The 57,671-nt window shown below is 53.5% G+C and carries 49 protein-coding genes, 1 tRNA gene and 2 pseudogenes (2 of these 52 cut by a window edge); 22 read left to right on the forward strand and 30 right to left on the reverse strand.

The window, feature by feature from the left end:
* The 3 genes from Pla22_RS24315 to cysK all read left to right on the forward strand — a co-directional run.
* Nucleotides 1-831: the final stretch of a 2-oxoacid:acceptor oxidoreductase subunit alpha gene (locus Pla22_RS24315; RefSeq protein ID WP_146517499.1), read on the forward strand. It extends 1,059 nt beyond the left edge of the window; only the last 831 of its 1,890 coding nucleotides appear in the window; its start codon lies beyond the left edge, outside the window; the stop codon is at nucleotides 829-831.
* A gap of 123 nt (nucleotides 832-954) precedes the next feature.
* A complete protein-coding gene (locus Pla22_RS24320) occupies nucleotides 955-1,962 on the forward strand; it encodes a 2-oxoacid:ferredoxin oxidoreductase subunit beta (protein ID WP_146517500.1) in 1,008 nt (335 codons plus the stop codon).
* A gap of 211 nt (nucleotides 1,963-2,173) precedes the next feature.
* Nucleotides 2,174-3,115 (forward strand): cysteine synthase A, encoded by a 942-nt coding sequence (gene cysK, locus Pla22_RS24325; protein WP_146517501.1) that lies wholly within the window; start codon nucleotides 2,174-2,176, stop codon nucleotides 3,113-3,115.
* Between the two features lie 116 nt (nucleotides 3,116-3,231).
* On the opposite strand, the gene Pla22_RS24330 is transcribed toward cysK, so the two are convergent.
* A complete protein-coding gene (locus tag Pla22_RS24330; protein ID WP_146517502.1) occupies nucleotides 3,232-4,602 on the reverse strand; it encodes a tetratricopeptide repeat protein in 1,371 nt (456 codons plus the stop codon).
* A 157-nt stretch (nucleotides 4,603-4,759) separates the two neighbouring features.
* Here Pla22_RS24330 and Pla22_RS24335 point away from each other — a divergent pair.
* The 4 genes from Pla22_RS24335 (at nucleotide 4,760) to Pla22_RS24350 (ending at nucleotide 7,594) form a co-directional block, all read left to right on the forward strand.
* Nucleotides 4,760-4,832: transfer RNA gene (locus Pla22_RS24335), tRNA-Gly, on the forward strand.
* A 46-nt stretch (nucleotides 4,833-4,878) separates the two neighbouring features.
* The gene (locus Pla22_RS24340; protein WP_146517503.1) at nucleotides 4,879-5,919 is read left to right on the forward strand and encodes a ketoacyl-ACP synthase III; all 1,041 of its coding nucleotides are present in this window, start codon (nucleotides 4,879-4,881) and stop codon (nucleotides 5,917-5,919) included.
* Nucleotides 5,920-6,041: 122 nt separating this feature from the next.
* Entirely contained in the window at nucleotides 6,042-6,710 is a 669-nt protein-coding gene (locus Pla22_RS24345) for a YqgE/AlgH family protein (protein WP_146517504.1), read from the forward strand.
* Between the two features lie 110 nt (nucleotides 6,711-6,820).
* Complete coding sequence (locus tag Pla22_RS24350) at nucleotides 6,821-7,594, forward strand: metallophosphoesterase family protein (protein WP_146517505.1); 774 nt, start codon at nucleotides 6,821-6,823, stop codon at nucleotides 7,592-7,594.
* Nucleotides 7,595-7,600: 6 nt separating this feature from the next.
* On the opposite strand, the gene Pla22_RS24355 is transcribed toward Pla22_RS24350, so the two are convergent.
* The gene (locus Pla22_RS24355) at nucleotides 7,601-8,683 is read right to left on the reverse strand and encodes a redoxin domain-containing protein (RefSeq protein ID WP_146517506.1); all 1,083 of its coding nucleotides are present in this window, start codon (nucleotides 8,681-8,683) and stop codon (nucleotides 7,601-7,603) included.
* Between the two features lie 251 nt (nucleotides 8,684-8,934).
* Here Pla22_RS24355 and Pla22_RS25810 point away from each other — a divergent pair, with 251 nt between their 5' ends.
* Together Pla22_RS25810 and Pla22_RS26030 are read left to right on the forward strand one after the other, a co-directional pair.
* Complete coding sequence (locus tag Pla22_RS25810; protein ID WP_242632313.1) at nucleotides 8,935-9,654, forward strand: Dabb family protein; 720 nt, start codon at nucleotides 8,935-8,937, stop codon at nucleotides 9,652-9,654.
* 33 nt (nucleotides 9,655-9,687) lie between these two features.
* Nucleotides 9,688-9,894, forward strand: a pseudogene (locus Pla22_RS26030) (hypothetical protein); the annotation flags it as partial.
* 234 nt (nucleotides 9,895-10,128) lie between these two features.
* Here Pla22_RS26030 and Pla22_RS26035 read toward each other — a convergent pair.
* Together Pla22_RS26035 and Pla22_RS24370 are read right to left on the reverse strand one after the other, a co-directional pair.
* Nucleotides 10,129-10,344, reverse strand: a pseudogene (locus Pla22_RS26035) (glycine zipper 2TM domain-containing protein); the annotation flags it as partial.
* A gap of 42 nt (nucleotides 10,345-10,386) precedes the next feature.
* Nucleotides 10,387-10,656 carry a hypothetical protein gene (locus Pla22_RS24370; RefSeq protein WP_146517508.1) on the reverse strand — a complete coding sequence of 90 codons (270 nt, stop codon included), beginning with the start codon at nucleotides 10,654-10,656 and terminating at the stop codon, nucleotides 10,387-10,389.
* 230 nt (nucleotides 10,657-10,886) lie between these two features.
* On the opposite strand from Pla22_RS24370, the gene Pla22_RS24375 reads away from it, so the two are divergent.
* Complete coding sequence (locus tag Pla22_RS24375; protein WP_146517509.1) at nucleotides 10,887-11,819, forward strand: sugar phosphate isomerase family; 933 nt, start codon at nucleotides 10,887-10,889, stop codon at nucleotides 11,817-11,819.
* Between the two features lie 44 nt (nucleotides 11,820-11,863).
* Here Pla22_RS24375 and Pla22_RS24380 read toward each other — a convergent pair whose 3' ends face one another.
* The 5 genes from Pla22_RS24380 to Pla22_RS24400 form a co-directional block, all read right to left on the reverse strand.
* Nucleotides 11,864-13,498 (reverse strand): FAD-dependent oxidoreductase, encoded by a 1,635-nt coding sequence (locus tag Pla22_RS24380; protein WP_146517510.1) that lies wholly within the window; start codon nucleotides 13,496-13,498, stop codon nucleotides 11,864-11,866.
* A 65-nt stretch (nucleotides 13,499-13,563) separates the two neighbouring features.
* The gene (locus tag Pla22_RS24385; protein ID WP_146517511.1) at nucleotides 13,564-14,124 is read right to left on the reverse strand and encodes a rhodanese-like domain-containing protein; all 561 of its coding nucleotides are present in this window, start codon (nucleotides 14,122-14,124) and stop codon (nucleotides 13,564-13,566) included.
* A 78-nt stretch (nucleotides 14,125-14,202) separates the two neighbouring features.
* Nucleotides 14,203-14,547 (reverse strand): ArsR/SmtB family transcription factor, encoded by a 345-nt coding sequence (locus Pla22_RS24390; protein ID WP_146517512.1) that lies wholly within the window; start codon nucleotides 14,545-14,547, stop codon nucleotides 14,203-14,205.
* Between the two features lie 90 nt (nucleotides 14,548-14,637).
* A complete protein-coding gene (locus Pla22_RS24395; RefSeq protein WP_146517513.1) occupies nucleotides 14,638-15,186 on the reverse strand; it encodes a cysteine hydrolase family protein in 549 nt (182 codons plus the stop codon).
* Between the two features lie 112 nt (nucleotides 15,187-15,298).
* Entirely contained in the window at nucleotides 15,299-16,192 is an 894-nt protein-coding gene (locus tag Pla22_RS24400; protein WP_146517514.1) for a phosphatidylserine decarboxylase, read from the reverse strand.
* A 510-nt stretch (nucleotides 16,193-16,702) separates the two neighbouring features.
* Between Pla22_RS24400 and Pla22_RS24405 the strand changes: the two genes are divergently transcribed.
* Nucleotides 16,703-17,992 (forward strand): MFS transporter, encoded by a 1,290-nt coding sequence (locus Pla22_RS24405; RefSeq protein WP_146517515.1) that lies wholly within the window; start codon nucleotides 16,703-16,705, stop codon nucleotides 17,990-17,992.
* 21 nt (nucleotides 17,993-18,013) lie between these two features.
* Here Pla22_RS24405 and Pla22_RS24410 read toward each other — a convergent pair whose 3' ends face one another.
* From Pla22_RS24410 to Pla22_RS24420, 3 genes are read right to left on the reverse strand one after another with little or no spacing between them, the layout of a single operon-like run.
* The gene (locus Pla22_RS24410) at nucleotides 18,014-18,418 is read right to left on the reverse strand and encodes a DUF2721 domain-containing protein (protein WP_146517516.1); all 405 of its coding nucleotides are present in this window, start codon (nucleotides 18,416-18,418) and stop codon (nucleotides 18,014-18,016) included.
* 36 nt (nucleotides 18,419-18,454) lie between these two features.
* On the reverse strand, nucleotides 18,455-19,054 hold the full coding sequence (locus Pla22_RS24415) for a hypothetical protein (protein WP_146517517.1): 600 nt from the start codon (nucleotides 19,052-19,054) through the stop codon (nucleotides 18,455-18,457).
* A gap of 34 nt (nucleotides 19,055-19,088) precedes the next feature.
* Nucleotides 19,089-20,072 (reverse strand): GDSL-type esterase/lipase family protein, encoded by a 984-nt coding sequence (locus Pla22_RS24420; protein ID WP_146517518.1) that lies wholly within the window; start codon nucleotides 20,070-20,072, stop codon nucleotides 19,089-19,091.
* A gap of 293 nt (nucleotides 20,073-20,365) precedes the next feature.
* Between Pla22_RS24420 and Pla22_RS24425 the strand changes: the two genes are divergently transcribed.
* The 4 genes from Pla22_RS24425 to Pla22_RS24440 all read left to right on the forward strand — a co-directional run bounded on the left by Pla22_RS24425 (nucleotide 20,366) and on the right by Pla22_RS24440 (nucleotide 25,114).
* Nucleotides 20,366-20,995, forward strand: a complete 630-nt coding sequence (locus Pla22_RS24425) for a hypothetical protein (protein ID WP_242632314.1) — start codon at nucleotides 20,366-20,368, stop codon at nucleotides 20,993-20,995.
* A gap of 77 nt (nucleotides 20,996-21,072) precedes the next feature.
* Nucleotides 21,073-22,170, forward strand: coding sequence for an AAA family ATPase (locus Pla22_RS24430; RefSeq protein WP_146517520.1), 1,098 nt, complete (start codon nucleotides 21,073-21,075; stop codon nucleotides 22,168-22,170).
* The gene (locus Pla22_RS24435) at nucleotides 22,151-23,584 is read left to right on the forward strand and encodes a DUF2201 family putative metallopeptidase (RefSeq protein ID WP_146517521.1); all 1,434 of its coding nucleotides are present in this window, start codon (nucleotides 22,151-22,153) and stop codon (nucleotides 23,582-23,584) included. Before Pla22_RS24430 ends, Pla22_RS24435 begins: the two co-directional genes overlap by 20 nt.
* A 48-nt stretch (nucleotides 23,585-23,632) precedes the next feature.
* Nucleotides 23,633-25,114 carry an SDR family oxidoreductase gene (locus Pla22_RS24440; protein WP_146517522.1) on the forward strand — a complete coding sequence of 494 codons (1,482 nt, stop codon included), beginning with the start codon at nucleotides 23,633-23,635 and terminating at the stop codon, nucleotides 25,112-25,114.
* A gap of 85 nt (nucleotides 25,115-25,199) precedes the next feature.
* On the opposite strand, the gene Pla22_RS24445 is transcribed toward Pla22_RS24440, so the two are convergent.
* A complete protein-coding gene (locus tag Pla22_RS24445; RefSeq protein ID WP_146517523.1) occupies nucleotides 25,200-25,952 on the reverse strand; it encodes an N-formylglutamate amidohydrolase in 753 nt (250 codons plus the stop codon).
* Nucleotides 25,953-26,064: 112 nt separating this feature from the next.
* Nucleotides 26,065-28,020 (reverse strand): serine/threonine protein kinase, encoded by a 1,956-nt coding sequence (locus Pla22_RS24450; RefSeq protein WP_146517524.1) that lies wholly within the window; start codon nucleotides 28,018-28,020, stop codon nucleotides 26,065-26,067.
* Between the two features lie 239 nt (nucleotides 28,021-28,259).
* Between Pla22_RS24450 and lnt the strand changes: the two genes are divergently transcribed.
* On the forward strand, nucleotides 28,260-29,984 hold the full coding sequence (gene lnt, locus Pla22_RS24455) for an apolipoprotein N-acyltransferase (RefSeq protein ID WP_146517525.1): 1,725 nt from the start codon (nucleotides 28,260-28,262) through the stop codon (nucleotides 29,982-29,984).
* Nucleotides 29,985-29,996: 12 nt separating this feature from the next.
* Here the strand turns inward: lnt and Pla22_RS24460 are convergent, their stop codons facing one another.
* The 5 genes from Pla22_RS24460 to Pla22_RS24480 all read right to left on the reverse strand — a co-directional run bounded on the left by Pla22_RS24460 (nucleotide 29,997) and on the right by Pla22_RS24480 (nucleotide 38,708).
* Nucleotides 29,997-31,928 carry a prenyltransferase/squalene oxidase repeat-containing protein gene (locus tag Pla22_RS24460; protein ID WP_242632316.1) on the reverse strand — a complete coding sequence of 644 codons (1,932 nt, stop codon included), beginning with the start codon at nucleotides 31,926-31,928 and terminating at the stop codon, nucleotides 29,997-29,999.
* A 212-nt stretch (nucleotides 31,929-32,140) separates the two neighbouring features.
* Nucleotides 32,141-34,909 carry a protein-disulfide reductase DsbD family protein gene (locus tag Pla22_RS24465; RefSeq protein ID WP_146517526.1) on the reverse strand — a complete coding sequence of 923 codons (2,769 nt, stop codon included), beginning with the start codon at nucleotides 34,907-34,909 and terminating at the stop codon, nucleotides 32,141-32,143.
* Between the two features lie 335 nt (nucleotides 34,910-35,244).
* Entirely contained in the window at nucleotides 35,245-36,447 is a 1,203-nt protein-coding gene (locus Pla22_RS24470; protein WP_146517527.1) for a phosphotransferase, read from the reverse strand.
* Nucleotides 36,448-36,466: 19 nt separating this feature from the next.
* On the reverse strand, nucleotides 36,467-37,621 hold the full coding sequence (gene mqnE / locus Pla22_RS24475) for an aminofutalosine synthase MqnE (protein WP_146517528.1): 1,155 nt from the start codon (nucleotides 37,619-37,621) through the stop codon (nucleotides 36,467-36,469).
* Between the two features lie 124 nt (nucleotides 37,622-37,745).
* Nucleotides 37,746-38,708 (reverse strand): 4-hydroxybenzoate octaprenyltransferase, encoded by a 963-nt coding sequence (locus tag Pla22_RS24480; RefSeq protein ID WP_146517600.1) that lies wholly within the window; start codon nucleotides 38,706-38,708, stop codon nucleotides 37,746-37,748.
* 316 nt (nucleotides 38,709-39,024) lie between these two features.
* Here Pla22_RS24480 and Pla22_RS24485 point away from each other — a divergent pair, with 316 nt between their 5' ends.
* Entirely contained in the window at nucleotides 39,025-39,879 is an 855-nt protein-coding gene (locus Pla22_RS24485) for a sugar phosphate isomerase/epimerase family protein (protein ID WP_146517529.1), read from the forward strand.
* Between the two features lie 129 nt (nucleotides 39,880-40,008).
* Here the strand turns inward: Pla22_RS24485 and Pla22_RS24490 are convergent, their stop codons facing one another.
* From Pla22_RS24490 to Pla22_RS24540, 11 genes are all read right to left on the reverse strand, one after another.
* Nucleotides 40,009-41,940, reverse strand: a complete 1,932-nt coding sequence (locus tag Pla22_RS24490; protein ID WP_146517530.1) for a sulfatase family protein — start codon at nucleotides 41,938-41,940, stop codon at nucleotides 40,009-40,011.
* A gap of 150 nt (nucleotides 41,941-42,090) precedes the next feature.
* Nucleotides 42,091-43,872, reverse strand: a complete 1,782-nt coding sequence (locus Pla22_RS24495) for a Na(+)/H(+) antiporter subunit D (RefSeq protein ID WP_146517531.1) — start codon at nucleotides 43,870-43,872, stop codon at nucleotides 42,091-42,093.
* On the reverse strand, nucleotides 43,862-44,173 hold the full coding sequence (locus Pla22_RS24500) for a hypothetical protein (protein WP_146517532.1): 312 nt from the start codon (nucleotides 44,171-44,173) through the stop codon (nucleotides 43,862-43,864). The genes Pla22_RS24495 and Pla22_RS24500 overlap by 11 nt, the downstream gene beginning before the upstream one ends.
* A gap of 28 nt (nucleotides 44,174-44,201) precedes the next feature.
* On the reverse strand, nucleotides 44,202-45,761 hold the full coding sequence (locus tag Pla22_RS24505) for a proton-conducting transporter transmembrane domain-containing protein (protein WP_146517533.1): 1,560 nt from the start codon (nucleotides 45,759-45,761) through the stop codon (nucleotides 44,202-44,204).
* Nucleotides 45,758-47,239 (reverse strand): monovalent cation/H+ antiporter subunit D family protein, encoded by a 1,482-nt coding sequence (locus Pla22_RS24510; protein ID WP_146517534.1) that lies wholly within the window; start codon nucleotides 47,237-47,239, stop codon nucleotides 45,758-45,760. The genes Pla22_RS24505 and Pla22_RS24510 overlap by 4 nt, the downstream gene beginning before the upstream one ends.
* Nucleotides 47,236-47,808 (reverse strand): sodium:proton antiporter, encoded by a 573-nt coding sequence (locus tag Pla22_RS24515; RefSeq protein WP_146517535.1) that lies wholly within the window; start codon nucleotides 47,806-47,808, stop codon nucleotides 47,236-47,238. The genes Pla22_RS24510 and Pla22_RS24515 overlap by 4 nt, the downstream gene beginning before the upstream one ends.
* Nucleotides 47,805-48,242: a Na(+)/H(+) antiporter subunit B gene (locus Pla22_RS24520; protein ID WP_146517536.1), complete on the reverse strand. Its 438-nt coding sequence runs from the start codon at nucleotides 48,240-48,242 to the stop codon at nucleotides 47,805-47,807. The genes Pla22_RS24515 and Pla22_RS24520 overlap by 4 nt, the downstream gene beginning before the upstream one ends.
* Entirely contained in the window at nucleotides 48,239-48,814 is a 576-nt protein-coding gene (locus tag Pla22_RS24525) for a DUF4040 domain-containing protein (RefSeq protein WP_242632317.1), read from the reverse strand. The genes Pla22_RS24520 and Pla22_RS24525 overlap by 4 nt, the downstream gene beginning before the upstream one ends.
* Nucleotides 48,811-49,176: a monovalent cation/H(+) antiporter subunit G gene (mnhG, locus tag Pla22_RS24530; RefSeq protein ID WP_242632318.1), complete on the reverse strand. Its 366-nt coding sequence runs from the start codon at nucleotides 49,174-49,176 to the stop codon at nucleotides 48,811-48,813. The genes Pla22_RS24525 and mnhG overlap by 4 nt, the downstream gene beginning before the upstream one ends.
* A complete protein-coding gene (locus Pla22_RS24535; protein ID WP_242632319.1) occupies nucleotides 49,173-49,502 on the reverse strand; it encodes a monovalent cation/H+ antiporter complex subunit F in 330 nt (109 codons plus the stop codon). Before Pla22_RS24535 ends, mnhG begins: the two co-directional genes overlap by 4 nt.
* Nucleotides 49,499-49,990, reverse strand: coding sequence for a Na+/H+ antiporter subunit E (locus tag Pla22_RS24540; RefSeq protein ID WP_146517538.1), 492 nt, complete (start codon nucleotides 49,988-49,990; stop codon nucleotides 49,499-49,501). Before Pla22_RS24540 ends, Pla22_RS24535 begins: the two co-directional genes overlap by 4 nt.
* Before the next feature lie 394 nt (nucleotides 49,991-50,384).
* On the opposite strand from Pla22_RS24540, the gene Pla22_RS24545 reads away from it, so the two are divergent.
* The 5 genes from Pla22_RS24545 to Pla22_RS24565 all read left to right on the forward strand — a co-directional run.
* Nucleotides 50,385-52,340, forward strand: a complete 1,956-nt coding sequence (locus Pla22_RS24545) for a flagellin N-terminal helical domain-containing protein (protein ID WP_146517539.1) — start codon at nucleotides 50,385-50,387, stop codon at nucleotides 52,338-52,340.
* An 80-nt stretch (nucleotides 52,341-52,420) separates the two neighbouring features.
* The gene (gene fliW, locus Pla22_RS24550) at nucleotides 52,421-52,864 is read left to right on the forward strand and encodes a flagellar assembly protein FliW (RefSeq protein ID WP_146517540.1); all 444 of its coding nucleotides are present in this window, start codon (nucleotides 52,421-52,423) and stop codon (nucleotides 52,862-52,864) included.
* 426 nt (nucleotides 52,865-53,290) lie between these two features.
* Entirely contained in the window at nucleotides 53,291-54,568 is a 1,278-nt protein-coding gene (locus Pla22_RS24555; protein WP_146517541.1) for a c-type cytochrome, read from the forward strand.
* Nucleotides 54,565-56,955, forward strand: coding sequence for a PVC-type heme-binding CxxCH protein (locus Pla22_RS24560; protein WP_146517542.1), 2,391 nt, complete (start codon nucleotides 54,565-54,567; stop codon nucleotides 56,953-56,955). Before Pla22_RS24555 ends, Pla22_RS24560 begins: the two co-directional genes overlap by 4 nt.
* 162 nt (nucleotides 56,956-57,117) lie before the next feature.
* Nucleotides 57,118-57,671: the beginning of a DUF4832 domain-containing protein gene (locus Pla22_RS24565; RefSeq protein WP_165440819.1), read on the forward strand. Its footprint extends 826 nt past the window's final position; the window shows 554 of its 1,380 coding nt (coding positions 1-554); the start codon lies at nucleotides 57,118-57,120; the stop codon falls past the right edge of the window.

Here is a 57,671-nt window from a genome sequence, read left to right on the forward strand (position 1 = left end):
GGGTTGCCCACCAAGACTGAGCAAAGCGACCTCCTGCAGGCGATGTACGGCCGCAACGGCGAAGCGCCACTGCCGATCCTTGCACCACGATCCCCTGGTGATTGCTTCGCCATTGCGGTGGAAGCTTGGCGGTTGGCGGTGGAGTGCATGTTGCCCGTCATCATTCTTTCCGACGGCTACATCGCCAATGGTAGCGAGCCTTGGAAGATCCCGACGATGGACGAGCTACCCGAGATCAAGATCAAGCATCCCGAAGGCACGCAGGGTGACGAACCGTTCATGCCATACGCACGCGATGAAAACTTGGCTCGTCCATGGGCAATCCCTGGAACGCCTGGCTTAATGCATCGCGTCGGCGGTTTGGAAAAGGAAGATGTCACCGGCAACGTCAGCTATGACCCGGCGAACCACCAACACATGACCGACACTCGCGCAGCCAAGGTTGCGAAGATTGCCGAGCGAGTTCCCGAACAAGATATCTTTGGTGAACCCGAGGGCGATGTTCTTGTCGTTTCATGGGGCGGCACCTACGGTTCGTGTCACACCGCGGTGGCCAACCTGCGAGCCGATGGCAACAAGGTTAGCCATATTCACTTGCGTTACCTCAATCCCATGCCATCGAACATCGGCACTTTGCTTAAGTCGTTCAAGAAGGTGGTGGTCCCTGAATTGAACAAGGGGCAACTTCGCATGCTGCTTCGCAGTGAGTATCTGGTCGATTGCATTGGCATCAACAAAGTGCAAGGCAAACCGTTCTCGGTGACTGAACTTGTCGAACAGATTGGCGAGCAATTGCCGGCGTCCAACAACGTTCGCAACAAAGCCGGCTAAGAAGATTAGCTGCGGTGAAAATCGCAGCGATGGTTACTCTTTCGCCTTTTGGCTATTGGGCTGGTATCCACCTGCCTCTATTGAATCCTTCCGAAAACCTGCAATTTAGATACCTATATTCTCATGTCGCTTCCTGTACTCAAAGCTGCCGACTTCGCTTCCGACCAAGATGTTCGATGGTGCCCTGGATGTGGAGACTACTCCATCTTGGCTCAGATGAAGAAGGTCTTGCCGGAACTCGGCGTGCCTCGCGAAAAGATCGTGTTCGTTAGCGGCATCGGTTGCAGCAGCCGCTTTCCGTACTACATGAACACGTATGGAATGCATAGCATCCATGGACGTGCCCCCGGGTTTGCCACGGGCCTGAAATCCACACGTCCCGATTTGATGGTTTGGGTCATTACCGGTGACGGAGACGCGTTGTCGATCGGTGGCAACCACTTCATCCATGTGCTGCGACGAAACCTGGACGTTAACATCGTCCTGTTCAATAACCGCATCTATGGCTTGACCAAAGGTCAGTACAGCCCCACCAGCACCGAAGGGCAGATCACCAAGAGCACGCCCATGGGTTCGATCGACCACCCGCTAAGCCCGTTGTCAGTAGCCCTTGCTGCCGAAGCAACGTTCGTTGCACGAAGCGTTGATGCCCACGTCAAGCACCTCGGCGAAATGCTCACTCGTGCTGCTGCTCACAAGGGAACGTCGTTGCTTGAGGTCTACCAAAACTGCAACGTGTTCAACGATGGCGCGATGGCCTACGCGCAAGAAAAGAAACAACGTGACGACAACGTGATCGAACTCGAACACGGCAAGCCGCTTGTCTTCGCCAAAGGCACCAAGGGCGTTCGCTTGGTTGGCAGTGGCCTCGAAGTTGTCAACACAGCCGACGTTGCCGTTGATGATTTGTTGATTCACGATGAAAAGGCTCACAACCCGTCCATCCAGATGATGCTTGCTCGAATGTCATACCCCGAGATGCCCGAGCCGATCGGCGTGCTTCGATGCGTCGAAGGCGTCCCGACGTACGACGATCAAATCAACGCTCAGGTTGACCTCGCGAGAGAAAAGCGTGGCGAAGGCGATCTTGATAAACTATTTACCTCGGGTGACACCTGGGTCGTCAGCTAATGGGTCGTCAGCTAATGGGTCGTCAGCTAAAGGGTCGCTAGATAAGACACTCATTGCGAAGACTACCAAACGCAGATTGAAATGGTGAACCTGCGATAGCGACTCAAGGCAAACCAAATGCGGCAACTCAAACGCGGCAACTCAACACCTGCGTCTGATGCACGATCAATAACACCGAACTTCACGATTCACATCTTCAAAGGAATTGACCATGCCACGTGGAAAGTTTTACAGCGACGCAACGAAGGCCATCGGCGATACCCCGATGATCCAAATTAATCGTTTGGTGCCATCGGGCGGCGCGACTGTGTTCGCGAAGTGCGAGTTCTTTCAGCCACTCAACAGCGTGAAAGATCGTATCGGTGTGGCCATGATCGAAGCGGGCGAACGCGACGGCAAGATCACCAAAGGCACCCACATCGTTGAACCTACCAGCGGCAATACTGGAATTGCGCTCGCATTTGTTTGCGCAGCGAAGGGTTACAAGCTCACCCTGACGATGCCCGAATCCATGTCGGTTGAACGCCGAGCACTGCTACGTGCGATGGGTGCCGAACTTGTGCTCACGCCCGCAGGCGAAGGCATGAAGGGAGCCATCAATACAGCCGCTGAAATCGTTGCGAAGGATTCCAGTGCCTTCATGCCGCAGCAGTTTGAAAACCCAGCCAACCCTGCGATCCACGAATCAACCACCGGTCCTGAAATTTGGGCCGACAGCGGCAATGACATCGACGCGATCGTTGCCGGCGTAGGAACCGGCGGAACGATCACGGGTGTTTCGCGGTTCCTGAAGTCCAAGAACCCAAACTTCAAAGCCTTTGCTGTTGAACCCAAACATTCACCTGTGATCAGCGGCGGAGACCCAGGCAAGCACCGCATTCAAGGCATTGGAGCTGGGTTCATCCCCAAGAACCTTGACACTTCGATCATCGACGACGTCGTACAAGTCGACGACGAGGACGCGTTTGAATGGGGTCGACGATTGGCCAAGGAAGAAGGAATTGTTGGCGGCATTAGCAGCGGTGCAAACATGTGGGCAGCCGCCCAAGTTGCTGCTCGGCCCGACATGAAGGGTAAACGGATCGTCACGATCATGTGCAGCCTAGGCGAGCGTTATCTGAGCACGCCGTTGTTCGGCGACCTAGGTCTCTAGGCCGCTTTCGAACCAATGATTATCCGATGGCCGGGCGAGCGGAAATCCGCTGCGTTTGGCCGATGAGCCTCGCTCGAGAAGCGTGAAGCACGCGCGAAAGCAACCTGCCCGGCCGGTTATCGTTTCATCAACTCGCCAATCAGCGTGTCCGTATCAGGGTCTATTTCTAAACCGAGCAACTTGTTCTTCAAGCCGTTTCGTACCGCGTCAGCCTTAGCGTATTCCTGCTGGTCGTCATAAAGGGAAGCGAGTGTTTCAAGAAGCGGTTCATAGTTCGCCATCACCGTTCGCGCCGCTTCCAATTCCGTTATCGCTTCTTCTACGCGACCGAGCTTGGCCAGCACTTGCCCCCGAGTTTCGCGATACATCAAATTCTGCGGTGCTAGTTCAATCAGACGGTCGGCATGGGCGAGCGCTCGCTCAAGCTCCGGAGGCTCAGCATTCGCTAGGTAAGAAGCCAGATTGTTTAGAATTTCTGGTCGCTCGAGTTCAACTTCGTTTTCGAGTACGTCTTCGAGAAGCTCGATGGCGTCACCGACCTTTCCTTGTGAATGCATGTGAGCCGCTCGAATTAGCTCAACGGTGCCACCGGACGAATGAGTGATGATCGCATCTTTTACCCACCGCTTCAACTCGCTAGCCTGTACCCAGTCGCCAAGACTCAGTTCGTAAACGTTACTCCAGATCAGTAGCGAACCAGGCTCTTGATCAAACATCGTTCGTAACGAAGTGGCAACCCGCGGGTCCTCTGGATTGACACGATGCCAATGGCGAATTTGAGCGAGCTTGATGTTCGTTCTTGTCGTGGAAATTGTAGGACCGCCCTCCAATTCCAGTGCATCCAGCGCCGCCAACGCTTCATCGTAACGTTCCAGCAGGGTATAGGCCTGGGCTAGCCCGATGGTCGCTGATTCGTTCGATTTCGAATCACTGAGTTGTTGCCGGTAATGCTGCACGGCCTGATTGCCGACCTCCACGGCCTCATCGGATTGACCGTCTAGCAACAGCGTTCGCGCGAACGTCAGTAGCAAGCCCGGCTGGTCGTGAACCGCAGGTCGTAGTCGCTCGATCGCCGCTGCCAAATCCTTGCGTGCCAGGTGCATCAGCCCTAGAACAGCTTGAGCGGACTCATCACCGGCATCGGCGACGATCGTCAGGTTCTCAATTAAGATTCGTTGCTGCTGGACCGTTCCCGATTGGTAGCCCTCGTCCAACATCCGATCGACAAGATAGCGCTGCGCAGGCAAGTACGGAGGCCGACCCATCGCTAGACGTCGGATGGACGCCAAGGAGTTTTGAACATCTCTTTCTGGCGTTGAGTCATTTTCAATCAGAGCGAGTGCTGACTCAAACAACTTTTCTCGACGATCAACCTGTGGTTCAACCACGTCGGCCGTGGTGGAAACGTCGTCAGTGACACGTTCACCACAGCCAGTCGCGAGAACAAGCAATAGTGGAAAAAGAACAATCCTGGCGTGAAATTTCATCCCGTCATTCTACAAGGCCAGTCGTTGGTGATTCTGGTGTTTTGGCACCAGAAAATTTCTTGGCGAGCAATCGAGATAAAATCCGTTGCGCAGAGGCCAAAGAGGTCTTGTCGTCGACAGCTTCGGTTCTATAATCTGCGACTTACCTGACCAATCAGCGGCTGTAGCTCAGTTGGTAGAGCATCACGTTGCCAACGTGATTGTCGTCGGTTCGAATCCGATCAGCCGCTCTTTCTAGTCTTTTGGCCACCACGGCACCTTTGCTCTGGATCCCTCGTGCCTGAACCCGTCGTGCCCGAACTCGTGGCGCCAACCAACCGCCGCGGAAAGCACGCCAATCTTGGCCCTATCGCCGTTCACCTTCCCGAACGGATCGAGTCCAACGACGAATTGCAAAAGCAGTTCCCTCGTTGGGATCTGAGTCTGATCGAAGAGAAGACCGGAATTTCTCAACGTCACATTGCTAAGCCAGACGAGACGGCAAGTGACTTGGCCGTGAAGGCGGCTGAAAAGTTGTTCGCCGAATCAGACATCGATCGCGACAGCATCGACTTCTTGCTGTTGTGCACGCAAACACCTGATTACCCACTGCCGACAACAAGCTGCCTGATTCAAGATCGGTTGGGACTTTCCACTCGATGCGGTGCTTTGGATTTCAATCTGGGTTGCAGCGGTTTTGTTTACGGACTTGCTGTGGCCGATGGCTTAATCCAAAGCGGGGTGGCGAAGAACGTGCTGTTGCTCACGGCGGAAACGTACAGCAAGTACATTGACGATGACGATCGCAGCTTACGAACCATCTTTGGCGACGGGGCGGCCGCGACACTCATAACGGCCGGTGACGAACCAACTTTGTGGGGCTTCCAATTTGGCAGCGATGGCAGCGGCGGCGACATGCTTGTCGTCGGCGATGGAGGAGCCAGACCGGCGACCGACGCAATCCAACCTCGCCATCGAAAGCGATGGAAGAGCCGTTTGTACATGGATGGCCCCAGCTTGATCAACTTCACCGTGGAAGCAATTCCTCGCCTGGTCGACGAAATTCTGGAAACCAATGGACTAACCGACGCCGAGATCGACAAGTATCTGATGCACCAGGCCACCTGGAAAATGCTGGATCAGCTTCGAACGCGGATGGGCGTGGCAGAAGACCGGCTGCCAATTGACATGGCCGATATCGGCAATACCGTCTCTTGCACGCTGCCAATCTTGATCCAAAGATTGCGAAGTCGCGGCGAATTGGCGGACGGAACGACGCAAATGCTGGTGGGATTTGGCGTTGGGTTGTCTTGGGCGGGATGCCTCTGGAAGGTTTGACGCAATGGGGCGGCTAGGCCTCGATCAAATTTTTAGTAGCGTCACAAGGCTCTCAATCACCTATACTCAAGGAATCGTGATTGAACTTCCGTCCCCCCTCTTTTTGTCGGAGCCACCTAGCCATGAACAATAATCTCACCGGTCGATTGCTCATCGCTTCTCCACATCTGAGTGACGGAAATTTTTTACGTAGCGTAATTTTTATGATCCGGCACGACGTCGAAGGCGCCTTCGGGTTGACCATCAACCGTCCAACCTCGCGTCGCTTCCGAGACCTAGTCGATTCAAGTTCCGTTGACGGAAAGCCTCGCGAAGACGATTTCATCTTCCGCGGGGGCCCGGTCGATGGCCCGCTTCTTGCCCTACACGATCTTGCTGGTGTGGGCGAACCATGTGGTCCGTATGACCCGTCGCATGAACCGACTTCCCAAAACAACGCGATGCATGGATCTAAGTTCACGGTGCTGCCTTCGCCCTCGGATGCTTGGGGTGCGATGTCGATTGAACTAGGCAATCCACCCGCTTGGATCACCGGCGACGATGACCACTTGCGAATTTTGCTTCGTCGCAGCGACGCGCGAGTCCGTTATGTGGCTCACTACGCGGGGTGGGGACCGGGCCAACTTGACGAAGAACTTAGAGTCGGCGGCTGGCTTGCCGGCGATGCCGATCCCGATTTGATCTTCGGAAACGCGGATGATGTTTGGGAGAAAGCCGTTAAGCAATGCGGGCAGCAAGTGCTGAGTGAAATTGCACCAGGCGTTGCCTTTGGTGACCCTAGTTTGAACTAACACTTTTCGAATAATTCGCTAGACTTGACGTTTGATTTTTGATCATCGTCGTTGGTTGTTCCGCATCAAAGGCTGGAATGACACTCTCTTTTTTCTAGCAAGGTGTATCGATGCGAAGGTTCGTGATTGGTGACATTCACGGATGCGATAAAGCGCTGCGAACAATCATCGATACGATCGCTCCCAATCCCTCCGACGAAATCATCTTTCTTGGCGACTACATCGATCGTGGCCCCAATTCCAAAGGGGTGATTGAACAGCTACTGAAGCTCACGAGCGAATGCCAAGTGATCACGTTGCGTGGCAATCATGAAATCATGCTTCAAGGCGTGGCCCTGCATGGTCTCGACGAACAATTGTGGTTAGCCAACGGAGGTCGGGCGACGCTTACCAGCTACGGTGGAAAAATTGCCAAGATCCCTGATTCGCATATGGATTTTTTTCATGGCTTGCGAGCGTATCATGAAACTGGCGAATCCATCTTCGTGCATGCTGGGTATGATCACTCGCTCGAAATGCATCGACAACCCGAGATGAACACCTATTGGATGCACCTAGCATTCCCGTTTCCGCCGCCTCACGTCAGCGGAAAACGAGTGTATGTGGGTCACTCGCCACAAGGTTCTGGCGACATCCTTGATTTGGGTCACCTAGTTTGCCTGGACACTTATTGCTTCGGTGGGGGATATCTAACCGCGTTCAACCTCGACACTCTTGACTGCATTCAAGCGGACCGGCACGGGCACTTGCGAAGAGCGCCGTTTGCAATCGTCGGGGATGGCATCAAGCGGCTGGCGTCTCGCCTTGGAGCAACGTATCGGAAATTCAGCAAAGACAAGACGGAACCAGACGACGATCCGACGCCTGATGCTAAGGAAAGCTAGTCAAAGTTACTCGGCGAGCAATATCTCGATTGTGTCTCTCATTTGCTGTTCACCCGGTGTGCCGTTCCAGTTCAACTCACCTTGCCACCATCGCCGCAAAAAGCCTTCCTTGTCGATCAAATAAACCGTCGGCCACATCGTATTGTGCCAGGCTTTCCAGTTCGAACTCTCCGCATCCAGCATGGTAGGAAATTCAAACCCATCGTTCTTCACCGCTGCGGAAACCTTTTCTAGTCGTCGTTCCGCCGGAGTCTCCGGCGTCTGAATCCCGATCACGACCAAACCGTCATCTTCGTAATCTTTGTGCCATGCTTTGTAGTGCGGAAAATTGCGTTGACAGTTGATGCATTGAAACGCGTAAAAATGAACAGCCACGACTTTGCCCCTTAATTCGGACAAGGTCAACGGTCCCCCCTGTATCCAGGTCACACCATCGTCTTCAAGTTCTGGTGCTAGAGGGTACATTCGCTTGATCTTGCCAAAGTCAAAAGGTTTACCCGTTAGCTTACTTAGCATCGCTCGTTGGTTCTCATTGAGCGTCGCCACCATGTGAGTTCGCTCTTCTTTCTGCAACGCCTCGACACGCTTGCCTGCGGCACGGTTGTCAATCTTGCCATCGAACACCTCTTTCTGAACAGCAGCCGCTTCCGTTTCCGTTTTCGCAGCCGCTTCGTTGAAACGACTCAGTTGGTCGTCGCTGATGTCCAACTCGTCGACGACATCCTGGCGAAGCACCATCCGAGTTCCCAAGGCCTGACGTTCGAGTTGCCGTAATCGGTTTGACTGTTGTGGAGTCAACGTATCAGCCAACCGCGATCTCAATGCGTCAGTAAGTTCGTTAATGACTCGCGTTTGCTCAGCGGGCTGCAAGTTCCGTGCACGAAACCACGGACCATCAATTTCGGGCAACTGGCCAAGCACCGTTCCAACCTGATCCGACGACAACGACAATTCTTCGTGTATCGCGGTATCGCGAATCATTTGAAGCAGCACAGGCTGCAATTGGACCTTGTCGACAGCCAAGGCGTCCGAACAGCTAACAACGCTAAAGAGAAGGCAAGTAAGACTGCCCAGTATGCTTCGAGGCATTCAATTCCACCCTTCATCGAAAGTTTTATCGGAGATCACGCTCGTGGACTGGGATGACCGATTGGGATGGCTATCCGCCAAGATCGCAAGTCACCCAAGATTTCGAGTTCCCAACCACGGCGTATCAGGAACCAAGCTCACTTAATTTAGTGTATCCGATCTCATTGGCCTCGCGATTTCACTACAATCGAAGCACTCAATTAACCTGATCTATCACCAAACATTCATCATCAAGAACCGAAACGAAGAACATGAAAATTGCTATTCTTACCAGCATCTTATTTCTCGGCATCGTGATTGGCATGGCTCCACTTCCTGCATTGGCACAAGATGAATCTGAGCGTGTGCTCCGTCACGCCGTATTCTTCAAGTTCAAAGAAACTTCCAGCGAAAAAGATATTCAATCAGTCGTCGATGCGTTCGTTGCTCTACCGACCAAGATTGATTCGATTGTTAATTTCCAATGGGGAACAAACAACAGTCCCGAAGGTCTCGATGATGGATTCACTCACGCGTTCCTGCTAACGTTCAACGACGAAAGCGGACGAGAAGAATACCTCCCTCATCCAGCGCACAAAGAATTCGGCAACGTCCTTCGCCCTCACATGGCCGACGTTTTTGTCGTCGATTACTGGGGAAGCAAGTCAACCGAGGACCTTCAAGGCGAGATCAAGCACGCCGTGTTCTTCAAGTTCAAAGACGACGCATCGAGCGAAGCCGTGAAGAACGTCGAAGATGCCTTTGCGGCGTTGCCGTCAAAGATCGATACGATCAAGGCATTTGAGTGGGGAACGAACAATAGCCCGGAAACTCATGACGATGGATTCACCCATTGCTTCATGGTTACGTTTGCCGACGACGACGGTCGCAAAGTCTACCTGCCTCACCCCGATCACCAAGCGTTCGTGAAGGTACTCGGCCCTGTACTCGACAAGGTCCGCGTCATTGACTTTCAAGTAACGCCTAAGTAATTCGTCGTCGATCCATGAATGCACTCTCGATCCATGAATGCACTCTCGGGCCTTGAATGCACTCTCGTGCAGTATCCCGTCGAGAATGGATCAAATCGCGTTCTAGCGAGGATACGGCAGGCCCTGCATTGCCTGAAGGATTCGTTCGCTGACACCAAGATTGTGCAACTCAATGATCTCTGCAACGCTGACTTCGTGATCCATACCGCGATGTTGGAGTTGTTGAACAATGATGTTCTCGCTCAATCCGCTGTGCAACATTCCCAGCACATCTTGCGTCCCCATCGGTTGTGGACCGTGGGGAACGGCCACGTGAGGAACAACGACCGAAGGACTGTAAATCGGTTGGGGATAGACCGGTTGCGGGTAAACGGGTTGTGGCCCGTAGTAAGGTTTGTATTCGCGATAGATGTGATGATCGGAATGATGTCCGCTGTGGTAGCGATGGTTGTGTTCAATTCGCTGGTCTTTGGCATCGCCAATGGCACCACCGGCAACTGCACCAACGGCACCACCGATCAAGGCTCCCGCCGTTTCATTGTTCCCTTTGTCTCCGATCGCGACGCCAATGGCAGCACCTGCGAGACCGCCCAGTAGAGCTCCGCGACGACGATGAGTGCGATTTTGAGCGTCGGCGCTCTGCGCAACCATTGCGAACAACAGAACTAAAACGGTGATACGAATTTTCATGGCGTGGATTACTTTGGCAATCGAGTGAACAACCGTGAGTGACTACTCAGGCTGTGCCACCGTGTTAACGGGAGTAGTGGTTTCGCGAATTAGAATGCTCGGTCCGTAGACCTTCTCCATTCGCTCAGGCGAAAGAAGGTTCTCTTGCATGACGGATGGAGTATTCACCCGTTGCGTCGGAGTCGACTGGGTGGCACGCTGACTCGGCGTGTTGTAACGCGAGGTCGTTCGGCGGCCAAATGGGTTACGTGCTTCAGTGACAGTCGCAAATCCAGCGACCAAAATCAGACCGATGAATAGTCGTTTCTTCATCTCTCTTCCTTGGATCAGGGGTTAGGTTACCGCCCTAACTCTTACACGCATTTCACCGCCAAGACGCTTCTTCACTTAGATTGACCTGAACGTTCAGGGATTATTTGACACCCATCACGATTGTATCGATTGAACTTGTTGAAGCATCAGCTCTAACCTAGCCCCATCTCCGTCGAACCGTTTTGTATATTGAGCGGCTCGAACGGAAGCCATTTCTCTGGAGATACCCCATGACACGCCCGCTTAGTAAGATTGCCCCAAGTTGGTGGGACTACACAACCCTTGACCCAACGCTGCTAGCTGATGCGGCCAAACTCTCAGCCGAAGACCTATCGTCGATGTCACGCCCAGGATTTTCGGTTCGTATCATCGATACCCTCGAAGAGTTCTACCTAGCCGAAGCACTCGAGTACATCAACGCGTGGAAGCAATCCACCGATGATCGACCTACCGGCATCTGCGGGCCAATCGGTCCGACCGAACAATTGCCTCTGGTTGCCCGTTTAGTCAACGACCTTGAGATCGACATTCGTGCTGCCCACTTCTGGGGCATGGACGAATGGGTTGATGAGCATGGCAAGCCTGTCTCAATCGAGCACCCGTTGAGCTTTGCCAAAGCGGACATGGAAATGTGCTTCAACAAGATCAATCCCAAATTGCGAATGCCTGACTCTCACTTGCATTTCCCCGCCGGGGACCTAGACGCCTACTCCAAGACGTTTGACGAAATCGACTGCTTGGTGATGCAGGGCGGACAAGGCGAAGTCAAACATTGGGCGTTCAATGACCCGCCGAAACGAGAAGGCGAGCATCTCAATGCGCCGCCATCAGCCGCCGAGTATCGTCAGCTTAAGACTCGCGTGACCGACTTGCACCCCATGACGATCATTCAAAACGCTCGCACCAGTGGTGGTGGCCAAGTTGCACTCGTGCCCACTCAAGCGGCCACGGTCGGACCAGTTGAAACTTGGAAATCGAAATGCGTTTCCATTTGGCAAGCCGGCATGCACGACAACCCATTCGGCATCCGCCTTACCACGCTGATGATCTCGCAGGGCATCGCTGATGCCTCGGTTCCGATGTCGCTGCTGGCCGAACACGACGATGTCTGTTTCACGCTTCTTCGATCTGGTATCGGGGTTTGCGAAACCGAAATGCACTAACTCAGCGATGCAAAATCGCTGAGCCAACCTAGCGAAACGACAAATCAGTGTTGGTGATGTCCCCACGACGTGTAGCCGCCACTGACGTTTGCTACATCAAACCGGTGTTGCATAAGGATTCGTGTTGCCACATATCCTCGCTGTCCCACTTTGCAGTACGCGTTAATCTTCTGACCTTGCGGCAATTCTGATTTTCGTTCGCGAAGACTTTCCAGTGGGATATTGGTGGCCCCGGGAATATGCCCTGCTGCAAACTCACTCTCGCTTCGAACATCGAGCAAGAACGCACCGTTGTCGCCAGCCAAAGCGTTTGCGTGAACTAAAGGTTGATCACCGCGAACGACTCCCGAAGCAACAAACCCAGCCATGTTCACTGGATCTTTTGCGTGTCCGTATTGCGGCGCGTAGCACAACTCGACCTCTTCCAAATCGAATACCGTCATGCCCGCTTGAATCGCCATCGCGATCACGTCGATTCGTTTGTCGACGCCGCTAGTTCCTACGCACTGAGCCCCCAAAACCACGCCGGATTTTGGATCGAAAAGTAACTTTAATGTCAGCGGTTGAGCACCGGGATAGTAACCAGCATGATCCGATGGGTGGATGTAAACCTTCTCGTAAGCGATTGAACTTCGCTGTAGTACTTTTTCGCTAAGCCCCGTCATTGCAGCCGTCATACCAAATACGCCAACAATCGCCGTTCCCTGTGTCCCTCGATAACTCGACTCGCGACCAAAAATATGATCTGCGGCAATGCGGCCCTGACGGTTGGCTGGACCGGCAAGAGGTATTTGAATCGGCGTCTTTGACACAAAACACTGCACTTGCGAAACATCGCCGACCGCGTAAATGTCTGGATCACTCGTCTGCATATGCTCGTTCGTCACAACTCCACCGCGGGGAGCGCATTCGATTCCTGAATCGACTGCCAACTTGCTCTCCGGACGCACTCCGATGCTAACGACCGCAAAATCAGCTTCCATCGTTTCGCCAGACTTCAAAAGCATTCGCAAACCGCCTTGCGTCTCTTCAAAACGTTCGACCGAATCATTCAAGCGAATATCGACACCCTGCGCTCGCATATGAGCATCAATTGAGCCAATCATCTCGCGATCCCATGGTGTCAGAATTTGATCACCAAGTTCGACTAATGTGACGTGAATGCCTCGCGATACGAGGTTCTCAGCGACTTCAATGCCGATAAACCCACCGCCGACGATTACCGCTCGCTTGGCCGTGGAAGTGACCACCGCATGCATGCGGTCAGCATCCGCCAAGTCTCGCAATTCCATCACTCGCGAACTTTCAATTCCAGGAATCGCTGGCCGGAACGAAGCGGCACCCGTAGCGATAACCAGCTTGTCATAGGATTCAAGATAAGATTCGTTCGAATCAAGATTTCGAACATGAACAATGTGTTTTTCTCGATCGATTTGCGTCACTTCACTGCGCGTTCGCACGTCAAGACGGTGACGCTCTCTCAACATCTTCACCGGTGCAACCAGAAGTTTCTGACGAGACTCGATCTTTCCACCGACATAGTAAGGCAACCCACAGTTCGCAAAAGAAGGATGTTCGCCTCGTTCCAGGACAACAATCTCAGCTGTCTCGTCCAGCCGCCTAGCTCTCGCGGCCGCAGAAGCTCCTCCGGCAACGCCGCCAATGATCACAATTTTCATACTAACAACTTAGGTAATAGTTTTCCGGTACGCTCACGATGAATCTAGATTTCGAACCACGCCACTTAAACAGTTGCCTCAGTTGCGCAGGCCGCGCCATCGCTGCATTGGTTCCAAGGCATCTTTGCCAACAGCATTCCCATGCCACAGGTGTCGGTGACTCCGGCAAATGTTAATCCAGCACCGATGAATGCAGGAACGCCGGCCCACAGAGCATTGCTGGTGACAATCGCAGCCAGCGATCCGGCAAACGCCAGCGATCCGGCGGTAATGCGAACCTGCCGCTCGAGCGATATTGCTTTCTTGCCTCGCAAGACAGGCAATCCCGCCGCATCCCATGCGGAAGTGCCTCCGTCGACGCTAACCACACTATCCGCCCCGGCGTCAATGAATTGCTGACACGCCTTTGATGATCGTCCACCCGACTTGCAGATCACGTAAAGGACATCGTTGCTAGATTTGCGATGATTCTCGACCATCGTTTTGAACGGTGGCGAATCAAGAGGAACGTTCTGAGCGCCAATCGCGTGAACTTCACGGAACTCGACAGGCGTGCGAACATCGATTAAACGAATAGGCCCAATACTTTGTTTCTTGGCTAGTTCGTGAACGCTAATGGTTTGCATCGGATGTCTCCTAAGGGAATCAGCGAGGGCTCGCGACTATGCGAGAAAGAATACTGAAGGGCGAATTGTCCAATATCGCTATCGCACAAAGCGGTTTTCAACACACGCCATCAATTGCTGGAGATGTGGTTCGGCGATTTCATAGTAGACGTGTCGACCTTGACGTTCGCTGGTCAAAAAACCGCAGCGTTGCAGCAACCTAAGATGCTCGGATCCGACATTGTCGGGAATCTCACAATCCTCGGCCAACTCGCCAACCGAGTAGCGACCACTCAGCAAGAGTTGCACAATTCTCAATCGCACCGGATGAGCGAGCGTTTTCAAGCACTCAGCCGCTTCAGTGAATTCCTGAACCGAGCCTTTGGGCTTTACTTGCTGAGATTTCGCTTGCTGTTTCGTCTTCGATTTTGATGAGTTCGCCATTGGTTCTCCCTACGCCCTGAGATCATCATATCGACATATTACGATATGTCCATCATCACTTTGAATCGTTTTTGCAGAAGTTTCCGGTTCTCAAGCTATTCGCGACGTCCATTCCGCTCGGTCGATCACATCGCTGATAAACATCTGCTGAGCAACGAGGATGGATTCGTGCAACTGCTCGGCCGTCACGGAACCTGCTTTGTTGGACACATCAAGCGTTCCGGTGGCGTCGCTTAAAAATTCAACGGCATAGCCACGATGAAACGCTTGACGCGCAGTGGTGTCGCAGCATACCTGAGTCATGTAGCCAGCGATGCAGACAGTGTCGACATCGTTCGCTTTCAGGAAGTCATCGAGATCAGTATTGGTGAATGAACCTGGGAGTTGCTTATCGACAAGCAAGTCGCGCGGTCGCGATTCGACTTCCTCGAGCAGTTGCCACATATCGCTTCCATGCCGAAACATGGGCGAATCGGGATCGGGCTGATGATGCCTTACCACGACCGTCGGGATTTTTGCTTTTGCAGCATCGTCCATGACTGCAAGAATCGCTTCCAAATGGCCCGCGGGATGGCGGATCGGCAGTGCACCGTCAAAGTATTCTCTTTGAACATCAATCACAATGAGTCCGCGTTTCATCATTGACCCTTTCATAAGTTTGTAATGCGTGATCCAACGGGAACGCACTTCGCATAACGTTGGACCGAGGCATCATGATCGCCTTTAAGCTTTGCTCATCATACCCGTTCAGCTACACAAGCGTCCCCATGTGATCGCCCACGCGAGCGTATAGTTCCCGCTGTTGTTGAGAATTTTGGATCAGATCCTCGTCGAACTGAATGCGACCTGGTTCAAATATCAAGATGGTCGATGATCCTCCGAAGCGGAAGTAACCCTTCTCATCTCCCTTGCCAACCATCGCGCCCTCGTTGAACGTTTGGCAGATTCCGCCCACACAAGTTGCACCAATTTCCAACAACAAAACGTCGCCGAACGCTTCAGTTTCCAATACTGTTATGCAACGTTTGTTCGTGGCCAGGATCTGGATGTTCTGCCAAAGCGCAATGGGATTTACCGAATACAACGGGCCGTTGATAAGTCGCGTGCGACCGGCATGTCCCGCCGCAGGAAAGTGAAAGCGATGATAGTCGACCGGGCAAAGTCGAGAGAGCAGCAAACTTCCGCTGGCATAAGTCTCGGCGAGTTGGTCGTCATCAAGTAGCTTTGCCAAGTCAAACATTTCGCCCTTCACAAATAAACCTTCACACCGAGACAAGTCGGGAACACAAAGGTGACGACCATCGGCAGGGAAGACCACCGATGATGGGTCTGGATCAATCGGGCGTGCCTCGGGCTTGAGTTTGCGAAAGAAGAATTGGTTGAAATTATCGAACTCAGACGGCTCACGCAAGAACTCTCCCGCATCAAGGCCAAACTCTTTGATGAAGGGAGCAATCTTGTCTTTAGATACCGGGCGATCCATTCGCCATCCATACCAATGCGAAAACAGAGGCCGCTTAACCAACGTGTGTAACGCTGACTTTCCCAAAGCTGTGCCGTACGTCCAGCGAAGAAACTTGTCGCCGTAGACCTCTTCGATGCATGTCTCGCGACGATACCGATCGTAATAGACGATTTCGTCCATGAATGCATGAACCCGTTGGAAGTGAAAGTCTAAAAATGAAAACCAAGCGACCGCAAACGTGAATCGAGACTGCCGCTAGTACACCACCGCAATGTCGTCACGACTTTGCAATTTGCTTCGTTTCGTTCGCGATCGCGTGCTGATCGTTTCGTCCGACATGGAACTCGACAGCGACCAAGCATAACGACGCTGACAGAATTGCGTGCGGCGAATTGTAGTGGAACAGAGGACGAAAGGCATCCGCCTTACCTATGCAATCGCAACAGGTCGCTGCAACGGTTGTCTGAACTAACAGAAGCGAGTTTGCACGTCATGGATTGCCAACACTAACAGGAACTATCAATGCGTTCACCTCGAATCACTTTTCGCTACACAGCTTCGCTGAGCTGGATTTATTTTGCGAACCCGGAATCCATCAGATCGCTCCCAGTAGTGGTACCGAACTTACCCGCTGTCACACCGAACAATTATCGGAGAGACCCTAGCGGTGTATTCTTCTGAGCGATCCAGGTGACTTCTATACTTCTGCGCTATCAACGTTCATTCCAAGGTCTACCTCCAGCGGTTTGGAGCTTGGCGCTGGTGATGCTTGTCAATCGTAGCGGAGCGATGGTGATTCCGTTTCTATCGCTGTACCTCGCGCACGAAATGGGCTGGGGTGAACTATTCGCAGGAAAGTCAATCGCAGTCTACGGCGCCGGCGCTTGCGTTGGTGCATACCTAGGCGGTCGACTTGCAGCGTGCATTGGCGCGCAGCGAGTTCAACAGTATTCGTTGCTAGGAAACGCGATCGGTCTTTGCGTACTTTCGATGATGGATACCAAGGCCAGTATTCTGGTGACCCTCTTTTGCCTGAGTGTTGTTTCCGAAGCCTTTCGTCCTGCCAACGTAACGGCAATCTGTGAATCGGTGCCGGACCACCTCCAACGCCGCGCTTTCGCCTTGAATCGAATGGCGATCAATCTCGGCTTCACACTCGGACCAGCAATTGGCGGTGTCTTGGCAGGTATTAGCTACTCGATGCTGTTCTACGTCGATGCGGCATCCTGCATCGGTGCAGCATTCGTCTTGATCCGATCGAAACATCTTGGACGTTGTCACAAGGCTCGGCCAGCGGAGGTTCACAATGTGTTGGACAATGCTGACGGCATGACTTTAGTTCGACCTTTTCACTTTGCCGCCTTCTTAGGTCTCTCATTGCTCGTTTTCCTGATCTTCTTCCAATTGATGAGCACCTACCCAATCTACTTGAGAAACCAACTCGGGATGCTCGAGTGGCAGATCGGGTCACTCATGTCCATCAACACCCTCATGATTGTCGCTTTCGAAATGGTGTTGGTAGAGTCGATGCAGAAGTATCAATCCTTGTCCGTGATGGCTTTGGGTGTCTTCATACTCTGCGAAGGTTTCGCGCTGCTTAGCGTTGGTGGCGGAGCGGGAATCGCAATCGCAGCGTTGGTCGTGTGGACGATTGGCGAAATGATGGTGATGCCCGTGATGATGACATTTGTGGCCCAATCATGCGAACCGAACTATCGCTCACGACGCATCGGAGTGTACTCAACGACGCTATCGGTTGCGTTTGTGCTTGCGCCGTTGCTTGGTGCGTGGTGCTATTCCATTTACCCAGCTTTTATTTGGTGGCTCGCGGCCCTGATAGGTCCCATCGCAAGCTTGGGTTTACTGCAACTTCGATTCGAAATCGATCGAGGCTGCGGCGTGAATGAACCTTCCGTAGTTCAGTCGCGAGAACAGGCAATTCGCGAATTACGCGTAGACATGATTGATCCACATGTCTAGCTGCAAACTGCTACCAACGAATCAACTTTCGGGGTGTTCAGTTTCCATGTCTTGCAGAAGCAAGTTTAGTGCGCCGACCGACATGCTTATTTCCCGTAGCAGGACAGCGAGCGATCCTACCATCAAAATTAGGCTTAAAGCAAAGACGATCTTACCCACTACCACTAACCCGGCGAACAACAATCCCATGCAAACGGTACATGACAACAAGCTTGAAACGCCTAGCGTCTGCATGTCACGGATTAGATTGACCCGTTTTCGTAGATTGGCAATTTGCGCTGCTGCAATCGGATCGGACGTCGCTAAGTACTCGACGTGCAACTTACGTATGATCGAAGCCAAAGTCAGGAAGCGATTGGTGTAAACCAATAGCAACAAGGAAATTGTCGAAAATAGTAGCGCGGGTGTGGTGAGTTCAATGTTCACGTTCGATCCTTCTTCGTTTGGTCAAGCATTCGCTTCTCAGCGCTGCTTGGCTCGCTCTTCTTTGCGAGCAGGAAAATCAACAACGACAAGTTTTTGATTTGGCTCATCCCAAGCGTATTCTTGGTAGTACGGAAGCATAGGCAGCCGGATGCCATTTCCACTACCTGGCTTGATGATTTCGGCCATGAATGTTGGGTGATCCAGAGGTTCAGGATCACGAATGCTGCTGGCGTTGCGAAGCTGAATTGCTTTTTCAACACCCATACCACCGATCTTTCCGACCGATGTGCGATACGCTCCCGCACTTGCCAACAATGGATTGGAAGTCTCTACCGACGTACTCGCCAACACAGCCCCATTAGCGATCGCTTCTTCAAGAACGAGGACATTCTGAGTCGTCTTGCCAATTATTTCGCGGGGTGTCGCTTCTTCCGCAGTCACGCCGGGAGTCGTTGATTCTTTCGTTTTGTCGGCCTGAGATGCAGTGGGCATGCAACCGGCAAGCATAGAACAAGTCACGATTCCGACGGCGTACAGAGATTTCATTTGAGCGTCCCGAGTTTGAAGAAGAGTTAGGATTCGCAACCAGTAGGCAGCGAGTTCAACTTGGCGAAACGTACCTCCGTTCGCCAACATACTGCACCATATTCACGTTGTAGGCAACGAGCATTTACTTATGGTTGATCATTTTACGGATGCCATGATCAAGGGCATCGATTTGCGCTTTCGCTTTGTCCATCGGCAAACCCTTAGCAACGCCGGGTCGTTGATGACCGACGTGGTCAAGCCATGCCAAGTGCATCACGCCTTGCCGTTTGCGGACAAGATTCGTCAATTCGTCGTTGGTCGAAAGTTGATCCTTGAGCCCCAAGCCGGATAAAACCGCCTTAGCAAACATCGCATGGCCATCCTTGGTCAAGTGAATCCCATCGGTCGTTAACATTGCATCAGGATCCGACTCTCGCAACTGCGTTAACTTCTCAGAAAGCGGCGAATAGACATCAACAATAAGATCAACGTCGAGGTTGACGTCCGCTTGCAACGAGCGAATGTACTGGGCGTACCTCGCCATGACCTCGCTATCGTAATTTTCGTAGATCGTTTCCCAGGAAAACACTTTGGCGTCACGTCCCGCCAAATGTCCTGACTTTTGATACGGCAACGGATCAAAAGGGGGCGGCGTGATCAGTACTAAATTGGCCCCCGAAGCTTTCACTTTCGCGATGAGCGTTTCGATGCCAGATTGGAAGGCCGCGAAACGATCTTCACTGAACGGGTGATAGATCGCATCATTCACGCCGTAGCACGCTACGACGATCTCGGGTTGCGTTTTCGCGAGGACACGGTCAATTCTTTCAAGTACGCATGGTCGGGGAAACGGATGAGTCGGTTCACTAAGACCACTACATGTTTCACTCGCCAGTCCCAGATTGACCATCTCAGGTGACTTCCCGTACTGATCAAGCACCGCAGCCTCGAACTGGACCAGCCATTCGCCCGCATGCAGATTGGAGTCTCCCAAGAAAACAACCTGGTCGCACTCCAGAAAATCAAGCTTTGATTCGCTCGAGTCTTCTATTTCAACCGACGGCTTATCAGCGAACACGGTTGGAGCCACCGCAAGGCATACTCCTAAACACAGCAAACGAATCATGAGGTTCCAAGGGTACGAGGCAAACGAAGCTTAACAGTGCCTCAATGTAGCCTCGGGCCGACCTTGAAACAATCAATTGCCGAGTCCAACTTCGTGGCAAACGTACCGTAACCGCAATCGCATGCGTCCAGATTCACTGATGCAGAGGATTGGCTTAACAGTAACAATGTGCATGATGGAATCAAAATCCAGCTAGTGAAGCCCGCTGATACCGCCTCATGAAATTGCCGACCCCCTCCATTCGCAAACTCTTCCGAGAGCACTTTCCAGGCGAAAGACCGCTGAAGATCCCGATGACGAATTTGTCCGCGACGGCTCGAACTTGGCAAGAGAAAGTGATCGCACTCGAGGGCACTCTTTTGTCAAACCACCCGGGCGATCGCGATTCTCGCTCGCGAACGCTCTGCCGATTCACGATTCCGGACCCTCATACGGCCAGCCTATACCTGCGACGCGACGAATTGAGGCTCGAATACAACAACGATCACGAACTGATCGTCAAAGCACATGCCAACACAAAGTCGCAAATCGTGGCCTCCGTCAGCGACTTGAGCGAAATCGAAGGGTTCGTTCGATCGGTCCTTGCTCAGTACGCACGGCGACATGCACTGGCCAAAAAACGCGAAAAAGTACGCGGTTTTAAGTCGAAAGCGATCGTTGCCCAAGTCAAAGCACTAGCCAAAGAAGAACAATTCGACTTCGCAACCGAATCCGACACTCAGAAACTAAAGCTGTTTGTCAAACTTTCGGAATCCCATCTGATCGAGATCCATGTCCCATTTAGCCAGTTCGAGAAAAACTTACCGCGACTTCGAGCGACGATCTCGTCGATGCGTGAACTGTATTCCAATGGGCTCCGATTCAAGGTCGCATCGATAAAGACGTTCCCATGGAAATTGGAATGGACGAAGCACCACGCGTGACGATTCACCGCCGATTCGATCCCATCACCACCACATAAATCATCACCGCTTAATTAATTATTAACGAAGAGAACACATTGCCTGTACGAATCGACGCTAGCGAACTGATCGACTTGCTTCAAGCTACTCCTGCGGACCAGAACATCATGCTGGTTGGGCGACACGGGATTGGGAAGTCACAGATCATCACATCGCATTTTGAAAACGATGGCATGCAAGTTGTGTCATTCTTCCTCGGTCAAATGAGCGACCCTGGCGACTTGATCGGTCTGCTTCACAAGGATGCCGCCACCGGACGTAGCGACTTTTTGCCGCCGTATTGGTGGCCGGAACCCGATCAACCCATTGTTTTGTTCTTGGATGAACTCAACCGAGCGCGTCCTGAGATATTGCAAGCCGTGATGGAACTTGCGCTCAACAAAAGGTTGGCGGGAAAGCGACTACCCGCCGGCAGCCGTATCGTTTCGGCGGTTAACGAGGGCGACGAGTATCAGTTGACCGACTTGGATCCCGCGCTGGTTTCTCGTTTCAATCTTTACGAGTTTGCGCCGACGCTCGACGATTGGTTGCTTTGGGCCGCGAAGGCGGGCATCGACACTCGAGTCGCTGCATTCATCGAAAACCAACCTCAGTACCTCGATGGAATTGGCCTCGCCGAGAATGCCCCCGATCAGGATGCGATGATGTCAGGGCTGGTAAAGACACCAGACCGCCGCGGTTGGGAACGCGTTTCGAACTTGATCGCCGATAGCGACAACCTCTCTTCGCTGCACATCAAACTCATTGCCGGAATCGTCGGATCGTCAGCGGCCAACGCGTTCCGAAAGAGCTTGGCTCCACCGCTTCCAGTGACGCCCGAAGAAGTCTTGTTGAACTTTGCCAAGAAACGCAAGGTGATAGAGAAAATGCTGTTGCCAGAGTTGGTCCTTCTTAACACGCAGATCCTTCGGTGGATCAGCAACGGTTCATGCCCAGAACCCCATGCCGAGAAAGCACGAGCCGGGTTGCTGAGCCATTTAAAATTGATCCGAAAACGAAAGCTTGATGAGGCTGTCGCTCATTTTGTGTCTCAGGTTGATAAGCCCAAATTTGAACCCGCCATGGCGTTTGTTTCCGAATCCATCGAGCTGACCTCGTTGATGACCGATTACATGGATGGAATCCGTGTCGATTGATCAACCCAAGTCGAAACACGATCATCGCACGAGTGCCAAAGCCCGCATCAGCCGCGTGGTAGAGTCTTGGTTCTTAACGGAACCCATGCTATTTGCCGCCTGGACGACGCATCACGTTGTCACCGAACCACGCGTGAAAACGATCCGCGTCGGCCGCGGAAAGGTAGAATACAATTCTGCGTTCATCGAAAGCCTCAAGTCGAACGAACTGAAGGAAGTACTTGCGTTTGAGGCGATGCGGATCTTGCTAGGGCATCCCTACGCGCGGCGGCAACCGAATGCGGAACTCACTTACGCAGCCAGCAACTTAACGGTCCAAGAATACCTGCGGACCAAACTGCCAATCCCTCGACCGCGTGAGCTGTTCGATAGCGATCAATTCGATAGCCAGTACTTTGAATATTACTATCGCGAACTTTCCGAACGCGCAACTGGTACGAGCGACGAATCGCCGAACAAACAACCTGACGCCGAAGATGCAGGCGGCGGTGCTGACAACGATGCGAAGCACGAAGATACCAGTCAAAGTGACGCATCTAACGAAGAGCCTAACAACGAGCCGGAACAAAACGGCGCTGACCAAGGCGACGACGCGCCAGGTGACAGCGACGTGGGGGACAGCGAAGCGAGTGACAGCGAAGCGAGTGACAAAAATCCAAAGCATGACGATACAAGCGAAAACGGACAGGGATCATCCAATAGCGATTTGCAGGCTTACGCCGATCCTATGTCCGTGGGGATCGAGAACACTTCGCAATGGGACGAAGATGAGTTGTTCCAAGATGAAGTTCACGCTCTGATTCGGGAAGCATCTGAACACGATGGATGGGGCACACTATCACTGAGCGCGCGGGAACAATTGCAGGCTACACTCAACCCCGTGCTCGACTACCGCGCCGTGCTGCGTAGTTTCCGTCAAAGTGTGATGTCGGTGAACCGTCGCTTGACGCGAATGAAACCAAGTCGGCGATATGGCTTTGATCAGCTTGGATCTCGCTATGACTTTACCACCAAGCTGCTATTCGCCGTTGACGTCTCGGGCTCCATGGGCAGCCAAGATCTTTCGCTGGGCTTCTCGGTGGTGAGCCGCTTCTTTCGCTATGGCGTGGAATCGGTCGATGTGATCTGGTTCGATTCCGAAATTCGCGGCGGACCACTGACACTTCGACGAGCTCGTCATTCTTTCGAAATTTCTGGACGTGGCGGAACGAATTTCCAGCCGTTGATGGCCTACCTTGATCAACACCGACAATATGACGGTCTGATTGTCTTTACCGACGGTCAGGCACCGGTACCTCGTAAACCGAAAAACAGTCGAACTCAAGTGTTGTGGTTGTTGAAAGACCGATCGAGTTACCAATCGCTTTCCAGTGGACTATCGAAAATCGGCAGATCTGCCTTTTTGCGAATGTAACGCTAATTACCCATCGCCGCCTTACGCTAACCTTAAGCACTAAAGCTGATGACCGAATCTCCTTCGACGCCGAATCCGCCTTTAATCCTGCTCACAGGTGCGACCGGGTACGTCGGAGGACGGCTGAAGCGTCTGCTCGAAGAAAGCGGTCACCGGTTGCGCTGCATGGCACGCCGTCCAGAAAACCTGTCGGATCGGATTGGGCAGCAAACCGACGTTGTCTTTGGTGACGTGCTCGACCGAGACTCATTGGACGCTCCCATGCAAGGCGTGCATACGGCTTACTATTTAATTCACTCGATGGGAGTAGGAGACGACTTTGAAAGCGATGACCGCAAAGCGGCAATGAACTTTGCCCACGCGGCGAAGCAGGCGGGTGTGAAGCGGATCATCTATCTTGGTGGACTTGGCGCCGACGACGATGACTTATCATTGCACCTGAGAAGCCGTCATGAAGTCGGCAAAGTGCTTCAGCAATCCGGGGCTCAGGTGATCGAGTTCCGAGCTTCCATTATCATCGGTTCGGGCAGCCTTTCGTTTGACTTGGTGCGTTCGCTTGTCCGCAAGCTGCCGGTCATGGTTTGGCCAAAATGGGTGTCAACCGAAGCATCGCCCATCGCAATTCGAGACGTGCTCGCATACCTGACGGAAGTCTTGGAACATCCGATTGGCGACAACAAGGTTTACGAAATTGGAGGACCCGAAACGGTTTCTTACGGCGGAATCATGGAAGAGTACGCGCGGCAACGTGGTCTCCGACGGCTAAAGATACGCGTTCCGTTTCTGTCGCCTCGCATCAGCAGCTTGTGGCTGGGTTTGGTGACACCGGTCTACGCTCGAATTGGACGCAAGCTTGTCGAAGGCCTCGCCAACCCCACTGTCGTGACCAATGAAGCAGCGATTGAGGACTTTACCGTCCGCCCCTGTGATGTGAAGCAGGCGATTGCCCGAGCGATTGAAAAGGAAGACCAAGAGATGGTCGAGACCCGTTGGTCCGACGCGTTATCGTCTTCCGGCCGGGTTACACGTTGGGGCGGAGTAACGTTTGGAAGTCGGGTGGTCGATTCGCGTACCGAAACAGTTCACTTAGCAGCCGAACAGGCCTTCGAACCCATCGCAAGAATCGGTGGGTCCACGGGATGGTACTACGGAAATTGGCTGTGGATGGTGCGAGGATTCATGGACCAACTCGTAGGTGGAGTAGGACTGCGTCGCGGACGTCGACACCCAACTGACTTGCGAGTGGGTGAAGCGGTCGACTTTTGGCGGGTCGAACATCTTGAACCTGGTAGGCGGTTGCGGTTGTTCGCTGAGATGAAGCTTCCTGGTCGTGCATGGCTCGATTTTGAAGTGACCGAGAAGCAGCCCGGTCAGTCGGTGATTCGACAAACCGCTGAGTTTGATCCGATCGGAATCATGGGCCTTGCATATTGGTACGCGGTATGGCCACTACACCAATTTGTGTTCTCCGGCATGCTTCGCAATATCGCACGTGCTGCAGAACGACTAGCGTCGAAGAACCACGCTTAGAAGATTCATCTCGCAAGGCGTGGTTGGAAGATCAACGACGTTAACGCTTTCGTTGCGCCACGTGAACTTTTCCAGCGGCATTCGACTACGCTGCCGCCGAATCCGACTCGACGTTGCTTTCTAGCACCAGTGATCGCAGCGACGAGGCTAACCCGTCGAGCGCTTCGTCACGCAATTGCACGTGGCGACTCGACCATGCACGATTGAGCCAAACGTCGATACCCAAGTACGGTCGGGAGTTAAAGATTCCTCGCATCGACTTAGTCAACGAGTCGTTAATTCCACGCCCCGGATAGTTGCGACGCACCTTCAACATTGGTGCCTGATCATACATCTCGTCGATCCAATCCAAGCAGAGATCAACTTCGTCGTTCCTCGACGGATCGTATAGAAGCCCAACATCCGTCCGTCGAGGTTTCCCTTTCGGACCTCGAAAAGCAAAAGACCGGATCGACAAATGCACCATGTACGTATACCGATTCAACATCGAATCGATCTTACGCTCGACCATCTCGCGATAGGGATGATAGATTTCGGTCAGCAAAACGTCTCGATCCTCAACCGACCATTGTCGACAAGGCGTGCTGAACAAACTGCGGTGGTGCAATGATCGCCGAACGTCAACCAAGTGGGGCGAAAATTCATTGGCAATCAGCGGAGCACCGAGTTGCTTCGAGAGCCGTTCGGCCGCCCACCTTGCGGCCGAATCACCTTGAAGATCCGCTGGCATGCTGGGACGCCGCGTGCGCTTGCCGGACTGCGAGGTCGCTCGCAACCCTTGCTGCAGTGACGCGGGAACCGCATTGCCACCTCCTTCGCAAGTGATTAGCAAGCACATCAGAGGTCAACTTAATATCCCGAGTAAAGAACGTCGCCACCCGGACGGCGGCTTGGACACCAAGTGTAATGACGGATGAGCAACGACGTAAACGGGAATCCAATGATAGCATTCAAGGTTTTGCAGCACTTTGCAGTTCCTGGAGCCGCTCTTTGGCTTCCTGTACTGCCGGGCTTGCCCATTCTTGCTGGCCGAAGGTCACAATCACTCCGTTTAGCTTTCGCACAATGGTTTCGCGGTCCGCTTGGTTTGCCCACTGGTCCATGTCTCGAATCAGCTCCGCTGCCCGATCGTCTACCTTTGAAACCGGGGTTTGGTTTGCCAAGTGCGCTTGCTGGTGACGAGCGAGTTCGACTAACTCGAGTAGTTCCGAGTCCACCTCATCCTTATCAGAATCGAAAACGTTTAACCACGCGGCCAACTTCTTTGCCGACTCCGCTGGCTCAGTTTGTCGGTCTTCCAGCGCCAGCAGAAAGCTCTCTTCCGCCGGATCCATCGGAGTGAGCCCCAACTTCGATTTAGCACGCAAGCGTTTGAGCGTTGCCAAGACACGACTTTCCATCCATCGTTCTTGAACGTCATCGAATCGTGAGTCACCTGGAAACCGGCGCATGAATGTTTGAGCGAGACTTGCGTCGAAGTCATTGTTAAGTTGTTCGTAAACCTGATCGGCCGAAGGGGGCATTGAGGCGACGTAGAACAGGTAACCGCCACCAATCAAAACAGACGCCATCGCAATCATCGTCAACACACCCACGATGTGTGAAGGGCGATGGCTAGTGTGCTCGCGAAAAAAGCCGGTGTCGGTGGCATCGTCGGATACTGTCTCGAAATGAGTGTTCGACCGGGAAGCATTGCCGTACGCGGCATCTTCAATTCCAGAAATAGAATCGCTGGTGTGATCGTCCGAAGTATTCCCCATCGCCGAAGCAACGGTCACGTCCTGGACGGCTTTTCGTGACGGGTTCGACCCTGAATCGCGGTTGGCGATACCCGAAACGAGCCCAGTATCGTCTGCATGTCCTGATGACCGACGACCACGCGATACGACTGTCTTTGCTTTTGCGACGGTCTTTCCCGATGGCGAAACGCTTGGTTGGCTGATCGCAGTGGAGTCACTGTTGCCAAAACCACCGCTACCCGACTCGCTGGTGTCACGTTCATGCAAATCTTGGGGAACTGATGAAATATTAGTCGTCCCATTCGCCGTCTCGGGGCCGTCATCAACCAAAGTTTGCTCACGCATCAATCCGGCACGCATCGACTTCAAACGATTCATGACAACCAACGCCGATGGTGGGCGATCCGAAGGAACTTTTTCCAACAACTGATCCACAAGCTCGACAAGTGACTCGGGCATGTCGGTTTCTAGCATGTCGAGCGGGATAGGTCGTTCGTTCAGTAACTTCTGGACGACTTGGTTCGCATTCTTTCCCTTGAACGGCGGACGTCCCGTCAACATCGAATACATGACGCTACCGAGCGCGTACAAATCAGTCCGCAATGTGACCCCTTCGCCACGAGCCTGTTCAGGCGCCATGTAGTCAGGCGTTCCCAATACCGATCCCGGTGCTGTTTGGTCGGTCATGTCGCCGAACAAATTGGGAATCCCGAAGTCGACGAGCTTGACAGCCCCATCCGGAGTGACAAGCAAGTTCGCAGGCTTCAAATCGCGATGCGTTACACCGATGTCATGAGCATGTTTGAGCGCGGCGCAAATCTGGATCGCAATGTCGATCACCGAACGCCAGTCCAATTTTTTCTCTCGGCGGATTCGGGCCTGAAGAGTTTCGCCGGAAATTAGTTCCATCGAATAAAACAATTTCCCCGACTCTTCGCCCACACCGACGAGCCGGACGATTCCGGGGTGTCGCAGCATCCGAAGTGCGCGGACTTCCTTGTCAAATCGTCTTCGGAACTTAGGTTCGTCCGCAACGTGCGAGGCGATCACTTTGACCGCCACCGTTTCGCCCGTTTTCATGTGCTTGGCAGCATAAACGTTCCCCATACCTCCTCTGCCAATCAATTCGCCGATGCGATAGGGGCCGAGAGTTTCAAAGGGTGCCATGGACGATCCGACGAAGAAAGACAAGGTTGGCTCGAAGAGAAATTGAGAAGGTCCTCTATTGTAGACCAACGGCACGTTGGTAGCACGTCAAGTCTTGCCGCAGCACGATCGGGGGAATCATGGCTCGATAGCGATCCGCCTTCCGTGATGAGTGCCAACACCGCTACGATCTGTTGAATCAACGGGCTGCCAAATCAGCAAGCCACCGAACCGACGTGCCATCCTTGACCTGCCATCTTATGATCTCCCTTTCCTCGCGAAGCGTTCTTTTCAGCGCGGCCAGCTCGATGATCTTGCTGTGGTTGTGCCATCCACCCCTGGCGATTTGGCCGCTAGCGATGGTCGCTCTCGTTCCTTTGATTTGGATCGTGTCCGTTCGACAACCGCTCGGTCGCCGAAACTGGTGGATTGTCGCTGCCGTGTCAACGCTCTATTACCTGTTATCTTTGCAGGGACTCCGGCATGCTCACCCCGCCATGTACGCTTGCTGGTTCGCATTGTCAGCCTATCTGGCTGCCTACCACGTAGGATTCCTCGCGATGGCTCGCCGGCTAACGCACCGCGGTATAGCGATCTGGATTGCAACTCCTTTGGCGTGGATGACGATGGAGCTGTTGCGAAACTATCTTTTGACCGGAATCTCGGTCCTGATGCTTGGCCACTCGCTGGCGAATGTGCCAGCGATGATTCAGATTGCAAATCTGTTGGGGTCTTATGGCGTCGGCTTAGTGATTGTATCGATTAACGCCGCAGTTTTCGCCGCGTTGAACTCATCGCTTTTATCCGTGGCTGCTAAATCGTCGGAAGTCCAATCAACTCACGTCGAGTCACCTCGCATTCCGATTGCGGTCGCAATCGTTTTGGTAGTGGCGACACTGGTTTACAGCAGGTCAACGTTGACAGCGGTCGACGACTTGGCGACTTCCCAAGAATTAGCGACATTCGCGCTACTGCAGCGCAACGAACATGTTGAATATGGAATGTCGATCGACCGAGAGGTTGAGATGTTTCAAAACTACGCAAGTGAAGCCGTTCGATCAGTCGCCAGTGGTAATATCTATCCGGATGCCATCGTGTGGCCTGAGTCAATGTTTACCGGCACGGTACCTTGGATGATCGCCGATCAGGATCTTGTAGTTCCGAGCTTCGATGACGGCAGTGGAACAGTAACCCCAATCATGGGCGCAGCCGAGTTCCGGGCTAACATTGCCGAACGTCAACGCTACGTGAGTGACCGTGCCGGTTACATCGGACGCATGATCGCCGACGAGGCAGGGCAGACGGAGGCACCTCAGTTCATAGCTGGAAGCGGAGTTGTTGTTTATGCCGATCAACCCGAGGCCTACAGCGGAGTTCTGCATTTTGATTCGCGGGGCAAGATGCAAGATTGGTACGGCAAGACTCACTTGGTGATGTTCGGCGAATACATCCCGGTGTTGCCCTGGATTCCAGTCCTCAAGAACCTTGTTCCGCCTGAACTTGGTTTGAAGAACGGTAAGTCATCCAAACGAATGCTCGTGGGCGACACGGTTGTATCACCAAATATCTGCATAGAAACAGCGGTTGAACGAGTCGTCATCTCGCAGTGCAAATCGAGCGAAAGCGGAGAGCAGGATGTGGACGTGATCGTCACGGTCACTAACGATGGATGGTTTGATGAATCCAGCGTTATCGAACATCATTTGAGATGCGCCCAGTTGGTCGCAGCGGGTTGTCGACGCCCTATTTTATCGTCGGCAAACAACGGTCCGACCGCGTGGATTGACCACCGCGGTCAAATCGTCAAACGCTTACCCACGGGCGTCAACGGTTCGCTTTATGCCAAGCCACAGCACTGCGACGCGAAAAGCCTATACGTGATGTGGGGCGATTGGCCCGTGATTGCCATTGGCTTGATAGCGATCGCGCTGGGTTTCAAACGCACGAATGCAACCGCCGATTCACGAACGGACGAGACGACTTAGCTTCGCCGTGTCCTAAGGTTGGCCGCTATGCATCTGGCTTGCCTCGTTCTTATAAAGCGGCAAGTGGCGATAGTAGACTTCCAGACAGTAGATCGACAGGCAAGTCGTATACAAGCGACCGAAGGAACCATACTGATCTGCCTGAGGAGCCCAACTACCGATTTCGTTTCCGCGGCGGATTTGCGCTTCGGGCAATTCAACTCGCATCGAGCGATTCCACTCTTCCCACTTCACACCACCGAAATGGTGCAAGGCCTGAGTTGCGTAATACCAGTAATAGACATCGGCATCGTTGATGTCGAATGGCGACTGATCAAGTAATGCGTCGAGTCCTTCGACGAGTGGTGGGTGACTTCGCTGCCATCCCAAGTACTCACGACAGAGCAGACCTTCCGCAGTCATCGATGACGTCGCCTTGCTGCGCGGCTGATACGCATACGCCGCACCATCATAGAGTTGTGCGGAATCCAGATAATCGTTGACCCGCAACATCTTTGACAAGTCAACTTCCAATCCCGCACTACGACCGCTCTTGAGCGCCATCAGGAACCATCCAGTCACCGATGTATCCGAATCAATGCCGGGTGTGTATCGCCAGCCGCCCTCGGGCGATTGCGCCCTCATCGCAAAGTCGAGTGCGGCCTGAGCGTGAGGACGCAGCCAGGAATCTTTCGTCATTCCGTACAGCTCGCAGATTGCAATCGTGGCTTGCGCCTGAGCGTACATTTGTTGGTGAGTTTGACGGACTTTCGAAGCGAAGTACCCGCCACGATCCTGCATTTTCACGAGTGCTTTCATGCCTCGTTCGACAACCACGTGGTATTCGCCATCGCGATGTGTATGGCCATCGCCAAGAAACGCTAACATCGCCATCGCGGTAGCCGCGGTTTCATTTTCCTGATAGGCGCCGTCGTCGTAAGGCCCAACCAAACTCCAAGTGCCATCGCGGCGCTGTTGCTTCTTCAGCCACGCCAACCCCAGCGCGACGGCTTCCTGCGTTTCCGGAGTACCACCGTAAATCTTCAACAAAGCGTCTTTCATCGCACCCGTTCGGCCTCCGAACATCGGCTCTGAAAACTGAACCTGTTCACCGCCAATGGTTCCTATTTCCGTCGGCTCGATGGTGCTGATTTCCATTGGCTCAAGCACATCAAACACGGAGGGAAGATCCACTTGCGAAATCGTGTCGGTGTCGGAATCCGTGTCGATTTGCGAGTCGACCGCGTCGATGGAAAACTCGGCCAACTCCGGTGCGGTCTCGCGTTCAGACTGACCAATGTTCAACACGATCCTGCCGATTTGATCACCTACCGGTGTCGTTACCAGTGCCAAGATCAACAGCAAGGCAAGGTGAATAACCATGCTAACGAGCCAAGGCGGAGCGGAACGCACGACTCGCCCCGTTGGCGATTCCAGCGGGCCCTCGTCGTCTTCGGGAAGCGATTCCGCTTCACTAGCCACACTCGCTGTTGGTGTCGATCCGATTCGATCCAATTCGCCTCGCCATCGGATGCTCTTGGCGGAACCGATCCCATTGGCCGGTGCCGGAGTCGCTCTCTGACTAGCGACCTCCAGCGGACGCACGGGCGGCAGGGTAGAGCGGGGCGGTGGTGGAGGTGGAACAACCGTGCCTGAGGTTACCGAACGAGATTGCGCGGGTGCCTGAGATTGCGCGGGTGGCTGAGGCTGGACTGGTGCTTGACGCTGAACTGGCGTCGGAGGCGGTACTGGCGGCGGAGGAGGAGGAGGAACCTGAGCCGAACCGTTCTGAGGCGGCAAATTCTGAGCACCAGCGTTCGATGCTGCATTGTTGGCTAACACTGCGGCGTCGTTCGGCGCAGCAGCTTTGGGAGGGGCAACCGCTGGCGGTGCGACGTTACTAGGCGGCGCACCGGTGACCGCATCACTCGAAGATGAATCGGTTGTTGAACGCGCTTGAGACATCACATGGGTCGCAGAAGAGACTTGCCGAACGACATGTAGCCAAGCAAGCGGATTAGAGAACGAGATGATCGACGTCCTGATCGAACCAACCTCTACCCTCCCAGGATATGAGAACCGCCCAAAGTTTGCCAATCATAAACGATTCAAACGTTCGCCATCAAAACCTACACACGAATGTATCGGCTTTGCGGACTGTGATTCCTTACCGTCAGCTAGTGTGACGAGTCAGAACTAGCGATTTTGCGGCGATTCACCAATGATTGATCAGATGAGCTTACCTGCCCCACCTCTGCGCGTCGGGACCGTTGTTTACTCGGTCCCGCTTCCTTCAGTGCAGCTAAAACGGTGCTCTGAGATACTAGGTCTCGCAAAATAATGGGCTCGTTGGGACGATCGGCTGGATAAATAGCTAGGACGGGAATCGAGTTACTTTGCAACTCTTCCAGTTTAGCGGTGATTTCCGGATCGTAGTTCGTCCAATCCGCGTACATGGGCACAATGCCCAGCTCGTCGATCACAGCACGAACGGGCTTGGTATCAATCGCGACTTCCAAGTTCACCAAGCAATTGGGGCACCATTTCGCCGAAAAGTCGACCAAAACCGTCTTTCCGTCCGCTTGGTACTCCACAAAGCTCTGTTCGTCGTAATCCACCCAAGGCAATTCAGGTGTAGCTTTGAGCGACGTGAATGCGAAGATCCCGATCGCCGTCGCGATCGAAATGCCGCTTCCCCAAGCCAACAGCCGCTTTTGAATCGCAGCCCAGTTGGGCACCAATCCAATGATCCAGCAACCGAACCAGACGCCCATCAGCGTGACGAAAACCGACAATTTGTTGTCGTCGGAAAACTGGTAGAAGAAATAACAAACGGCGGCCAAGAACAGAAACGCCATCAACTGCTTGAACGTTTCCATCCAATCGCCTGGCTTGGGCAAGAATCGAGCAAGCTCGGGCTTGAAGCCAAGCAGCAAATACGGTGATGACATCCCCAATGCCAACATGCCAAACACCAGCAAGATCTGGACGGGCGGCATTCCAAGCGTTGCACCAAACACGCCTCCCAATAACGGACCGCTGCAGGGTGTAGCCAGCAACGTTGTAAAGATGCCTTTGCTAAAGGCCCCGGTGTGGCCTTCTTGGCTTTGCAGTTCTTGTGATCGCTTGCCCGAAGCTAAACCGGGGACCGGAATCTCCCAAACATTGAAGTAGCTTAGGGCAAAAGCAAACAAAGCAACCGTCACACCTAATCGAATCGGGAAGTATTGAAACTGTTGTCCCCATTTGAACTGAAAAACGATGGCCAATACGGCCAGCAACGCAAACACACTGAAGATGCCAGCCGCGTAGGCCAAGTTCAGCGTCAAGACTCGCTTGCGATTCTCGCCCGCCTGGCTCACGAAGCTCATCACTTTCAAGCCAATCACTGGCAACACGCATGGCATGAAGTTCAGCACAATGCCACCGAGGAAAGCCGAGGCAAGAACGAACAACAAACCGCTCTGGCCTTCCGAAGCAACCAAGGGCGTGACCGAAGTGCTCTTTGGCTCACCAGCATCACCACTGCCCGAGCTTGAAATGGTTCCTGAACCACCTACTGATGCAATATCGTCTTGATCAACCGCTCGTTCAGTCGACGACTGAACGTCGACATCGACATCGGTATCCACCCATTTGCTTTCGGCTGCTGCGTCCATGACTTTGGCGTACTTCGCAGGTGCCATGGTCACCTCGCCCGTAGCATCGTTTCCGGTGCCCACGTTAATGGCCGTTGTAAACGAAAGGGCCATGGGACGGTGGCAACTCGAATCGGTACATGCTTGATACGCGATCAAACCAGCAATCGTCTTGGGACCTGCGGCGGCATCGGCAGGCACTTGAATTGGCAGCGACCATGTCACCTTGCCTTCGTGGTACTCGATGGCGGGCAGCGACTTAATCAAAACCTTCGAGATGACCGGCTGGCTTGCCTGAGGCGCGCCAACCTTCAATGCAGATTTTTCAGTGACAACGAAGTTGGTGGACGATTCAGCATCGTCAGTGACCGCCTTATAAACGTGAAACGATTGATCCGGTGTGGCGGTAAACTTTAACACCGCTGCCCCACCAGGTTTCACTTGAGCCGGTTCAACACTGGCGGTCCAAGAAACAACATAGTCACCATCACGGAAGGGAGTCGGCCCATCCGCCTCGTCGTTGGCCAGCGACATGAAATCGCTCGACATACTTGGCTGCAACCCGAAAGGCGAACCAAACTTGCTGCCCATCGGAAGCCCGAATGACCGCTCGATCTCGGGCTCGCTGGCGTCAACATCCGTGTCACTTTCCATCGCAGTCGCGTTGAAAACGCCTTCAGACGCAGCGGATTGAAGTGCCGCGACTTGAGCAGAGGCAGCTTTCGATTCTTGGGCATTTCTTGCGGTCGCCACGACCGTTTCATCGACGGGCAAGCAGCGTCCATCGTCCGACTTGCACACCAGCGCCGCAACCGTGACCTCAATTGGTCCTTCGTATCCCAGCGGTGCCGTGATCGGAGCCGTCCACGTGACGCTCTCTTCGTGCTCTTCGATCGTCAGCCCCTTGTAGACCGACGAAACGCTTTGCTTGGGTTCCTGGTCGGGCTCGAAATCGCCCGTTAGCTTGACCGTGTCTGGACTGGCGATCGAAAGCACGGTCGTACGAGGTCCGCCGGGAGCCTGCGTTGTCGAGTAGACGTGCCACTTATCCGCCAACTCGGTCGCAACTTCAATCTGACCTTTCCCGGTTTGGGGATCGATTTGGTAGACCGCTGTCCATTGAGAAGGTTCGGAGTTCGACGGTGCCCCGGAGTTGGCGAACGTGACTTGCGGGAAGACGTCGGTTACATCGCCATCCTGAGCCGCTAGCGGACCGCCGAACGATGCCGTTAGCACCACGAGCAGGCCCATCAATACGTTGGCCGACCACGATGCCAGAACATGCTTGACGGGAGGATGAATCATCATTCGACTTGCGTTCAATTGAGAGCCTGTATGCGTAGGCAGGATGACCAATGCGCGTGCGATGCACGCTTCGACGGGTACTCTTTTATCGTAAAAATAACCGGGTCTTCGGCATGTAAAGTTTACTTCTGTCGGCTTCACTGAGTCAATGTTTACCCATTCACCCCAGTTTCTGCCTCAGATACCCCAAACTTCGATGCTTCTGACTCGTGCAACCCGGCCTCTACTGGGCAGTGCCTTTAAGCTGAACCTCTAAGCTGAGCCTTCAAGCCACACCTTTGCGATCTGCCTTCACTGTGCGCTTACTCGACGCCTCAAAGGTGTCGCTATCCAGAACTTCAAGCGATTAAATCAGCCGCTTGACGGGTTAAGCGGTGCATTCGAGAAGCCACGACCGCCAACCCACAGGGAAACCGTCGCTGCTCCTGGACCCAAACGACCCAGTTTTTGAGGCTAATCCACACCGCTACTTCCTGAAGTGTACGCGTCAGGTCGAGCCAATCGTTGCTCAATAGATGCCTATCGGTGGATAGCGATTGAGTTCGCCAATCCGCCGCGAGCGCTTCCCAAAGTTCGTCGGCTCGAGAACGAGTCTCGGTGAAACTGCCGACCCACCTCGCATAGTCAAGCCAAACACAATCAACTCGAACTGCGTCAAAGTCGATCAACCCACTCACTCGCGGCCCAAGAATCTTCGAACCTGAACTGCCATCCTCGGGAAGATCAGGTGAATCGCATGCATCGTCAAACAGCAAATGGTCACGATGAATGTCACGAACCACCCACTGCAAATTCATCGGCCTGTTCGACCAAGGCAAGAGTCGGCGGGACAAACGTTGCCGCTGGGCTTCCCAGTTTTCGCTTAACAGTGAAACCGCTGATAAGAAAACAGACGCAAACTCAGGTTGGTCGGAAAGGAAGCCTCGTTCCTCGTTGACGATGCAGTTGGTGGCATTGTGGACGTCAGCGTTGCAGTTAGCATTCGCGTTGGCGTTGGCGTTGGCGGCGTCGTTAACGCTGGCGCTGGCGTTGGCAAAGGATCCAGCGATCGAGTTCGCGTGCGATAACCGAGGAAGAAATCCTTTCGAATCGGCCAGAATCCGAACTCGTTCAATGATCCCCGGCGAGGGTTTCACAATTGTTTGCTGATCACCAACCGCGGTGTGAAAACGAGCGATGGCGTGAACTCCTTGCATGATTGCCGAGACTTCTGCATCGGCTGCAAGCGGACTGCCATCCATCCACTGAGTCACTTCGTAAACATGGCCACCTTCGACCACCAAAGCGTGAACGTTGGGAACCAGCAAACAACCTCGCTTGCGAGCCAACGACATTACTCGGTGGCACTGGCGAACTCGATCAATCGTGGCTGTTGAGGGAAGTCTTTTGACCGCCATTGAGGCATCGTCGTGAAAAACGACTTTGCTCACCACGCTTCCGCTCATCCCAGCGGGTACGGTTTCAACGCGAGCGATTTTGCCATCCCAACCCAGACGCTGAACAATTTCCGATGGCAAAGGCGCAGTCACAATTTCGCTCACTACCGACCAATACGTTGAGTTAGCTCACTAAAGCGGTCTCGACCGGTTCACCGCTGCGCCACTTCGTAAAGTCATTCGGGTCGCGATGGACCCGACGATAGACGGTGTCGCGTTCGACGGGTTCGCGTCCCGTTTCAGAAATCAAATCCTTGATTTTATCGACGGATAGGAATTCAGGAGTCGTTGCACCCGCGTCGTGATAGATCAATTCGTGCCGCACGGTGCCGTCTATATCATCTGCTCCGTAGGCGAGTGCCGTTTGCGCGGTCTCGATGCCCAACATGATCCAATACGCCTTAATGTGCTGAACATTATCGAGCATCAAGCGGCTGACTGCCATCGTTCGCAAGTCCATCAACGCGGACGGTTTCTTCAGGTTCGACAGCTTCGTGTTTTCAGGATGGAAAGCCAGGGGAATGAAAACCTGGAACCCGCCAGTTTGATCCTGCAGCTCACGTAAGCGCAACAAGTGGTCAATGCGATGGTAAGCGTTTTCCACGTGGCCATACAGCATAGTGCAGTTGGTACGCAGACCGATTTCGTGGGCCGTCTTGTGAATCTCTAACCAAGCGTGGGTGTTGGCTTTGTGCTCGCACAATTGGTCACGAACCTCCGGATGGAAAATTTCGGCACCTCCGCCAGGCATGCTTCCTAATCCTGCATCACGCAAGTCTTCCAGCACCCATTGGATGGATTTCTTTGTTTGAAATTCAAACCAATTGATTTCAACAGCCGTCCATCCCTTCAAATGAATTTGCGGGTAGTTGTCATGCAACAACTCGATGATGTGGCGATACCACTCGTAAGGACGCTGATGATGAAGGCCGCCGACGATGTGCATCTCGGTGCAACCGTTTTCCGTCGCTTCACGACCGCGATCAAGAATCTGCTCGTCGCTCATCGCGTACCCCTTAGGATCACGCAGATCACTACGGAAAGCACAAAAGCGGCACCGATAGACACACACGTTGGTCGGGTTCAAGTGAGTGTTGATATTGAAGTAGCCAACGTTGCCATTCTTCTGCTCGCGAACATAGTTCGCCAGTTCGCCGACCTCTTGCAACGGCACCTGAGGGTCGTAAAGAAAAATCCCATCATCGAGGGTCAAGCGCGTTCCCGATTCGACCTTATCACGGATTTCACGAAAACGAGCGTTGCGGTCAGAAATATTCATAGTTGCTAAACAGCGTAAAACGTTGGAAAAAGTCGCAGTATCCAGTCATTCGATGCCACTGACGACGACCAGCCACAAGGGTAACAACCGCAAGCTGACTTGTTGAGGTAACGTGCTGCGTCGCTCACCACCAACAATCCAGCGAACCTGCAATCAGCAGGGTGACACTGATGATCGCATTGGTATCGAAAAATGCTTGATTAACTCGGTCAAGATCATCCGGGCTTACCAAACGATGCTGGCGAATGACTAACCCGGCCACCCCTACCAGTGCAACGGCAAAGATCCATCCCAGCCCGCACGCTTGTCCGACAACCAGCAGGCCCACTAAGGCTATTAGCATGACCACATGCGAGATTGCGGCAATCTTAAGTGCTCCCTCTATTCCGAATCGAGCGGGGACGCTGTTGAGGCCCACATCGCGATCGAACTTCGCATCCTGGCAGGAATAGATGATATCGAATCCGGTTACCCAGGCGGCAACCGCAACGGCAAGCATGATCGGCGGGTAAAGATCCGAAGGCAAAGCAATTGCATTACCACCACGAATAGCGAGCCATGTGCCGATCGGCGATAGGCTCAAAGCCACCCCCAACCACAAATGCGCGGCCGAAGTGAATCGCTTTGCTAATGAGTAACCCAACAGAAACAAGAGTACCGGAAGGCTCGCGATCAGCGGAATTGGGTTGGGCAAAAAGATCGCAGTCGATGCAACGAATCCTAGGCAACAAATAACGGTGAAGACTCGGACTTGGCGGACCGTCAATACTCCCGCGGGCAAATGCCGTCCAACGGTTCGAGGATTGCGACCATCGATGTCGCGGTCAACTAAACGATTAAACGCCATGGCGGCACTGCGAGCAAACACCATGCACAACAATACGCCCACTAAGTCTCGCCACCGCAGCAAGGGCATTTCGCCTGATTCAAGCGGCGTGTGAAATGCCATGACGCATGCCAAGCATGCGAAGGGCAATGCAAAAATAGTATGACTGAAACGGATCAACCCGAGCCAATGACCGATTCTCGCAAACTTTCGGCTCGGTTCAGACGCACGAGGGGGCGAGGGTTTCGAACCAGACGACATCGAACCGGACGACTCAGAACTTGATGCGCTAGAACCCGATGCGTTAGAACCGGGCAACCCTGATCCTATGGGATGAGAAACGTCACGAGCTTGGTCAGTCGACATAAGTGGCGATGCAAGGGATTTGGCGAACATGCAAAGCAGACCGCAAAAACGCATCACAATCAACTCAGCAGAGCGACAAACTAGCATGCCCATTTTACTTGAGGAATACGCACCATCACCGGGCATCTGACTTCCGACAAACTTTGTTACCATACGGCTCTTTCCGACATCTCAGTTTCCCGAATCTAACCCCGCAAAAGAGTTTCCCCTGATGAACGTTGATTCCTGGCCCATTGGTGTTTTCGCTTCCGTCGATGCCGGCCTGGGCGTCGCTTGGGATGTGATTGCGGACTTGAAGGTCCCGACCATCCAATTGCACACGCCCCACGCGGGCGGTCGTGACGCCGCCGCAGCCGCCAAACTGAAGACGCAGCTCGCCGAAATGGGAGTCCGCTGCACGTGCGTTTTTGGTGGCTTTGACGGCGAAAGCTACGCTGATATTCCCACCGTTGTCAAAACCATCGGGCTGGTCCCCGAAACCACACGCGCCAGTCGGCTGGCCGAAATGAAAGAGATCTCGGACTTTGCCAAGGGACTCGACTGCGACGCGATCGCACTGCACCTGGGCTTTATCCCCGAAGATCCGAACGATGCAAACTATCAAGCAATCGTTGAAGTCACTCAAGAATTATGTGACCACTGCGAAAACAATTCGCAATTCTTGCACCTCGAAACTGGCCAGGAGACTGCCGAAGGTTTGCTGACATTCATTGACAAAGTCGCCCGCGCCAACCTGAAGATCAACTTCGACCCAGCCAATATGATTCTGTACGGTACGGGCGAGCCTATCGAAGCCCTACGCGAACTTGGTCCCCATGTCCGAAGTGTTCATTGCAAAGATGGGACTTGGAGCGATCATCCAGGCGAAACCTTTGGCGAAGAAGTTGCTTTGGGTGAAGGCGACGTTGACATGGCCGCCTATCTGAAAACCTTAAAAGAAATTGGCTATGAAGGCCCGCTAACGATCGAACGAGAAATCCCGCAGGACCCAGTACGTCAAAAAGCAGAGATCAACAAAGCCATCGAACTGCTGAAGAAGTTGCGCAGCGAGACATTGAGCGCCTAATCGACGATAGCGTTCACCACGCATCAATTGAAGTTGCAAAGCAGCATGCCGATCGGTTCCCATCGGGCTGTACGCTGCTTGTAGATCCGCGACTCGGTTCGTCCGAGTCGCAGGCAGTTCCTAAGCTTGCTAAGGCGACAACTCATCGTCATAGAAATAGTTGTTGTAGTAGCGAACTGCCGACAACTTGATCGCCTGATCACCAAGTATCGTCTCACGCGCACTGTGACGAATTGTCAACATGGGACTGGGTGCTTGGGGTTGGTCGAGTTGATCGACGACTTTTCCGTCAACGACCAACTCGGCTCGCACCATATCCGTTTTCCACCCGCCGATTCGCAGCACCACCTCATGCTCGCCCGGCTTAATGGACGGCGCAACCAAGACACTCGAATTTCGTTTTCTGCGTTTGGACATCCCCAGCAATCGCCAGCGAAGTTGCCCATCCGGCGTCAACACGAGCCGCTGCGCACCGGGTCGCCAAAAGATGTTCTGCGTTTTCGATAGCTTGTCGGGAACCGAGATTGTCATGGTCAGCGTCATGTCCTTGCTATTGACGTCCAACCTCGGATCAAACTGCATCGTGTGTGATCGGGTCTCAATGACCTCCGGCACGTCATCAAACCGACTGCGAGACTTTCGCATCGACAACATCTCACGCTTCATCACATCCAGAAGCTCAGGTTCAGTGCGGTTTAGTTTTTTCGATTCAACACGGTCATTGGCGACGTCAAAAAGCAAGTATGCGTTGGGCTGAGTCAGGTCGTCATAGCGTCGAACCTTAACTAACTTGTGATCTCCGTCTCGGTAGGCGAAGTATCGAAGCGAACGCTCATTCTCGATGCGACGAGGGCCACCCGCCAATTGCCAAACCACGGGCTCATGCGAAAGAACCACGTTCGAAGTGAGGGCGGCTGCTTTGGATCGACCATCGATCGACGAGTACATCACCGAAGGATCACCCTTGAGAAGATCCACTAGCGTCGGCATGAGGTCGTATGAAAGAAACAGGCTGTCGTTCTCACTTCCCGCTTCAATAGCAGCAGGCCAATGAGCAACCAACGGAACTGAGATTCCACCTTCAAACAACGACGCTTTTGCTCCGCGTAGATGCTCGGGGTGCTGCACCGAACTTTGCCCCCCGTTATCGCTAGTCACCATGATCAGCGTCTCGTCGATGATGCCCAGTTCGGTCAATTGGTCAACGATCAATCCAATGTCACGATCTAACACGTTCATCATGGCCATCAGCTTGCCACGATCAGAGTGAAGGTCAAACTTTGTTGTCGAGTTATCGAAGTCCTTCGGAACCGCCCAAGGCTTATGCGGCGTCAGGGGCCAAAAGTTAACGCAAAACCTTTCATTCCGTGCGACCGATGCGGCAATGAATTTACGAACCTGTTCCGCAAAGTACGAATCAAGATTGTCGACTTTGCGAACATAAACTTCGTCTTCCGTGATGAATCGGAAACGCCCTGTCCAGTTGTCCTTGGAATGCGACTTCGGAAAGAAGTGGACGAGGTAATGGTCCCACCCCAGTGCGTCAGGTCGAAACTCGGGTCGATGAAAACCAACATGCCACTTGCCAAAGTGAGCTGTTCGAAGTCCCTGCAACTTCATAGCAGAACCGAGTTGCGGAATGTGCCGAGGCAAGCCTGTCATTCCCGGCTCCGCCTGCGATACCCTCTCGCTGGTTACCCATGCCTCGGTGGCCCCGTGTTGAATCGGATTATTGCCAGTCAAGATACTCGCGCGAGTTGGCGAACAAATTGACGATGCACAGTAATACTGGGTCATCAAACGACCGCCTGCTCGAAGCCGGTCAATGTTTGGCGTCACAATATCAGGGGACTTCAGCGTTTGATTGGTGAAACCGAAATCAAAATAGTCTGCGTCATCGAGCATGATGAACACAATGTTCCGTGGTGCCGTCATGAGTGAACCGGACTTCGTTTCCGCGGCCACTGGTTGAACGATGACGCCAATCAACCCCACGAGCAAACATCGTAGGATGACTGCACTGTACCAAGTCGCAAAAAGGGCTTCCGAGGTCGTCTTCATTCTGGGCTAGCTCGCGGGACTGCTCGCAATCGTCAAATTCACAACCGCTAGTCTAGTCCAAGTCGCTCGAGTGCAGCTCTTTTTCTAAGCCGCGTTGCGACTCGCTTGTTCGCCATCACCATAGCGGGTCTAAAGCACTTCTCGGGCGTGCTATTGGTTCAAATAATACATCACCAAATAAACCGCTAGCATGAGCGTTGCCCAGAACGTCATCGTACTGGTCGACCAAGCGCGTCCCATCAAACCGGTTTCGTTGAACCCATTGCGAAGCCCACTGATGCCCCCTCGAAGCACCATCACGAAATCATTGCGAAGATGCCCATCAACGGCGGTGTACGCGGTTCGCACGCCACCAATCACCTTCGGAAACAATCGACGGTAGATCCAATCGGTATCCAGAATCGTGGCTCGTTGCTCGTCTGGATACAGCCCCGTCTTCATCAGCACGACGAAGGCGAGAGCCGCGAACAGCAACAACTGCAACTGAGTGACCACGTGAGTGACAGTGTAAGGGTGATAGTCGATGTCAAAGGGCAGGAAGCGATAGAGCAACGGATAGGCGATTCCTAATCCAATGCAAAAGAACGAAGCGATCGCCATGGCAACCAGCATGTTGATCGGCGCTTCTTTGACTCGCTTCCCAGAATCGTGCGCAAAGAACGCAAAGAAAGGGATCTTGATCCCAGAGTGTTCCATCACCCCAGCCGACGCGATCAGTAATACAATCCAAACCCAAAGCATGTGTTCTTCGCCAGCGGCGGAAATGATCATCGACTTGCTGATGAATCCACTTAATAGCGGGAACCCCGAAATCGCCGCAGCACCGATGATGCAAAATACCGTCGTCAGCGGCATCGACTTGTGCAGTCCTCCCAACTCGGTCGCCTTGGTCGTTCCAACGCGCAACAAGACCGCGCCCATCGACATGAATAGCAGTGATTTGTAAATGATGTGGCAAAAAGCATGAGCAACGGTGCCGTTGATGGCGAGCTCGGATCCGATGCCGATACCCACCACCATGAATCCAAGTTGGTTGTTCAGACTGTAAGCGAGCACGCGGCGAAGGTCATTCTCGATCACTGCAAAGACGATCGGAAACAAAGTCATCACGCAACCAATCACGATCAACGGTTCAAACCCGGCGAAACCTCGGATCAACGAGTAAACGGCAAGCTTCGTGGTGAACGCCGAAAGAAAGACGGTGCCGGTCGGCGTTGCTTTGGGATAGGAGTCTTGCAACCAGTTATGCAGCAACGGAAACGCGCATTTGATTCCGAAAGCCAACAGGATCAAACTTGATCCGGGACTAAGTCCCGCTAGCAATCCATCGCTTGAAAAGATGCCGTTGGAATACCCACCACCTTGATCGACCATGTTGGTGAACTGAAGCGAACCGGTTTCGACGTAGCGCAGGATCGCCCCCGATAACAACAGCACACCAGAGGTGACCTGGATGATCAAGTATCTCATACCAGCGTGATAAGCACGCTGCGTTCCAGAGGCCCAAACCAAGAACACGCTCGAAACGGCGGTAAGTTCCCAGTACACGAACAGCGTGATCAAATCACCAGCGCAGGCTGCACCAATCGCTGCACCCGCGTACAAAATCGCACTCACGTGCTGCTTCGTGTCCTGAACATGCAAGGCGTAGATCGAAGCCATGATGGCGGCGAGATGGAACACCACGCCGAATAGGAAACTGATCTTGTCGAGATACGTGATAGCGAGCGTGCTGCCGAACAATTCAACTTCGCCATGAGTTCCCATTGGAATCATGCAGAAGTGAACAAGACTTAGGGCGGACAGCACCACCGCCGCGATCGGAGCGACTCGCTTGTTCATCACGGCCAGCACCAACGCGCCGAGCATCATGATGATGCCAGGAGGAAACTGACCAAAGTTAAACTCGGCAAGCAATGAACTAGTGAGCATCATGGCCTCCTGAGGAAGGAGCTACGATGTCCGCGTCATCAGCGTCGTAGTAGTCTTCGGGACGCTTAACAATTAACCGCATCGCCCGACCGAGAAACACAATCACAACGAACGCCACAAACCCAAACCACGCTTGGAAACCAAACGTGGTCTCGATATCGAAGTGTTGATGCGGATTGGTGTAAAACAGGTCGGCAAGCACGGTGGCAAGGCACATCACCACCAACACACCAATCATCAGGTTGATGTTCTTGGGCTTTTCGAAAAAGCTCGCTTCGTGGTTACTCGAGTGCTCAGTCATGAACAGACTTCATCGGAAATAAATAGGGTTAGGGAGCCAACGTGATTGGCTTTAGCGCTTCGTAAATGGGGTTGGCCGCAAAGAACAGCAAGATCGAAAGCACGGCCGTGATGCAAAGCGGAATCACACATGCAAGCGGTGCTTCGCCGTGATCATGGTGATTACCGTCATGGTGATTACCGTCATGGCGATCACCGTCATGATGTTCATCACCGTGATCGCCAGCTTCGTGACCGGCATGGTCATCGGATTGAGGGGGCGGCAAGAACGCTCGAATCGGGATGGGAATCAGGTACGCAATGTTCAAAAGGGAACTGACCATCAGCGCGGCGGTCAGAATGTAGTGATGCGACTCGGCGGTCCCCACCGCCAAGAACCATTTACTCCATGCTCCGCCGCCTGGCGGAAGCCCAATAATGCTAATGGAGGCAACGAGGAAAGCCCCAAACGTCCAAGGCATTTGGCGGCCCAGGCCGCCCATTTCGCTAATGTTCTTCTTGTGCGATGCGACATACACTGCCCCGGCGCAGAAGAACAACGTGATTTTACCGACCGCATGCATCACGATATGCATTCCACCGCCAATCACGCTCGACGGTGTAGCCAGTGCGGCGCCTAAAGTGATGTAAGCGAGTTGCCCAATCGTCGAATAAGCCAAACGAGCTTTCAGGTTGTCCTTCGTCATCGCGACTAAGGAGGCCACCACGATGGTGAACCCAGCCACGTAAGCCAACCAAACGTTCACGCCGCTCGTGTAAAGCAGGTCGATGCCAAAGATGTAGACCGAAACCTTCAAGACCGAGAAAACGCCGACCTTTACCACCGCCACCGCGTGTAGCAACGCACTCACGGGTGTTGGCGCCACCATCGCGGCAGGCAACCAACGATGGACCGGCATTAAAGCCGCTTTGCCGATGCCGTAGGCGAACAAGCCGAGCAAGACTCCGAGACCGAGCGTCGAAATTTGCCCCTCTTGGTAAGGAACCTGCAAAATGCCGCCAAGCTTGAAATCGAGCGTTCCGCACAACGACCACGTCCATGCAATCCCCATCATGAACAGGGCGATGGACGTTGAAAGCAGGATCCCCAAGTAAACTCGCCCGCCATTGCGCGCCTCTTGGTCACCATGGTGAGTCACCAGTGGGTAGGTCGAAACCGTCATCACTTCGTACGCCACAAACAGGCAAAACAGATTGGCTGAATACGCGGCTGCGACGGCGGCAAAGATGGCAAGCGCGAAACAACCAAAGAAACGAGTTTGATTGTGTTCATGATGCGCCCGCATGTATCCCGCACCGTAGATCGTGGTCAGGATCCAAAGTCCCGACGCTACCAGCGCGAACAACATTCCGAGCGGTTCAACCGTGAACGCGATGGAAAATCCAGGCAGCAATTCGCCAACATTCCACTGCGGTCGCTCACCGGCGAAGACGTGCGAGGCCAAGATGCACGTAACCACAAATAAGATACTGGCGATCGTGACCGTGCTGCCCTCGCGTGCGTTTGGCTTACTGCCCAACAACACATTCATGATGTAGGCAAGCAACGGCAAAGCGAGCGACAGTGCGATTAGATACGTCGGAGTCATGGTGTCCCTCCCAACAAGTCCAGAGCCGCCGAAGAGGCGAGTCCGGCAGAGTACTGCGTCCATACTCCAAACACGACCACTGCGGTGATCACCACATAGGTTGGTATCAACATCGATCGAGGTGACTCCGCAGCCTGAGCAACGTTGGTCGACGGTTCGCCAAAGTACAGCGTTTCAACCACTCGCCAGACATAAACCACTGCCAACAAGGAACTCATCAGCATCAACACAGCCACCGGCCAGTAGTTGTTTTGCATCGCAGAAGTCAGCAGCAACCATTTGCTGATGAACCCAGCGGTCAGGGGAACGCCAATTAAACCGAGTCCACCGATCGCCCACGCCAGAGATGTCCACGGCATCGTCTTGGCGGCTCCCGCCCAATCCGACAGTCGCGATGACCCCAGCCGCAACACAAAGCAGCCAACCACCATGAAGAGTCCGCCCTTGATCAAGGCATGATTGAACATATGAACGATACCAGCGGAAAGCCCATCCGCGTTCGCCATACTGATCCCCAACAACATGTAACCAATTTGCGCCACGCTGCTGTAGGCAAGCAGACGTTTCACATCGTCCTGGAAGATTGCGGCTGTTGATGCGACAAAGATTCCGATCAACGAAAACACCATCAAAGCGGTATCAAGCGGCAAGACCCCGAACGCGAATTCGGGGGTGATGATTCCGAACACCAATCGGACGAACGCGTACACCGAAACCTTTGTTGCAGTCGCGGCTATGAATGCCGTCACCACCGACGGTGCGTAGGTGTAGGCGCCCGGCAACCATGTGTGCAGAGGGAACACCGCCATCTTGACGCACAATCCCACGGTCAAAAACGCGAATGCAACGGAGACCGTCCGAGGCCCATGATCGGTGTTCACTCGAGCGGCGATGTCCGCCATGTTGAGCGTTCCAGTCATTTGATACAGCAAACCAATGCCGATCAGAATGAACGTCGCCCCGATGCTACCGACAATCAAGTATTGAAGTGCCGCCAAAGGAGCTCGTCGTGTGCGGCCGAGCGAGATCAATGCGTACGACGACAACGACGATATCTCTAGAAACACAAACACATTGAAAAGGTCACCCGTCACACACATGCCCAACAAACCGGTCAAGCAAAGCAAGTACGTCGCGTAGAACAGATAGTGTTTTGATGGCAGAATCTCTTGATTCACACTCGCCGGTGCGTATAGCAGGACAATCGCACCAAGAGCCGAGACGAACAACATCACGAAACTACTGAGCCGGTCGACAACGTATTCGATGCCGTACGGAGGAGCCCAACCACCGATTTCGTAGTGAATGACACCTGTCGCGTTGACCTTGGCGACCATCGCCACCGCGGTGATGAACACGGCAATCGACGCCAACAAGGCAAGCAGGTAAGCCGTGCGTCCGCGACCAGCCAAAACGCACAAAGGCGCCGTGACCATCGGAATGACGATTAACAGAATAGGAAGATTAGCTTCGATCATGATGCTCGATCCAGCTCCATGATTTCGTCTTCTTCGATGGTACCGTAGTCTTCGCGAACCCGTACGATCAACGCCAAAGCCAAGGCCGTGGTCGCGATCCCAACCACAATTGCAGTCAGCATTAAAACGCTTGGAAGCGGGTTCGAATAAACGATGTGCTCGGCATCGATCCCGGTCATGTCGGTATAGGAGGTCGAGCCACCGAGAACGTGGTCCGTGATCTCCGAGATTACCGAACCGGCGTGCTCATCGGCGTGTTCGCCGGCCCCCGCAACGCCATGTTCGGATGCGTGCCCGGCAACTTCGTCGACTGCATGTCCAGCCGCATGGTCTTCGCCATGCCCACCGTGACTTGCCGCCGCGGCAATTTCTGCGGGAACGATCGGTGCGGTCGCTCCGTTGATCTTTCCCATCGTGATGTAAAGCAAGAACACGGACGTTTGAAAGATATTCAAACCCAAGATTGATTTGATCAAATTCTTTCGAGCGATCACCATGTAAAAGCCCGTCATCATCAAGACAACGACGACCCAATAGTTGTAAAGCCCGATTACAGATTCCCAATTCACGAGACACGCTTCCTTCCCGCGAACGCGTAAAAGATCATTGTCATCACGGCCGTCACGGTGATTCCCACTCCCAGCTCGACAACAAAAATTCCGAGGTGTTGCCCGGAAGGCAAAACGTGTGGCATGAAGTGATGTTCCAGCAGGTTGTAATCCAGGAACTTGCCTCCGAGCATCATGGTGGTGATGCCGGTACCCGCATAAATCAAGACACCTAGCGCCATCAATCGTTCGATCACAACGGGAGGTGCGACTCGTGACACTGCGTCGAGCCCAAAGACAAGGCCATACAAAATCAACGCGGACGCAAAGATCACACCCGCTTGAAATCCACCGCCGGGACCGTAATCACCATGCAATTGAACGTAAAAGGCGAACAGCAAGATGTAGGGAATTAGAATCTTGCTAACGACTCGAATGATCGGAAAATCAGTCATTGCGATCCTCCGGTTGCATTGCTCTTCGATGCATACGCTTTTTCATCTTTGCCTTTGCGAAGAATCAACAACACTGCGATCCCCGCGGTTAACACCACCGTGGTTTCCCCCAGCGTGTCGTATCCCCGATAGCTGGCCAGCACGGCGGTGACCACGTTGGGCAACCCGTGCATATCGTGTTCACTGCGTTCGACAAAACCGGGGCTTGGATAAAGGTGAATGGGGTCCTCGGGCGAACCGAAGTGAGGCATGTCCAGCGTTCCGTAAACCAACATTCCGCCGGTGACAACAACCGCCAAGAACGGCACTGGTCTGAACGAGTCGCCGGCAGCTCGTGTCTTTGTCCCAGTAAGAGCGAGCGTGCTGAGCATCAAGACAGTCGATATACCGGCCCCCACTGCCGCTTCGGTAAACGAAACGTCGGGAGCATCGAGGATCAACATCCAACTCGCCGACAAAAAACTGTAGATCCCCGTAAACATGACGGCGGCCCACAGGTCTCGAATCCGCGCGATCGTGATTGCCGTGATCACTAGCAACAGCAACAAGACGACTTCGATCGGGATCATCATTTGGCCGTCTCCACTTCGTTGGATTCTTCATCGCGGCGCACATCTAGTTGCGGTCGCAACCCGCTGGCGATCGCAGAGTGCGCCAACGCATGACACGCCGACGGACTGGTCACCAGCAAGAAAAACAAAATTACCAACAACTTGAAAGCGACCAGTGAAATCAAACCCGCTTTAAAAACGAGTCCGATCAAAATCAAACCGGCACCCATCGTGTCGGTGATACCAGCACCGTGCATGCGGGAGTAAAAGTCAGGCAGGCGACAGATGCCAATTCCTCCGATGATCGAAAACACGCTACCGGCAATTAGCAATCCACCACCCAGGATCCAGCAAGCCCATTGAAAAAATTCAAGCCCCATCATGATGCGGAATCTCCCAACGCTTCTTCGCCCAGCGCCTCAGTTCCCAACGCCTCTGGACCGAAATCGCCCTTCGTTGTGAATCGCAACAGCGCGACCATGCCGATGAAGTTCATCAAGCTGTAAAGCAAAGCCAGGTCTAAGAAATCCGTTCGGCCTTGCATGAAGCTGGCGACGCAAATCAGCAATACGGTTTTGGTGCCAAACATGTTTAGCGCCAGCACGCGATCAAACACCGTCGGCCCTTTCATCGCTCGGATGAGAGCCAGCGACATGGTGATCAATATGCAAATGGACGTGATCGATAAGACCGCAAATACCGAGTTCATGAGCATTTCCGTGTTTTTTCGAGTTTGCAGATCCGGATATCCATTTCGCCGGACAAGTCATCCTCGGCGCCCTCAAGATTCAATGCGTGAACGTGAATATCGCGACCTTTCATGTCAACCGACACGGTGCCGGGCGTCAGTGTGATCGAATTAGCGAGCATCACTCGGCCGAGTTCGCTTTGCTGGCTCGATCGAATCGTGATGAGATTGCGGCGTAACTTCAGCACAGGGCTGAGAACGATTTTGGCAACCTCGATGTTGGAAACCACAATCTCGCGAGCCAACCAAGGTGCATAGTAAACGAACGGCCGGATGCCCAACTGAGCCGGCGCGCCCTCTTCGTCGACAATGTTCATCCGCCGACTCAACCAAACGCTAAACACGCACGACAGAAAGCCCAAGCTGAGCAAAAAGATGTTGTCGAAGTGCCCTGACCAAAAAAGCCAATTAACGATCAACAGCAACGTAAGAGTAAATGTGTATTTCAAGTGACGCTTCCTGCCATCTCACGGATTGCTGAAGTCCATGGTGAGAACTGTGACCCATCACACCCCACCAGTCTTACGCAAAGCCCCTGGTTTTACATCCAGACGTCCCTCGCGCTGCCCTCTTTACCGTTTGGTCGCCGACTATAGCCGTGAAACAAAAAAGGTCAAAGACCATTGCGAGCAAACAAGTTCACTTTAGCAATGGACACGATCGCTAGCAGGTGGCGCGAACAGCCCGCTCACGCGGCGGCAACTTGGAAGACCTTTGAACTTAACACTCACAAACCGCATTACTTTCCTCAACGGTTTATGACGGTTAGGACGACAAAGAGTGATGACGTCTATTATCCGTTCTGCGTATGCGCGGAACACTGGCAGCGCAATTGCGTGAAACATGTCCCTGCTTCCCATTTCAACGAACCGAACAAGCACGCCGCTGAGCACTCAGCGACTCTTGTATCAACTCAACAACGATCAGCTTGCGCTTCAACGTCAGTACGATCAGTTGAGTACCGGGCGTCGTGTGTTGAGCCTGTCGGATGACCCTGCGGCGGCCACTCGCGCGATTGGTCTGCAACGCAGCATCGACAATAGCACTCAAATCATTCGCAATGCGCAAAGCACGTCGAACTTCTATCAAGCGACGGACTCTACGCTCGGCCGCGTGGATAATGCTTTAATCGAGGCTCGGGGCGTTGCCGTTTCCGCTGCGTCCAACGTCATCTCGGAACAAGAGCGATACGCACTGGGTGAAACGCTGCAGGAAACGATCAATTCGGTCATGGCGGCGGGCAACACGCTATTCCGCGACCACCAAATGCTCGGTGGATTTTTGGCCGAAGGCAACGCATTTGAATATGACAACGGAGACATCGTCTTCACCGGCAACACTGCGGTTGCGCAAACCAAACTAGGCTCTGGCGTTCCTCAGCCAGTTAATGTGAATGCCAACGATGCGCTCGGTGCCAACGCAATTGTGCTCGAAGGCGATTCTCTGAACGCTGCTCTCGATGCCGAGACTCGTTTGGTTGACCTTCGGTATGGCGAGGGCGTGTCGCGTGGGATCATCAAGATTTCCGGCGGATCAAATTTTGTCGATGTGGATTTGCGGGATGCCGCAACCATCGGCGATGTCGTGGATCTTATCTCGGGAGTCGAGTTAGAAGGCCGCCCTATTGTTGCCTCGCTCACCAACGATGGAATTCGGATCGAGTATTCCGATGGCCTGGCTGGAACGCTCGCCATCGCTGACTCCGTTGGCTCTACCACTGCCGAAGAGCTTTCGATTTCCAATCCATCCGGCCTTAACCCACCGCCGATCATCGGCGACCGACTTTCGCCTCGCGTAACCGAAGCGACCAAAATCGTCGATCTCAACAATGGTGCGGGGCTGACGCTAGATAGCGGTATCGAGATTTTACAAGGCGAACGGAAATTCACGGTTTCGTTCGATGGAGCCGAAACACTTAGCGACGTCTTGATCGCGATCAACCGCAGCGGCGCGGATGTCCATGCTGAACTTAATGAAGCCGATGGCAAGATTGTATTGCGATCTTTGCGAAGCGGCGTCGACTACTCGTTCGGTGAAAACGGTGGAAACGATGCGCAAGAACTTGGCATTCGCAGCGCAACGGAACTCACTCGGCTTTCGCAGCTCAATCGCGGCCAGGGTATCACGACAAACTTCTCTGGCCCCGAATTGACGATCACGCGACCCGATGGAGTCGTGCTTGATATCGAACTTGAAGGTGCCGAGTCGATTGAAGACGTCATCAACATCATTGAAAGTCACCCCAACAACCAGGATTCACGACAAGTCTTGGTCAGCTTGAATGACTATGGCAATGGAATTCAGTTGAAAGCGCCTCCTGGGGCAGGCAGTTTGACGATCCAGCAGAACGGGGTCAGCGATGCGGGGGAACAGCTCGGACTGATTCCTCCCGGTTCTTCGGTGAATACCGGATCAATTGTCGGCCCGGTCGATACCATCATCGGCGTCGATTACGCACCACGCGACGCGGGCGGAGCACTCGATACGCTCCTGCGAATGCAAAAGGCGGTCGTGAACGGCGACCTGCCGGAAATCGAACGCTTACAAGCGAAACTCGATATCGACCTCGACACCGCTTCGCGAACAAGAGGCCGTGTAGGAGTCTGGAGCCGCAATGTAGACGACCTTCAAATCGCAGCCGAAGATAACAAGATCAAGCTTCAGGCACAGCTTTCCGAGGAACTGGACGCCGATTTGGCCACCGTGATCAGCGAGCTTTCACAGCGGCAAGCCACGCTTGATGCATCGATGCGAATGATCGGCCAAACATCCCAGATTACCGTCTTGAACTATCTGTAACGATTTTGTCGATTTAAGCGAGGCAGTACCCGATACCAACTATGAAACCAAGTTTCGTTTTGAATCGGAAAGACCTGATCATGAAAATCGACACTCAGCGCTTTGGCACGCTCCACCTGAACTCCGACCAATTGTTCCTGTTTCCGCAGGGGCTTTATGGCATGGAGACGTTGCGGCAATGGGCGCTGCTTCCCGATCCCGACAATTCGTCCGTCGCGTGGCTGCAAAGTGCTTCCCGAGGCGACCGTGCGATTGCCTTGATCAGCCCACGCGTGTTCTTTGATTCGTATCGAGTGCGCATTGGACGTCGCGAACTGGCTTGTTTGCACCTGACCAACGATGCCGAACTGTACATCATGACCGCGGTCTCAGGTCACGTTGGAAAGCTGACCACGAACTTGCGAGCCCCCATCGTTCTAAACTTCGAACGACGACTGGGATGCCAAGTCATTACCACCGACGAGCAACCTTTGCAAAAGTCGTTGCCCCTTCGAAGTTTCAACGCCTCAGCACACGCAGCCTAGTTCATCCCTGAGGCATTCTTCAGGAAACACTGGCAACCTGTGCACAGCATCGCGTTGCCGCTTGCTCGCGTGAACTTTCATCATGGGCACGCCTTTCTTCGCTGGTGCGACTTGCCCGACGCTGGTGCAGCTGCTTCTACGCTGGTGCAGCTGCTTCGACGCCGGTGCCTCTTCGCTGGATTACTCGGCCGGTGCAGCTTCGCACTCGCACGGGCTTCAAGGCTCGTCCCGTTCTAGCGATTTGCGCCGCTACCCACGCTTTCAACAACGCCCCTGGCTTGTCGGCATGTCAATTTTTGCATGAGCCATCTGATCGGTGGTGTTCAGATACAATAGGCACCGCTCACCAAGCTCATTCTTGGTCAGCGATCGTGTGCGGCACAAGCGTGTCTTGCACCGCGACCCTACGCTCGTATCAGTACCACCATGCCGATCAATCCTGCTGCCAACCATCAGAAGCGTTTCTGTTTTGCCAGTGCCTTCCGCGTCTATGCCTTAACCTGCCTGCTATCCGGCTTCGCAGTAAGCCTACCTGCGACTTGGGCTGCCGAGAGTCAAGCCAAGAACGCAGACAATCGGTCGCTGATCGCACTCGTCCAAACGCTTCAAACGGTCCAACACAGAACCGAAGTATGCCGATCGTTGCTTCGAGGAATGCTGAAAGGATACGAAGGTCAGCGCAACGTGACGTCGCCTCCGGGTTGGCACGAACTTAGTGCAAGCCTCAGGCAAAACGAAGATCGCGAAGTGCGAGATTTGTCGCTTCGCCTATCGCAGATTTTTGGCGACCAGACAGCCACCGAACAAGCTCTCGCTATCCTTAGAGATCCGTCAGCCGACGAAGAACAGCGGCGAACTTCGCTGCGTTCACTCCTAAACCAGCAAAACGTTGAAGCATCGCAGTATCTCGAAACACTACTGAACGAAGAAAATTTCGCCCTCGATGCCATTCGTGGTTTCGCAATCGTCGCCAACCAACGGGCGCCAGACATTTTGCTGAAACGATACGCCGAGTTCAGTCCTGAACTTCGCCGCGCCACCATCGAAACGCTGGCATCGCGAAAAGATTATGCACTTGAACTATTGGAAGCGATTAAAAACGAACAGATCTCACGAAACGAGATCCCCTCGCACGTCGCCAGGTCGCTGAGCGATCTCCTGGGCGATCATCTGGGTGATGATTTTGCCAAAGTGTTTGGCGAAATCCGATTGGTCGCCAAAGATCGCGAAAAGGTGATCGCCAAGTACAAGGCAATGCTGACGCCTTCCGTGCTGGCATCTGCCGACGCATCGAAAGGCCGCGCCGTTTTCCAGAAGACATGTGCGGCTTGCCACTTGCTATATGGCGTCGGCGGAGACGTTGGCCCTGACCTTACCGGGTCTAACCGAGCCAATCTCGATTACATACTGCTCAACAGCATCGCCCCGAGCTTCGATGTTCCGGACGCCTACCGGATGATTCAGATCCTGACGTTCGACGGGCGAATTATCTCTGGGGTTTTGGCTGAAGAAAACGCCATCCGCTTAGTCTTAAAAACGCCCGAGAACTCACGCGTGATCGTCGCCAAGGATGATATCGACACGCGGCGAGTCGCCCCCAAGTCGATGATGCCCGAAGGACAATTGGAACAAATGGAACCTCAAGAAGTGATCGACTTGATCAAGTACCTGCAGACAACGGAACAAGTGGAGATCGCGAAGTGAATAAGTTGAATCAAATTCTTCTAACGCCAGTCTTGCTCGCGGCCGGACTGGCCCTGATCACGCTTGGAAATAGCTTCGCCGAAGAGGCTAGAAACACGCTGCCTAAGAAGCAACATCGTTCCAGCGACGCGCCTTTCCTGAGCCCCGAGCAGGCGGTCGACAAAATGTCGATTCCAGACGGCTTTAAGGTTTCTGTTTTTGCAGCCGAACCCGATATCGCCGAACCGATTGCATTTTGTTTCGACGAACGAGGTCGGGTTTGGGTTGCTGAAAACTTTAACTACCAAACCCGAGGCAAACATTCCACCGAACCCATCAGCCGCATTCAAATCCTCGAAGACACCGATGGCGATGGAGTGTTCGACAAGAAGAAAACATTCGCAGACAACTTAACGTTCACGTCAGGCATTGCTTGTGGATTCGGAGGAGTATTCGTTGGCTCGCCACCGAACCTAAGTTTCATCCCGGACGCCGATGGCGATGACCGACCCGATGGCCCGCCGCAGCCGCTGCTTGATGGTTGGGGCATGAACGACCGGCACGAAACGTTGAACAGTTTTATCTGGGGTCCCGATGGCTGGCTCTACGGTTGCCACGGTGTTTTCACCCAGTCTCGCGTCGGCCACGTTGGTGACAAGGATTCAAATCGACAATTCATCGACGGAGGCATTTGGCGTTACCATCCGATTCGCAAAACCTTTGAGATTTTCGCACGAGGACTATCAAACCCTTGGGGGTTTGACTTCGACGACCACGGCCAAAGCTTCGCCACCTGCTGCGTTATTCCGCACCTGTTTCATATCGTCCAAGGCGGTGTGTATCACAAGCAAAGCCTTCCGCACGTGAATCCGCACATCTACGAAGACATCAAGACCATCCGCGACCACACGCATTTGTCGGCGCACGGCGGAGCTCGCTTCTATTTAGCCGATGCGTTCCCGCCGACGTATCGCAACCGGTTGTTCATGTGCAACATACACGAGCATGCTGTGTTGACTGACGTGATGGTCCCAAAGGGGTCTAGCTTCATCGGAAAACATGGCGACGACTTTTTGCCTACCAACGATTTGGCATGGGTCGGCTTCAGCGTCGAAATCGGCCCCGAAGGCGGTGTCTATATCTTGGACTGGCACGATACGGATGTGTGCGGAAACGCGATCAACTTTCCCAACAGCGGTCGCATTTATCGCATCATGCCAAGCGGTGCATCCGCTTCGGTTACACCGAATCTTGCCAAGATGTCCGACTTAGAGCTCGTGGAACTTCAACAACATTCAAACGATTGGTATGTCCGCCAATCACGAACATTATTGCAAGCTCGGGCAGCAGCCGGTGAACTCGATCGAGTCGCCGTTCACGCTCAATTGGAAAAGCTCTTCCAAGCGGCTGATCAATCTCCTCAACGGCTTCGGGCACTTTGGTCGCTCCACGTGACCGAAGGAATCGCCCAAGAGGGGCTGGTTTCTCTGTTATCGCACGATGATCCTTTCGTGCGAGCCTGGGCAATCCAATTTCTTTTTGACCAATCGTCGATCAACGCCTTTCAAATGCCAAGCTCCGGCGAATCCCCAATCGTCGACTCCCCAATCGTCGACTCCAAGACCCTCCAAACCCTAGCCGACATGGCGAAGCACGATTCATCACCAATCGTGCGGCTATACCTTGCCTCGGCCTTGCAACGAATACCGTTTGCCGATCGCTGGCCCCTCTTGGAAGGTTTGGTTTCTCACGATGAAGACGTCTCTGACCACAACCTTCCTCAAATGATTTGGTTTGGCCTCGAACCAATGGTTCCCCATCATCCAAGCGAGTCATTGCAACTCGTTGTCAACGGAAAGCTTCCTAAGCTGCAAGAGTTTGTGGCGAGGCGGATCGCTACGGGAGACGAGGTCGTTACCAGAATTCGCTCATCCAAGAAAAGTCAGTCGAAAGGAAGCAAGGCGAAGCAGACTCAGTCGACCGAATCGCAACAAATGGTTCATAGAATCGCACCAGGGTTTCACGCACGCGATGTCGGCGAAGGAGGGATCGTTTATCACTCGGAATTTCGAAACAAAACCGCCATCCAAACCCATCCGCTTGATAAAAACACACCCAGCAGTTTGCGGCAGCGTTTGCAAATTCCCCGCGATAAAACAACTCGGCTAAGCTTGCGGGTCAGCCATCATCCTCACGGTGATTGGCAATTGCGAGTGTTAGCCTCAGGCGAACTGTTAGCCGAAACTATCGTGGGGCCTCAAACCGTAGGCGAAAATGAATGGCTTGAACTTGAAGTCGACCTGACAAAGTTCGCTGGCCAAAGCATTGATCTGAACCTCGAAAATTCTCCCAACGACTGGAATTGCGAGTGGGCGTACTGGAATCGAGTTGCGATCATTAGCCACTAAACTTCGATGGCGTTCTCGCGTTCAATGTGCATATCCCCGTCGAGGTCAACGTGAAATCGAAACAGTCCAATCTTAGACAGCCGCAATAGTTTCAACTTCAAAGTCGAGTTCGTCAGTAGCCTAGTTTTTCACCTCCCAACCTTGCCAGAAAAAATGCTTTTCGTGAACGCTCTACGTGGTTTTACATTCTGTGCCTTCGCCGGATTATTACTCATTGCTTCGGCGTCGGCTCAAACCTACATGCTGCAGCCGGCACCAAGCCGCGTCGACAATCCATTGAAAGGCTTGGTGCCTTACTCGCGTCCCCACGAGGACCGGTTTCCACATAGCATGGAATTCATGTACCTCGCTCTATCGGACTTAATGATCCAGGAGCATCAGTTTGACTGGAAGCCGCTCGAAACCTTGCTGGATGATATTTCTTCGCGAGGCAAACAAGCCGTCATTCGGATCTACATGGAATACCCTGGCAAGAGCAAAGGTATTCCCGAGTACTTGGTGCGCGATGGCTTAACCGTTCACGAGTACGTCAACGAGAATACGGCACCGCTTCCGCCAGCGAAAATCATCACGCCTGACTACGAAGACCCGCGCTTGCGCAAGGCAATCCAGAACTTCATTGCCGCCTTTGGAAAGAAGTACGACGGAGATGCGAGATTGGGCTACATCACCGCAGGACTGCTGGGCACGTGGGGCGAATGGCATACTTACCCTCG

The sequence above is a fragment of the Rubripirellula amarantea genome (assembly GCF_007859865.1).
GTDB lineage: Bacteria > Planctomycetota > Planctomycetia > Pirellulales > Pirellulaceae > Rubripirellula > Rubripirellula amarantea.

Coding starts and splice junctions, on each gene's coding strand:
- Pla22_RS24320 (WP_146517500.1), top strand. CDS start 955: ATGTCGCTTCCTGTACTCAAAGCTGCCGACTTCGCTTCCGACCAAGAT.
- cysK (WP_146517501.1), top strand. CDS start 2,174: ATGCCACGTGGAAAGTTTTACAGCGACGCAACGAAGGCCATCGGCGAT.
- Pla22_RS24330 (WP_146517502.1), bottom strand. CDS start 4,602: ATGAAATTTCACGCCAGGATTGTTCTTTTTCCACTATTGCTTGTTCTC.
- Pla22_RS24345 (WP_146517504.1), top strand. CDS start 6,042: ATGAACAATAATCTCACCGGTCGATTGCTCATCGCTTCTCCACATCTG.
- Pla22_RS24350 (WP_146517505.1), top strand. CDS start 6,821: ATGCGAAGGTTCGTGATTGGTGACATTCACGGATGCGATAAAGCGCTG.
- Pla22_RS24355 (WP_146517506.1), bottom strand. CDS start 8,683: ATGCCTCGAAGCATACTGGGCAGTCTTACTTGCCTTCTCTTTAGCGTT.
- Pla22_RS25810 (WP_242632313.1), top strand. CDS start 8,935: ATGAAAATTGCTATTCTTACCAGCATCTTATTTCTCGGCATCGTGATT.
- Pla22_RS24370 (WP_146517508.1), bottom strand. CDS start 10,656: ATGAAGAAACGACTATTCATCGGTCTGATTTTGGTCGCTGGATTTGCG.
- Pla22_RS24375 (WP_146517509.1), top strand. CDS start 10,887: ATGACACGCCCGCTTAGTAAGATTGCCCCAAGTTGGTGGGACTACACA.
- Pla22_RS24380 (WP_146517510.1), bottom strand. CDS start 13,498: ATGAAAATTGTGATCATTGGCGGCGTTGCCGGAGGAGCTTCTGCGGCC.
- Pla22_RS24385 (WP_146517511.1), bottom strand. CDS start 14,124: ATGCAAACCATTAGCGTTCACGAACTAGCCAAGAAACAAAGTATTGGG.
- Pla22_RS24390 (WP_146517512.1), bottom strand. CDS start 14,547: ATGGCGAACTCATCAAAATCGAAGACGAAACAGCAAGCGAAATCTCAG.
- Pla22_RS24395 (WP_146517513.1), bottom strand. CDS start 15,186: ATGAAACGCGGACTCATTGTGATTGATGTTCAAAGAGAATACTTTGAC.
- Pla22_RS24400 (WP_146517514.1), bottom strand. CDS start 16,192: ATGGACGAAATCGTCTATTACGATCGGTATCGTCGCGAGACATGCATC.
- Pla22_RS24415 (WP_146517517.1), bottom strand. CDS start 19,054: ATGTTGGCGAACGGAGGTACGTTTCGCCAAGTTGAACTCGCTGCCTAC.
- Pla22_RS24420 (WP_146517518.1), bottom strand. CDS start 20,072: ATGATTCGTTTGCTGTGTTTAGGAGTATGCCTTGCGGTGGCTCCAACC.
- Pla22_RS24425 (WP_242632314.1), top strand. CDS start 20,366: ATGACGAATTTGTCCGCGACGGCTCGAACTTGGCAAGAGAAAGTGATC.
- Pla22_RS24435 (WP_146517521.1), top strand. CDS start 22,151: ATGGAATCCGTGTCGATTGATCAACCCAAGTCGAAACACGATCATCGC.
- Pla22_RS24440 (WP_146517522.1), top strand. CDS start 23,633: ATGACCGAATCTCCTTCGACGCCGAATCCGCCTTTAATCCTGCTCACA.
- Pla22_RS24445 (WP_146517523.1), bottom strand. CDS start 25,952: ATGTGCTTGCTAATCACTTGCGAAGGAGGTGGCAATGCGGTTCCCGCG.
- Pla22_RS24450 (WP_146517524.1), bottom strand. CDS start 28,020: ATGGCACCCTTTGAAACTCTCGGCCCCTATCGCATCGGCGAATTGATT.
- lnt (WP_146517525.1), top strand. CDS start 28,260: ATGATCTCCCTTTCCTCGCGAAGCGTTCTTTTCAGCGCGGCCAGCTCG.
- Pla22_RS24460 (WP_242632316.1), bottom strand. CDS start 31,928: ATGTCTCAAGCGCGTTCAACAACCGATTCATCTTCGAGTGATGCGGTC.
- Pla22_RS24465 (WP_146517526.1), bottom strand. CDS start 34,909: ATGATGATTCATCCTCCCGTCAAGCATGTTCTGGCATCGTGGTCGGCC.
- mqnE (WP_146517528.1), bottom strand. CDS start 37,621: ATGAATATTTCTGACCGCAACGCTCGTTTTCGTGAAATCCGTGATAAG.
- Pla22_RS24480 (WP_146517600.1), bottom strand. CDS start 38,708: ATGTCGTCTGGTTCGAAACCCTCGCCCCCTCGTGCGTCTGAACCGAGC.
- Pla22_RS24485 (WP_146517529.1), top strand. CDS start 39,025: ATGAACGTTGATTCCTGGCCCATTGGTGTTTTCGCTTCCGTCGATGCC.
- Pla22_RS24490 (WP_146517530.1), bottom strand. CDS start 41,940: ATGAAGACGACCTCGGAAGCCCTTTTTGCGACTTGGTACAGTGCAGTC.
- Pla22_RS24495 (WP_146517531.1), bottom strand. CDS start 43,872: ATGCTCACTAGTTCATTGCTTGCCGAGTTTAACTTTGGTCAGTTTCCT.
- Pla22_RS24500 (WP_146517532.1), bottom strand. CDS start 44,173: ATGACTGAGCACTCGAGTAACCACGAAGCGAGCTTTTTCGAAAAGCCC.
- Pla22_RS24505 (WP_146517533.1), bottom strand. CDS start 45,761: ATGACTCCGACGTATCTAATCGCACTGTCGCTCGCTTTGCCGTTGCTT.
- Pla22_RS24510 (WP_146517534.1), bottom strand. CDS start 47,239: ATGATCGAAGCTAATCTTCCTATTCTGTTAATCGTCATTCCGATGGTC.
- Pla22_RS24520 (WP_146517536.1), bottom strand. CDS start 48,242: ATGACTGATTTTCCGATCATTCGAGTCGTTAGCAAGATTCTAATTCCC.
- Pla22_RS24525 (WP_242632317.1), bottom strand. CDS start 48,814: ATGATGATCCCGATCGAAGTCGTCTTGTTGCTGTTGCTAGTGATCACG.
- mnhG (WP_242632318.1), bottom strand. CDS start 49,176: ATGATGGGGCTTGAATTTTTTCAATGGGCTTGCTGGATCCTGGGTGGT.
- Pla22_RS24535 (WP_242632319.1), bottom strand. CDS start 49,502: ATGAACTCGGTATTTGCGGTCTTATCGATCACGTCCATTTGCATATTG.
- Pla22_RS24545 (WP_146517539.1), top strand. CDS start 50,385: ATGTCCCTGCTTCCCATTTCAACGAACCGAACAAGCACGCCGCTGAGC.
- fliW (WP_146517540.1), top strand. CDS start 52,421: ATGAAAATCGACACTCAGCGCTTTGGCACGCTCCACCTGAACTCCGAC.
- Pla22_RS24555 (WP_146517541.1), top strand. CDS start 53,291: ATGCCGATCAATCCTGCTGCCAACCATCAGAAGCGTTTCTGTTTTGCC.